A 54,876-nucleotide genomic window follows, 5' to 3' on the forward strand; every position below is an offset into this window, starting at 1 on the left:
GGTGGGGTTGTGTTTTAACTATGTCATGGAAAAACTTTGTGAATTTTCACACAATGATTTACTAAGTTGATGATGTGTAAGGTCTGATGCAACGCTAGTGGAAAAGCTCCATCTAATGAAGCTCTTATGGTGAAAAAACGGCGTATATGATGGGATTAACAGGATGATTTCCTGTTATTTGGGTAATTTGTCTGCGTGGCCCGATATTAGCGTGAGGATTTCCCGTTAATCCTGGGAGGACTCTGTTCCAATTCCATTTCATCCAATCACCTTTGCGTTTATTTTCAATATTGCGCCATGCGCCAGATCAGCATCGCGAATAGGCTGCGGACACTAATAAAAATACGTAAATTAAATTACAAAAAAAAATATATGTAATAAAATTTACAAAACTTCAATACCAAGTTTACACTCCTCAAATAGTTGATCGGTATAATTGCCTTCATGAAGCTATAGGAGGTAATCATTCTAATGAAAAAATCATTGCGATTTACCCAAATGTCCATGCTGCTGGTTGCTGCTATATCCATGTCGCTTACCGCTTGCGGGTCCACTGGGTCACAAGGGGGAGCTGTCCCTGCACAAGCTGGGAAAGAATTGAAGCTGTTCGGGTTAAGCAAGACAGAGACACCGGATGAGCTTTATGAAAAAGCTAAGAAGGAAGGGAAAGTGGTTGTCTATTCTCCTTCCGCACGCGCCAACGATGCCAAGAAAACATTTGAAGCCAAGTATCCGGGCATTACGGTCGAAGTGTTCAAGCTGAAGTCTAATGATTTGATGGATAAGCTCATTAAAGAGCAGGATGCGGGCTTATTTAACGCCGATGTGATTATTACCAAGGAAGTCAGCGGCGCTGTTGGTGAGGAGATGGTCAAGCCGGGTCGAGTGTACAAATATTTGCCTGAGGATATCGCACCGAATGTAGATGAACCTTTTCGCACGAAGGACGGGTACGCCAACTATTTGGAAATGAGAACCTTGTACTACAATACGGAAGCTTACAAAGCTGCTCCTGTCTCAAGCTGGTGGGATTTGACGACACCGGAATGGACAGGCAAAGTATACTTGGTTGACCCGCTCAGCTCGCCTGCTTTTATGGATTTGTTCACAGGGATGGTAGTTAATAGCGATGACATGAAAAAGGCATATAAAGATAAATTCGGTAAAGAAATTGAACTGCACGGAACAGAAAATGCAGGCTACGAATTTATTAAACGTCTTAGAGAAAATAAACCTGTTGTCCTTAAAGGCAGCGGCGATGTGCTGGATGCAATCGGTAAAGCCGGGACAAAAAGCCAGGCTGTAGGAGTTGCGGTGCCAGTATAATGGGAGCAAGCCGTCTGACAATTTTAAGGGAAATTACGTTCCCGCTGGTGCTGCCGGCTATTCTTTCCGCATTGATTCTTACGTTTACCAAGGCGATGGGATCTTTTGGCGTACCTGCTTTATTGGGGCTGCCTGTTGAATATTACACCATTGCGACCATGCTTTACAGCGCGATGAGAAACAGAATGACGACCGAAGCTTATGTATTAAGTCTGATTCTCATGTTTATTTCGATGGTCACGATCTATTTCAACCAGAGGATGATAGGGAAAAGAAAAAGCTTCGTCACTATCGGCGGCAAGGACGGCAGGAAGACGCTGACTCCTCTTGGCAAATGGCGAGTGCCGGTAGCGGGCGGCACGCTGCTGTTCATGCTGGTCATCGGTGTGTTTCCATTAATCTTGCTGCTGTGGCAAACCTTTATGTTAAAGGACGGAAACTACAGCTTCAGCAATCTGACCTTGCATTATTGGACCGGGGAATCTAATTTCAAGATTGCCTCTGGGGAGCCAGGTGTGCTGCGTAATAATGCGATGTATCTGGCGTTAATTAACTCGCTGAAAATTGCTCTCATTTCCTCGATTATAGCGGCACTATTTGGTTTGCTGCTTGGCTATGTTATATCCAGAGGAAGGAAGCTTTTGATTGCACGCTGGATTGAACAGATTTCATTTTTACCTTATCTAATACCGGGCATTAGCCTGGCAGCTATTTATATTTCGATGTTTGCCAAACCTATATTATTTTTGCCGGCCTTATACGGTACGCTTACGCTGATAATTTTGATCTCCATAGTTAAGGAGCTGCCTTTTACAACCCGTGCCGGCAATAGCGCTATGCTTCAGGTCGGAGGAGAGCTGGAGGAGGCCGCCGTTATTCAGGGAGCTTCCTGGTTCCGCAGGTTTTCCAAAATCCTGCTTCCACTCAGTAGAAAAAGTCTGATCAGCAGCTTTTTGCTCGTATTCATAGGCGTAATGAAGGAGATGGACTTAATTATTTTACTGGTTACTCCGACGACGGGAACGCTGACGACCCTTACATTTTGGTATGCGGAAAAAGGATATTTTCAATTTACCGACGCCATTATTACGATCATTATTGTCATCATTATGATGATGTACTTTTTGGCTACGAAACTTGGAAAAGCAGACCTGACGAAAGGGCTTGGAAACTGATATGAGCATCATTCAATTAAGCAACGTCAATCAATATTTTGATAAAAACCATGTGCTGAAGCAGATCAATCTGGAGGTTGAGGAAGGCGATTTCATGACCTTTCTGGGACCATCGGGCTGCGGAAAAACGACAACGCTGCGAATTATTGCGGGCTTGGAAAAACCTGAATCGGGGATCGTTACCATTCAAGGAAAAATCGTAGACCATGGAGAAATGCATGTCCATGCAGCTCCATCGGCAAGAGGATTGAGCTTGGTATTTCAAAGCTATGCGCTTTGGCCGCATATGACTATTTTCGATAATGTTTCTTTCGGACTTGAAGTCAAGAAGATACCTAAGGCAGAAATTCGGAAGAAGGTAGAGCTTGCTCTTGAAAAAATGCGTATCCGCGATCTTATAAACCGCTATCCTTCCGAATTATCGGGAGGGCAGCAGCAGCGGGTTGCCATTGCCAGAGCTATTGTGACAGAGCCGAAAATTCTTTTGCTGGACGAGCCGTTATCCAATTTGGATGCCAAGCTGAGGATCGAAATGAGAACCGAGTTGAAAAGATTGCATCGGGATATGAAGACAACGATCATTTATGTGACGCATGATCAGGTAGAGGCGCTCACAATGTCAACGAAGATTGCGCTGTTTTTTGACGGGAAGATTGTGCAGGTGGATACGCCGCGAGGCTTATATAGGAATCCCGGTACGCTTCAAGCGGCTGATTTCATCGGGAATCCTAGCATCAACTTGATTGAAGCGAGATCTGTGGAGACAGAAGGAATGCTGCGGACGACATCCAGCTTGGGCCAATTGGACTTTTTCTATGAAGGCACTCAGAGCGGTGAAGTTGTGCTGGCCTTGAAGCCGGAAGATATTCACATTTCCAGGCTGCCATCGGAGGGCGCGATTCCATGCCAGGTTTATTCCGTTCTGCCCGCGGGGTCAGAAACCTTGATCCAATTGCAGCAAGGCGACAGGGGCTTGTTGGCGAAGACGATTGGGGAGGTTGATTACGAGATGGACAGCACAGTATGGATTTCTTTCCCAGCCGACAAAATCAATATGTATGACAAGCTGTCCAAGAAATTAATTTCAAAAAACCGCATTTAACTTAATTGGGGATATAGGAGCTGTACTGCTTTCGCAGCGCAATGAAATGCTCCAGCTGCTTTAATGTAGCTTCCTTGTTATGCATCCCTGCAGCGACAACCAGGCTTTCGACTAACGCCATTGGCGCTACCATAGAGTGGAATTCCCACATCTGGCCGCGGAATGAATAAAGAACGATATCAGCTAAAGCATTCATATCGGAGACAAGCTGGTCCGTTATTAATATAGTTGTATAACCGGTTTCTTTGGCATGGCGCAGAAGTATTTCGGTTTCGGCAAGCATTCTCACAAAGCCGAAAATAACAACCGTGTCCTCCTTGTGAAGGTGGGCAAGAGCTTCGAACAATTCGCGGCCGCTCTTTGGAGTTGTCGTTGCTGCATAACCGAAGCGGGTAAGTCTGAATTGCAGCAGATCGCCTAACGCTTCGGAAGGTCCGGGAGCGAAGATATGTATATGGCGCGAGCGGTTAAGCGCTTGGACAGCCAGGTTGAAGTCCTCACGTGAAAGATGGGCGGAGGTTTCTTTTAAATATTGAATACTAAGATCGATCATATCACCCGGCAAGTCATCGGCGCCTACTTTGTTCAGCAGGTTCTGAATCTTATTGGCAGGCGAAATATCCCCGTTCTCATGAATGATGGACAGCTTATAATCCTTGAGGTTTTTGAAGCCGGCAGCTTTCCAAAATCGGGATACGGAGGCAATGCTGATTTGTAGCTCGGAAGCCATATCCTGCTCGGTAAGAGTAACGATTCTGGTTCCGTTTTTTTCGATAAAATCAGCTATCTTTTTTTGATTGGCTGACATATTTTCCAGATTCCATTTGAAACGCTTGTCCATGAGGATGTCCCCCTTTCTTGAAATAATAATATCATACAACTAGGAGAGAAGAGAATGAAAATTGATTTCCACACCCACGTGAAGCTATCCAAGAAGGTGACGTTCTCGCCGGAATATTTGCAAGAAAGCATACTTGAAGCCAAGGAAAATGGGCTTACGGCAATCACCTTGACGGAGCATTTTAATACAACGCGATTTTTTGACATTTATGACTTTCTTGACAGTAAGTATGCTTATCATGAAGACTATTACGATATTGACGGCTTTAAGCTGTTTGCAGGTATGGAGATTGATGTGAAGGAAGGCGGGCATATTCTGTTCATTGGAAACCGGAAGGACGTGCGGAAGATCCGTGAGCAGTTGTACGGTTATGAAGAGGAAGGAAGCTTTATCCCTGTAGCTGATTTATTTCGAATGGATGGGGTCAGCGATATGATCAAAATTGGTGCTCACCCTTTTCGGGAATCCAATCCGCTGCATCATTTGCCGGAAGACATTCTTAGGCAGTTCGATTTTTTTGATCTGAACGCCAAGGATTTATACAAATACGGGATATCGGCTATGCAAGAGCAAGTTAACGATTTTGCCCAAAAGCTGGGCGTGCCTGTAGTCGGTGGAAGCGATACCCACCATCCTTTACAGTTTGGAAGTGTTATTAATGTTCTTGAAGAGGAATGCAGTACTATCCCGCAGCTCAAGCAAACCATTCTTAAAGGTAAATATGAACTGGAAATTTCCCCGTGCTTGACGACCAAGGTAAAGGCAGCTTCAATGGTTAAAGAGGTAATCAAAGCAAGCATGAAGAACGGCTAATACGTCATTTTCCCATAAACGATACCGACTATCCCCCCATAGATGTGTAAAAGAAAGAACCTTCACAACCACTTTTATAGCGGTTTTGAAGGTTCTTTTTGCAAGCCAATATTAGGGTCAAGCTTCGGAGTAGTGTCATCCTTGGAGAGCATAAAATCATCGAGGCTAAGGTCTGCTTTACTCTGATTACAGAGCATACAGGCGCATACGCAATTAACGGGTGTCGTATGACCACCCTTCGCCCGGGGCAGCAGGTGATCGATGGTATCGCCGTATTCTCCGCAGAAATAGCAGGTGTATTGGTCGCGCTGCAATATATACTGACGAAAGGTCTTATTGCTGTACACGCGGAGTACGGTATTGCGGTTTATGACGATGGCCGCATGCTCTCGTACAAGGGTAACGGCGGTTTCCAGGTCCGTTTCCTGCTGCCAGCGACGGCCTTTATCCGTTCTCCCACGCATCCTTAAGATGCCTTGTCGGTTTGGGACAAGTATGGAGGCGTCGGGTCCTCCCAGTTTTGGCGGAGGTGCAGGAAGCGGCCGGTGAGCTATTCGCCTGGGTGGCGAGGATTGCGGCTCTTGCCGCTGGTCGTGTGACCTTTTGGCGTCCTTCAGCCGCTTGCGGCAAGCTTTGCAAGTTCCGCGGCGAGACTCTTTGCCTGAACGTTTGCCCGTTCTGCGAAGAAAGTCAGCAAGCAGCTTTGGCATTTTGCAGCTGGTGCATTGTTTATATCTTAGGTTATCCGATTCCATACCGGGTTGGCTTGCTAAATCCTGCTGATTCTGCTCCAATATGACCACCTCAAAAAAGTGTTGTTACAGCATAGATTAACTCTATTGTACAACAAAATGTTTTTTTTCAGTAATCATGCCACGTAACAGTGAAAATAGCGGGCATTGACAAAATGGTTGATTAGAAATATTGTATAAATGAAAGAAAACGAAACTAATAAAATAACTAAACGAATCTAAATAATTTCATTTTACAGAAGGGCAGGAGGATTCATGGCATTAGTATCATCCACATCTATGCTGCAGCAGGCAAGAAAGCAAGGATACGCGGTTGTAGCCTTTAACGTTCATACGTTAGAAATGCTGCAAGCCGTAGTTGACGCCGCGGAAGAGAGCCATTCGCCGCTTATTTTGCAAACGACTGTAGGCACTGTGAAGCATCTGGGCATTGAATATATTGCAAATGCGGCACGAACAGCGGCGGAAAAGGCGCGAATACCGATTGCGCTTCATTTGGACCATTGTCAAAGCTTCGAGCTCATTATGCAATGCATTCGGGCTGGCTACACTTCAGTTATGATTGATCAGTCGATGCACCCATTGGAGAGAAATGTAGAGATGACCAGAAAAGTGGTCGAGGTAGCCCGTGCATTGAATGTGAATGTGGAGGCTGAATTAGGCAAGGTTGGCGGTGTTGAGGACGATATACATGTTGATGAAGATATGGCATCTCTTGCAGATCCCGATGAGTGCCAGCGTTTTGTTGAGTTGACGGGAGTATCGACACTGGCGCCAGCCATAGGTACTGCACATGGTATATACAAGGGCGAACCGAATATTGATTTTCAAAGAATTGAGGCAATTGCAGGTAGGGTTGAAGTGCCGCTCGTGCTGCACGGAGGCTCTGGAATCCCGGAAGCGCAGGTGAAACGATGTGTAGCGTTAGGAATGGCCAAAATGAATGTAGCGACTGAGTTAAAGAACGCATTTACGAACTCTTTGCAGCGTTTCTTTGTCGAGCATCCGAATGATCTGGACCCGCGCTCTTACATGTCTATTGCCAAAACGGTTGTTAAACAATTGGCGTTACAAAAGATGGAGCTTTGCGGCTGCACTAATAAAGGTTAGCTGCTGCGGGCTGAGAAGGTGGCGAATAACATTCCGAACACATATCTAGTCGGTATTGATATTGGTACTTCCGGTTGTAAGGTCGCCCTGTTCGATACGGAAGGTACCGTTCTATTTCAAGGAACAGAGCCATACCCAACTCATTATCCGCAGCCCGGGCATGCGGAGCAAAATCCGGATGATTGGTGGCGCGCAGTATGTGTTAATCTTCAAGCTATGTTTAAGCAAACAGGCGTACTACCCGATCAGATTAAGGGAATAGGGGTCGATGGACAGAGCGGGGCTGCAATTCCGGTTGATCGACAAGGACAGCCATTGAGGAATGCCATCATTTGGTTGGACCGCAGGGCTGCCCCACAATGTGATCAATTAATACAAACGATCGGCCCGGATAGGCTGTTTGAGGTTTCCGGAAATCCGATGGCACCTTCCTATGTCACGGGTAAAATACGTTGGATTCAACAGAACGAGACTGAAGCTTATAAACAATCATCCAAATTTTTACAGTGTAATAGTTATATTGTATATAAGCTGACAGGGGAATATTCCCAGGATGTGTCGCAAGGCAATGGTCTTCATGCTTTTAATATTGGAACAAAGTCATGGGATTATAATCTTGCTGAGCAAATGGGGATAGCCCCAGAGCTGCTTCCATCTATTTATGAATGCAGTGATATAGTGGGCGGAGTGACCGCTCTTGCAGCTTCGGTAACCGGCTTGGCCGTTGGAACGCCCGTTGTGGCAGGTGGACTGGACGCAGCTTGCGCTACGCTGGGTGCCGGCGCCATCCATGTTGGAGAGGTTCAGGAGCAAGGAGGCCAGGCTGGTGGTATGAGCATTGTGATGGACCAGCCTATCAAGAACAAGAAGCTGATACTTAGCTGTCATGTCGTAAAAGATATGTGGATTCTGCAGGGGGGAACGGTAGGAGGCGGCAGCTTGAACTGGCTGAGGCGAGAATTTGCTGGTGAAAGCAAGGATTCGGGGCAGTTCTTCCAGCAAGTTAATGAAGAAGCCATGCGTATTCGGGCAGGCAGTGAAGGGCTCGTGTTCCTTCCCTATATGGCAGGGGAGCGTTCGCCAATCTGGGACCCCGAGGCCAAGGGTGTATTCATCGGCTTATCCTATGAAAAAACAAGAGGGCATATGGCTCGGGCCATTATGGAAGGCTGTGCTTTCGCTTTGCAGCACAATCTTAGGACTGCTGAGGAGAGTGGAGCCCGGATTAACATCTTGCACAGCACCGGGGGCGCAGCTAACAGTGCGCTTTGGACTCAAATTAAGGCGGATGTGACGGAGAAAACATTCAAGGTCTCTTCGTCCGACTCTGCAACTACGTTGGGTGCAGCCATCTTGGCGGGTGTGGGAACCGGAATTTACCGGAATTATGAAGATGCGGTGGCGAGGACTGTACGTATGAGCCGCGAGCAAATGCCTAATTCGGATAATCAGCAAATATACCGGACGGTTTATGATATTTATCTGGAAACGTATAGCAGACTGCAAGATTTATTTCCGAGGATGGGAGGGTGAACCTTATGAAAGCAGCCGTATTGTATGCGCCTAATGATATACGTGTAGAAGATATTGATATTCCTGACTTGGAATCCCATGAAATCTTAGTGAAGGTGAAAGCAACGGGAATATGCGGCTCTGATTTGCCGAGGGTTCTGGGAGAAGCAGCTCATCATTATCCTATCGTGCTGGGACATGAATTTGCCGGGGTCGTAGACCAGATAGGCAGCGGAGTTACCCGAGTGAAAGTAGGCGACAGAGTCGTAGGAGTACCGCTCAAGCCTTGCAGGCAATGTGATGATTGCCGCAGCGGCAATTACGCTCAATGCAAGCATTATTCCTTTATTGGCTCCAGAGTCAATGGAAGCTGGGCGGAATATGTTGCGATTCCTGAAGACAATGCGATCCTGTTCGGTGAGGATGTAAGCTTTGAAGAGGCTGCATTGGTGGAACCATCGGCAGTAGCTCTGCATGCCTTGCAGTTAATCCAGTTTCAAGGCGGAGAGCATGTGGCCATTCTGGGTGGCGGCAATATTGGTTTGCTCGTTCTGCAATGGGCCAAAATTTTGGGAGCAAGAGAGGTTACGGTATTCGATATTGATGAACAGAGATTGAAAACAGCCCAATTATTGGGAGCTGATCATGTCATTAACTCGCTGAATTCTGGGTCCGAGGATAAATGGAAGAGCATCACAGGCGGTAAAGGCTTTGGTGTGGTCATGGAAACCGCAGGCTCCGACATAACCATGAGACAGAGCTTTGAGTTAGCTTCAAATAAAGCGAAGGTTTGCTTCGTTGGGACCCCTGTGCGTGATTTAACATTTTCGCATAAACAGTTTGAGCAGATGAATCGCAAAGAATTTACGCTGACAGGCTCATGGATGTCTTATAGCGCACCTTTTCCAGGAAAGGAATGGGAAACCACGCTTCATTTTTTGCGTAAAGGCCAACTGAATTTCAAAGATATCGTATTTAGCAGATTGGAGCTGGATCAGATCAGCGAAGCTTTCGACTTATATCGAAAACCCGGTGCAGTGAAAGGTAAAATCATGCTGCTCAACCGTTGAACATTTAAGTTGAATTACCAATAATCCAAAGTCTTCCTCACCAATCAGCCAATTGTCTTTTCAGTGCAAATTCTTTATACTACTGTGATAACGAAATCAATCGGAATATAACGAAACGAAAATATAGATTTGTGAGGGAGCCTTAATGGAAACAGAGCACGTGGGCCGCAAGATGAGAGGTTTGGAAAGGCATCAATTCATTATCAACTATTTGAAGCATCATAAGAGCGCGGATGTTTCGTTTCTGAGCTCAGAGCTGAAGGTTTCGGAAGTCACGATTCGCAAAGATTTGGAGAAGCTGGAGCGCGACAAGCTGCTCCTTCGAAGCCACGGTGGCGCCGTAGTTAATGAGCATTTGTTCCTGGAGCCCTCTTTTGTAGAGAAGGAGGATAAATTTACAGCGGAAAAATCGGCGATTGCCGAAGAAGCCGCCAAATTTATTAAGGATGGAATGACGATAGCGTTGTCGACAGGCACGACGATTAGTCGTATGACATCACGGATTAAGGATCGAACATCATTGACAGTCGTTACCAATGCCATTAACATAGCTACAGCCATGATGGGACTTGACAGTATTCAAGTTTTTTTGACTGGCGGCCATATTCGTCCCCATACGTTTGCGCTTGTCGGAGAAACAGCAGAGAAAGCTTTGGATGGCGTATATGTGGAATATGCGTTTATTGGAGCTAATGGATTCAGCATAGATCAGGGCTTAACGACTCCAAGCATGGAAGAGGCCAGAGTGGTCCGGGGAATTATCGATCATGCCGAGCATGTGGTTGCGCTGCTGGACTCCAGTAAATTCAATAAAGTCGCTTTTTATCGTATTGTTAACATAGATAAGATTGATACTGTAATTACGGATAGGGATGCTCCGTCCGGTGTCATTGACCAGCTTCGTGAGAAAGGAATCCGAGTTATACTTGCGTGAAAGATTAGTTGAGGATATGGGTAGGAATTAAAAATAATTCCTATCGTTTTATAAGGGTATAAGATTATAGCATATGAAAATAAGGAAAGCAATAAAATGCTTGAATTTTCCAAGTGGATATAGTAATGTACAAGAGTAGTAATTGTACGTACTATACTATTGATAATCAAAGAGGTGGAATCGACCGTGGAGAAAATGTGCATGGAAATGATGATGGGTATGTGTATGGAAGACATGATGTGCAAGATGAAAAGCATGAAGATGATGATGGACAAAATGATGGAAATGAACATGATGGAAAACATGGATATGAACATGATGATGTCCAAAATGCAAGAATGCGATGAAATGATGACTATGATGATGACTATGATGCGTGAAATGAAACAAACTTCGATGTAATTCAAGCTACATACAGCATGTTCATTGACCAAAATGAATATGCCGGTTCTATGCAGAGCATTTGTTTGCATGCATTATGTTTTATCGCCAATAAAGCAGCCCAACTGCTTTATAGAACCATGCCACTGGCAGAGCGGATCACTGCATGCCATTCTATTTTATATACGTATTTCTTTAATCCTTCTCGAAATAACAACCCTCTGATTCCTCAGCTCCCAAACCTGTTCCCTCAAAGTTTCGATCTGACTGCTATCTTTACTCTTCCGAAGCTGTTCGTAAATCTCCAACATCTTACCATTAATCATATCGAACATTCTCCATAGGTTATATTGAAGCGTTTCTTGCAATTCATGCTGAATATGGGTGTCTTTATTACTTAACGTCTGCAAAATCTGCTGCTGCCATTCGGTGTCGCCAAGCTTGCGAGCATAGTTATAGAGATCCAGATAATCGTCTACCCACAATAAGGATATTTGTTTTGAAGTAGAAGAAATCATTATCAGCATCTCCGTTCGAAATTTAGTAGTGTTCTTATACCGAGTATTATACTAGGAATTATCAGAAATGCAATAGTGAAATATAAATTTTTCTTTTTGGGTTTGGATGTATGGTTTTAGTTGATTAAAAAACTTTCAGCATCTATGATGAATATGAGTCCCAATGAACAGAAGGAAATCGGCGGGAATTATTGCATATATTGATTTCGTAAGGGGTGTGTGGTAGTGCGCAGACGTTTGGTCATAGAGGCAGTTATGCTTGCTATTTATGGAGAGATGCTAGTTCCGGATAGGGATGTGGAGTATCTTGTTCCCTATTCAACTATACAGGAGCTGTACGAGCTAAGAGAGAGCAAGGAGCCTATTATGCCGGAGTCGGATGATGAAATCCATGTGCGGACGAAGATTAACGAGCTTATCAACATGACGGAAGAGCCGTTTAACCGCAAAAAGATTGAGCGCGCACTGTCCGTTCCTTGGGCCAAAAGCTCGCCTCTGCCATTGAACAGTAAAGTAACTCTTACTATTATTTATGCAGTGGAGAATGCGGAATATGGAGAACAGTTCGACCCGATAGAAACGGATCTTATATTGACCTCCCTTCATGAGAAGGTACCTATGCTTACGGACCAGCCGGAGTTTGTGGATAGACTGATTGAGGCAGAGGTTCCCGTGCAAGTGTATGATATGGATGATTTCGAATATGCAGTCGAGGGAGATTGAATAGATCATCATGCAGATCACAGCCCCCATTCGAAAAGTGCTTCTAATGAACGCCTCCTCCAATATTATATTTAACTATATCGGTATTTTTGTGAATTTATATATTTGGGAGCAAGGGCACAGCATATTTGATGTTACGTGGTTTAACCTGATCTTGTTCATGACTTGGAGCTTGGCTTTTGCGATTGGGTCGAAGCTGCTGACGATTTACACGACTCGTGTACTTATTCGAATGACGGCTCTATGCGGGGCTTTGACGTTTTTGCTGCTTACTTCGCTCACATTGGATAATCGATTATTATGGATAGCTATTATTGCTGTTCCGGTTGGCATTATGTGGGGATTTTATGCAGCTTCGCAAAATATTACGTTGTCGGCTTTTGGCAAAGGCAAGGATTTTGAGGTGTACTTTTCAATCGCGACTATTATCGGTCAAACGATATCCATCGTAAATCCGGTTGTGTTTGCTCTTATTATAAAATGGATTGGATATTCGGGTTCTTTTCTACTCATGTTTGTGTTTGTAGCCATACTTATGACGGTATCGTTTATGATTCCGCCTATAACGTTAGCTGGGGAAAAGCAGCCGTTATTTCAAAATATGCGGTTTTCAACTGTGTTTTCCTATCCTGCAATTCGGTGGATGGTCCCTTCGTGTTTAGCGGCGGGGGTATTTTTGCAGTTTCAAGGTTTGTTTGCTATCATTTTTACGTTTTCCGTTTCCAGTGACAAATTGGTTATCGCCTTGTTGAACGTGCTCTATGCTGTTTCGGCAATTATAGCTATGGTGCTGCATCGGAGGCTGAATATTAAAGGGGGCATATGGCTGAAGGTCGGAATGATCGCTATAGCCGTAGGCTTTCTGGTGGCTCTGCTGCAGCATTCTGTTTTTCTGGTATTGTCCAACATATTAACGACAGTGGGGCTATTCTATTTTGGAACCGTCTGGAACAGCGATCAATTCCGCATTATTAGCCGACACACCTCGATTGAGCAGGCGAGAATCTTGCTTTGGAGAGAATGGTGTCTAAATATTACGCGGATTATGATGTTGATTCTAATACTGTTTGTTCAGGATTTGAAGGGCGGGATATTCATCGCATTGCTTGGATTCGCCCTTGGTTGTGCGTTCCTCATCCCTTTCTTTTCGCAAAAAGGTGCGGAAGCATTTGCTCGTCAGATGGACGGAGTGGAAAAGTAGGGGACGAAGAAGCAAGGGATGGAGCAGCAAGGGGTGAAGAAGCAAGGGACGAAGAAGCAAGGGACGGAACAGCAAGTATAGCTTCTTCGAAGTATTTCGAATTAGACTTGTATAGGTAAAGGAAAGGCGCTGAACACGTGATTATCGTGAATGGCGTCTTTTTTTGACATATCCGCACATCGAATTCCCTTCCACCACGCACACACGGAACAAAACTTCCGTTATTCCATCTTCCGCCTCCATTTTAAGGAGATAGCGGAAGGCAGAATTCCGTTATTGGGGGAGAATGGGAGCATAATGAACACAAACAGAGAGATAAGGGAACTGGCGGTTCCTTTAAAGCTCTGTTTTTTGCGTTTTTTCTATGATAAAGGAACAAATGCTTCCACTAGCTATGAGTAACGGGACGTAGAATATGCATAATAAGATTTCCCCGTATTCGGAGATTTTTCTACTTTTTTAAAGAAGTTTTTCCATTCTTTCCCTTGGGATTCGGATATACAATTAGCATTAAATAACGATCCGAGGTGTGACAGGATGGGCGAAACGCTGGTTTACATGGAAGGTATCGATAAGCATTTCCTAGGTGTTCACGCACTTGATCAATGTCGGTTCGAATTGGCAGGCGGGGAGGTTCATGCGCTGGTAGGTGAGAATGGCGCAGGTAAATCAACGCTTATGAAGGTGCTGACAGGAGTCTACCAGAAAGATGGAGGCCGCATTCTCTACAAAGGGGAGGAAGTGGAAATCCCCCATACGAGGGCAGCACAAAAATTAGGTATCAGCATTATTCATCAAGAGCTTAATCTGATGCCTGATCTAACGATAGCGCAAAATATTTTTATCGGTAGGGAGCCGCGTCAACCTTTCAAGCTATTTTTGGATGAAAAGTCGCTTAATAAACAAGTGCAGCTGCTCTTTGACCGGATGAATCTGCAGTTGGATCCACGCATGCTGGTGTCAGAGCTAACGGTAGCTAAGCAGCAAATGGTTGAAATTGCGAAAGCGCTATCTTATAACTCCGAGGTGCTGATCATGGATGAACCTACGGCTGCGCTAACGGACGCTGAGATTGATGAGCTGTTTCGGATTATACAGCAGCTGCGAGACAACGGTGTAGGGATCGTTTATATCTCTCACCGAATGGAGGAATTGAAGCGGATTACCGATCGCATTACCGTCATGAGAGACGGCTGTTACATTGATACGGTCCAAACCGCTGAAGTATCCATTGATCAGATTATTTCCATGATGGTGGGGAGGGACATTTATAATGCCGCCAAGCCTGCGGTGGATAAGGCTGACAGTGAAAAGGTGCTTGAGGTAAGCCATCTCAATCAAGGCTCTACATTGAAGGATATTAGCTTTCACTTGAAAAAAGGGGAAATACTCGGCTTTGCAGGTTTGATGGGAGCGGGACGTACAGAGGTGGCGCGTGCTGTATTTGGAGCTGACCCGTTTGATTCGGGAGAGATCCAGGTGTTCGGCCGGAAGGTACGGATTAAACATCCTCATGATGCCGTAAAGCATGGGATAGGCTACCTGTCCGAGGATCGCAAACGATTCGGGCTCATGGTGGAGATGGATGTGAAAACGAACATGGCCATTTCCTTTTACCGTAAATTCAGACGGAGATCGGGTTGGATGAAGGACAGCAGCATCCAGCAGACTGCCGAGCATTTTGTTGAGGCCTTGAAGGTGAAAACGCCAAGCGTGGATCAATATGTAAAATACCTTTCAGGGGGCAATCAGCAGAAGGTGGTTATCAGCAAGTGGCTGGTGCGAAATTGCGACATTCTGATTTTTGATGAACCAACAAGAGGCATTGATGTAGGGGCAAAAAGCGAGATTTACAAGCTGCTCGATGAGTTGGCATCTCAAGGTAAGTCCATTATTATGATCTCTTCTGAGCTGCCGGAAATATTGCGCATGAGCCACCGGATTCTGGTTATGTGCGAAGGCAGAATAACAGGAGAGCTGAGCAGCCAGGAAGCAACACAGGAAGCCATTATGAAATATGCAACCATACATAAATAGGGGGATGGCCGAGTCATGAAATTATCCGTGCTTAAATCACAAGCAACGATTAAAACAGGGGCTACGCAAAAAATATTGGCTTTTGCCAGCTTGATTATACTCGTTGTCATTTTCTCAGTGTCATCGAGCAACTTTTTTCAATTCGATAACATTATCGGCATTATGCTCTCTACGGCTGTGATCGGTGTGCTGGCCTTAGGCTCCACCTTCGTCATCATTACCTCCGGCATCGACTTGGCGGTCGGTACCGTAATGACCTTCTCCTCCGTAATGACGGGTGTCATTATCACGGTGTGGCATCTGCCTATGCCTCTGGGCATTGTGGGCGGCATTGCAACGGGTGCGGTTTGCGGAATCATTAGTGGTCTGGCGGTTGCCAAGATGAAGATTCCTCCATTTATCGCGACCTTGGCGATGATGATGATAACGAAGGGATTATCGCTTGTAATATCCGGAACGAAGCCTATTTATTTCAACGATACTCCCGGCTTTGATAAGATTTCCATGGGTTCGGTTATTAGCTATATTATACCGGGCCTGGAAATTCCTAATGCCGTCCTAATCTTCTTCGTGGTTGCGATAATTGCCAGCATTATTTTGTCCAAAACAATTATCGGACGCTATAATTTTGCGCTTGGCAGCAACGAAGAAGCAACCCGTCTCTCCGGTGTTAACACCAACTACTGGAAAGTTGTTATTTACACCTTAACCGGTGTTTTCAGCGGTATTGCCGGTGTCATGATGGCCTCACGGCTGAATTCAGCTCAGCCGGCATTGGGGCAGGGATATGAGCTGGAAGCCATCGCTGCTGTAGTTATCGGCGGCACATCGTTAAGCGGAGGAAAGGGCTCGATTCTCGGGACGGTTATCGGTGCTCTCATTATGAGTGTGCTGACGAATGGGCTGCGCATCTTGTCAGTGAAGCAGGAATGGCAAACAGTGATTGTAGGACTTGTCGTTATTGTGGCCGTTTATGCGGATATTTTGCGCCGTCGCAAACAGTAGTGCATGTTCAAAAAGCCTCATGCTTCACCTTCTTACAGCATCGGCATTCTTGTTGCTGAAAATCGACTTTTGGAATCCGCATCAGTAGGTTTTTCCTCCTTATTCAAGGAGTTAACTATTATATCAAATTCATAGTTAGGGGCGATCCATTTGAAAACAAGTAAAAGGTTCATGTTTACCGCTGCATTAATGCTGCTTGCAACGACGGTATTCAGTGCTTGCGGAGCGAGCAACCCGGCACCGGCGGCACCAAAGTCGCAGACAGGCGGAGCGGCTGCTCCAACGACAGCTGCACCAGCGCCGGCTCCCGATGCGAAAAAGACGGATAAAATTTACATTCCGGTCATTTCCAAAGGCTTTCAGCATCAATTTTGGCAAGCTGTTAAGCAGGGGGCTGAAAAGGCAGCCAAGGAGTTTCAGGTGGAGATTACATTTGAGGGGCCTGAGACCGAATCCCAAGTAGACAAACAAATCGAGATGCTGCAAGCGGCATTGGGTAAAAATCCGAAAGCTATCGCATTTGCTGCCCTCGATAGTAAAGCGGCAGTCCCTCTGCTGCAGAAGGCCAAAGCGGCGAATATCCCAGTGGTAGGTTTCGACTCCGGTGTGGATAGCGATATTCCGATCACAACTGCGGCTACCGATAATGCTGCTGCTGCTGGCTTGGCTGCCGATAAAATGGCAGTGCTCATAGGCAACGAGGGTGAGGTAGCGTTGGTTGTGCATGACCAAACGAGCCGCACTGGAATCGACCGTCGCGATGGGTTCGTTAACCGGGTTAAAGAGAAATATCCTAATATCAAAATTGTTGATATTCAGTACGGCGGCGGCGATCAGCTGAAATCGACCGACCTGGCCAAGGCGATTATCCAGGCGCATCCGAATGTTAAAGGGTTTTTCGGTGCTAACGAGGGCTCGGCTATCGGGGTTCTGAATGCAGTGACCGAATCGAAGAAGGATAAAATAGTCGTTATTGGGTACGACTCAGGTAAGCAACAAATCGATGCAGTTCGCAGCGGCAAGATGGCGGGGGCCATCACGCAAGATCCGATTGGCATTGGTTACTGGTCCGTTAAGGCAGCGGTGCAAGCTATTAAAGGTGAAGCGGTAAAGAAAAACATCGATACAGGCTTCCATTGGTATGATAAGTCTAACATTGATTCCGATCAGATTAAGCCGCTTCTGTACAATTAAGGGTCAGCCAAAAGAGCTGTGAGATGAAAATCCCATGCTCTTTTTGCATTTCCATTTATTACTAAGTTTGTATTGCTCAATGAACGGCGGTCTGTGTATGATGAATGTAGAAGTCGCAGCGATGAATAGCTCTGCTTGATTTTTCAGTCACCATAACTTTGTATCTATAAACTTATCCCGAGGGGCAGCGCACATGTATAAGATCATCATAGTTGACGATGAAGATGAAGTAAGAGAGGGCATTGAGCTGAAGACCGATTGGAGTGCATGCGGCTTTGAACTGGCTGGCGCTTTTGAAAATGGGCGTGACGCACTGGATTCTATCCAATCGCTGCAGCCGGATGTGATCATAACCGATATATGCATGCCGTTTATGGATGGTTTGGAGCTGGCTCGGCAAGTCGCGGAGCAATACAGGGATATTGTAGTTGTCATTGTTACCGGGTTCGAGGATTTTGAATATGCGAAGCAGGCTATCAAGCTGAAGGTGAAGGATTATTTGTTGAAGCCCATTAATTCTCAGGAATTCACAAGCTTTCTGTTAACACTGAAGCAGGAGCTGGATGCGCAGCGCCAGAAGAGGGAGGACCTAAGCCATTTGCAGCTGCAGCTTAATCAAAGCCTTCCCCTGTTAAAGGAAAGATTTCTGGAGCGACTGGCTGCCACGGTAATAAAAAAGGAAGAGGTTGAACGCAAATTCAACTATTTTCAGCTGTCATTGAGCGGTCCTGCTTATGTTGCGCTAGTAGGGGATATCGATGGATATATTCGCGATACGCTCATGAGTGGAGATGCGGAAGCAGAGCTGCTGCGGTTCGCTGCTTTTAATATTATGCAGGAAATTTTCGAGAAGGAAAGCGGAGGGATTGTTTTCCGAACGCGTGATGATAAGATCGCTGTGATCTTTCCTGGGAAGTTTGAGGAAATTGAGATGCAGGCGCAAACCTTGGCGGAGCATGCCAGGCACAGCGTACAAAAATATTTGAGGCTGACCGTATCCATCGGCATCGGGCGGGTATGTACGGAGCTTTCATCTATCTCCAAGTCGTTCCAGGGTGCTCTGTCAGCGCTGGATTACCGGTTTCTGCTGGGAAAAAACAGGATTATATCCATCAATGATTTGGAGTATGGAAAAGGAGTCGATAAAGCAGGCTACGATGCTTGGGAGAGAAAGCTGTTAGCCACCATGAAGACGGGCAACAGTCAGCAGGTATCGATTGTGCTGAGTGATGGTATAGAGGAGATGAAGCATTCTTATTCCTCGGTTGAGAACTGCTATGGATCGATCCATAAGCTAATCGCTTCGTTAATGAATCTGGTGGTGGAAACCGGCTTCGACAATGCGGAGGTATTTGGAAGCAATCCGTTCCAGCACATAGCTGGCATGAGAACATTGGATGATGCGAAGCTGTGGCTCGAAGGCATTTGCCATCATATCATCAGTTATTTATCCGAAAGAAGAACGGATGTAACCGAATCTCAGATGAAGCAGGCTGAGGCTTACATACGTGAGAATTATAGTGATGAAGACTTTTCGTTAAATCAGGTGTGCAGCCATATTTTCATGAGTATCAGTTATTTTAGTGCATTGTTCAAGCAGCATACAGGATTAACCTTCGTTGAATATTTGACCCGGGTCCGGCTGGAGAAGGCCAAGGAGCTAATGGCGGTTACCCACCTGAAAACCTATGATATTGCATCGAGAGTAGGCTATGGGGATCCGCAGTATTTCAGTGTCATTTTTAAAAGGCATACCGGGCTGACTCCCAAAGAATATCGATTGGCGCAGAAGGGAAATCTCTCTCTATGAAGTTTTGGAGCTTCTCATTCAAAAGCATTCATACGAATATTGCCATCGCATTTTCCTGTCTGATTCTTTGTACGACAGCTATCTTAAGCTATAATTCTTATCGGCTGTCGGCGGATGCAGTAACTAAAAATTCCTTGGAGTATACAACAGAACTCATCGAACAGGTCAATACGAACATTCAAACCTATATTGGAAATATGGAGAGCATCTCTGCGCTTGCGCTTAGCAATGGCGATCTTCTGCGGTATTTATCGCTATATGATCCAAACACGAATGAGGGAATTGCGCTGGAGAGGCAGCTAGGAAATTATTTTCGATCTATAGTCGCTTCCAGAAATGATATCGCTTCCATCCTATTTGTAGGCTCCAATGGCAGGGCGGTATCGGATCGAGCCTCTGGAAAGCTCAAGTCCTATGGGGAGCTGACGGAGCAGGAATGGTTCAAGGAGGCTCAGCTTGCGCAGGGGCGGGTCGCTATCTCCTCCTCTCATGTGCAGCATGTGTTCCGCAATGAATATACCTGGGTCGTATCGATCAGTCGGCAGCTGATGGGGAACGCAGGAGATGGGCGAACGGGAGTGCTTCTGGTCGATCTGAATTATAACCTGATCAATGACTTATGCAAACAAATTCGACTCGGGCAAAGAGGCTACATCTTTATCCTGGATCCGGCCGGCGATTTGATCTATCATCCACAGCAGCAGATCATTTACACGCAGTTGAAAAGCGAGAACATACCAATGATTCTCAGCTCACAGGATAGCTCGATCATTATAGGCGAAGGCAGCGAGCGGAAAATGTATACCATTCGCACAACGAGCTTCGGCTGGAAAATCGTAGGCGTCACTTATCTCGATGAATTAGTAAGCAACAAGCGTGAAATCCAATTTTCCTCAGCGTTGTGGGGCTTTGTATGTCTCATCATTGCCCTTGCTATATCCATCCTACTATCTTTCACTTTAACCAAACCGATCAAGAAGCTGGATGCTCATATGAAGCAGGTGGAAAAAGGGGATTTTAATATCCGGGCGGCAATCGAAAGCACTAATGAAATCGGGAAGCTGGCGCGTACCTTTAACCTGATGATTGGCAAAATCAAAGATTTAATGAATCAGATTGTATATGAGCAGGAAACAAAACGAATCAGTGAGCTCAAGGCGCTGCAGGCGCAAATCCAACCGCATTTTCTATATAACACGCTGGATTCGATTATTTGGATGGCGGAGATGTCCAAGATGGAGGATGTGGTCAAGATGACCTCGGCCTTGTCCAAGCTGCTGCGTTCCAGTATCAGTAAAGGGGAGGAGCTGGTGCCAATCTCCGTTGAGCTGGAGCATATCCGTAATTATTTGACCATCCAAAATATTCGTTACCGCAATAAGTTTTCGTATACGATTGAAGTAGATCCTTCTATTCTTAACTGCAAAATATTGAAAATCGTTCTCCAGCCCTTGGTCGAAAATGCGATTTATCACGGAATCAAGCATAAAGTCGATACGGGTCATATACGTATTACCGGGCAACAATCAAACGGTGTCGTTATTCTTAAAGTCATTGACGATGGAATTGGGATGGAGTCCGAGAAGGTCAAGACGTTGTTGTCAAATGTTAACTTAACGGAGGGCGGCAAAGGAGTGGGTCTGCATAATGTAAATCAACGGGTTCAGCTGTATTTCGGTGATCCTTATGGCTTGGAGTTTGAAAGCGAGCAGGAAGAGGGCACAACAGCGATTCTGCGAATTCCGGCAATTTGGGAAGGAGAGGATGGGCAATGAGAAGGCTTGCGGGTCTTGCATTTGCTGTTGTCATCATCGCTGCTTCAATCCTGACCTATCAGACATCATCCGGGGGGTACTCCGAGAAAAACAAGCCTATCTTGTTCGTTCCAAAAGCTGTTGGTCAAAAAACAGAGTTTTGGCAGGTTATGAACCAGGGCGTGTTTGCCGCCGCCAAAGAATACGGTGCTGAAGTAAAGGTTGTAGGCACCTCGACTGAAGACGATATTGACGGTCAAATTCGTTTATTGGAGCAAGCGATAGTGGATAAGCCTAAGGCTATTATACTGGCAGCAACTGATTATAATAGAATTGTTCCTGTCGCACAAAAGATTGTCAATGCCGGAATAAAGCTAATTACCGTTGATTCCGATCTGATGGGCGATTTGTCAGCCAGCTTCATTGCCACTGATAACTATGCAGCAGGCCAGAAGGTGGGGCAAGCACTCAAGAGGCGGATTGAACCGGGTGCTACTATCGCTGTTATTAATTTTGTAAAAGGCTCGGCTCCTGCAATGGAGAGAGAAAGAGGGGTAAGAGATAGCCTGAAGGATTCGGATGATCTCCAGGTTCTGGATACATATTACAGTGATGCTTCCGAGGAAAAGGCGTATGCCGTTACAAAAAAGCTGCTGCTAACCCATCCGAGAATTGGAGGGATTGTCGGACTTAATGAGCCATCCACTGTTGGTGCTGCCAAAGCAATAAAGGAAGCAGGCATGCAGATTCCGTTAATCGGCTTCGACAACTCGATGGACGAAATTTCCTTTCTGGAGGAAGGGATCTTACATGCCACTGTAATTCAAAAACCGTTTAATATGGGCTATCTCGCCATTAAAACAGCGGTTCAGGTTATTAATGGAGAGAGGGTCAGCACGAGGATAGACACGGGATCTGAAGTGATTACCAAGAAAGACATGTATACGCATGAAAATCAAAAGCTGCTGTTCCCTTTTGTTGATAAGTAGGGAGGATACATTCGTGTGGGAGGTCTTTCCGAACGCTTTCCCACCAACGGCCCGATCGACTGTTTGACCGACTAATCGACTAGCCGAGCGATCGTTCAATCGACAGACTAAGCAACTGACAAACCAACTGACAAACCAACTGACAAACCAACTGACAAACCAACTGACAAACCAACTGGTCAACCAGCAGACCAACCGACCGATCAACCGACCAACCAAGCGACTGTCCAATCAACGAACGGACCAACCGACAAACAATCAACGAACCGCCCAAGCGATCGTCCAACCAACTGACTGACCGACCGACTAACCGCCCAACTGACAAACAATCAACGAACCGACCAACCGAGAAACAATCAACGAACGAACGGACCAACCGAGAAACAATCAACGAACCAGCCAACCGAGAAACAATCAACGAACCGACCAACCGACAAATAATCAACGAACGGACCAACCGATAAACAATCAACGAACGGACCAACCGACAAACAATTAACGAACCGGCCAACCGACAAACAATCAACAAACGGACCAACCGACAAACAAAATGAGGCCATTTATCCTTACATAAGGCCATGAAGGGATGAAGGGGTAAGTAATAAGTAATAAGTAATAATTAATGAAGGAATTGAAAGGAACGAAAGTTCCTTTATCCCTTCTATGGCCTCCGATATCAGTCAATAGTGGAAGTTATTATTCCTTTATTTAACTAAAATCGGATTCCTATACGCAAAAAACGAGAGATAAAGGAACAAGCAGATGGAATAGGCAGCATGGTGTAAAACAAAAGAAGGGTATGCGTGTAGGAAGCCGGAGTGATAGCGGCCGCCCTAGTAGTCACCTCCGATGACGGCTCACGTATACAGCCTACCATTGAAGATCGTGTACCCACCGCTCCACTTTTAAAAAAAGAGAAAGATTATTTTTACTAAAACGTATGGTGAACTTTCGCTCGCAAGAAAAATGCTGCTGAAGCACGAATGCGTCTTCATTGAGCGGTAGCGAATGGTTAACTGGAATTTCTGGAGCTAATTTACCCATTACATGCTAGATGAGGAGCTTAGCTGGAAAATCTCCTTCTAATATAGGGGATTTTCGGTGTAATGTAATAAAGCAGTGGAATTAACGGGATGTTTTCCAGTTATATGAGAAAATCAGGTAAAAACCCTTAAATTTGCAGGAGAATTTCCCGCTAATTATGAGAGCGTACTTCCCGAGAGAGCGTTGCGGCTTTGCATGGCTGTCTGGCAATTTACTTTCATTAAGGTTTGGCACTGGTGCAAGATGTGTTCCCTTTTGTGGCAAGCCTCATTATCAAAGAAACACGATTTCAACATTTGCCGTAATCCCCCAATCCACGAATCACGAATCCATGAATCCACGAATCCGCGAATCCACGAATCCACGAATCCACGAATCCACGAATCCACGAATCCACGAATCCACGAATCCACGAATCCACGAATCCACGAATCCACGAATCCACGAATCCACGAATCCACGAATCCACGAATCCACGAATCCACGAATCCACGAATCCACGAATCCACGAATCCACGNAACCAACCCACCAACCCACCAACCCACCCACCAACCCACCAACCCACCAGTCCATTCTCTCTCCATGCAAGAGCGTCCGGTTCGTACTTAAAAGTCCTTCAGGATAATTTTCTCTGGCGTTTTTTTAATGTGTATTGAAATCCAATTATACATGGGTTAGGATATAAACAAGCTGTTCTGGTAACGTTACCGGGAAACTGAATTCAGAACTGCAGGAGGTCATTTTAATGTCTTTTCCATTGCAATTTGGCGATAATGGAAGCTTTACGATCGTGCAATTCACCGATTTGCACTGGTATAACGGGGATAGCAAGGACTTACGTACACAGCAATTTATGAGCTATGTCATTGATACAGAGCGTCCTGACTTAATTATCATTACCGGGGATATTATTCACAAGAAAGAGACGCCGGAGCCGTTATCCGCATTTGCCGATGCAGTTTCAACCGTGGTCGAAAGCGGAATTCCATGGGCTTTCGTTTATGGGAATCATGAGTATGAAGCCGGGGTTGATCCGGATCAGCTTGCCGAGCTGCTGACGCAGCTGCCGAACAGCTTGTTTGAGCAAGGGCCCAAGACTATTCAAGGAATTTCTAATTATGTGCTGCGCATACAGTCAAGCCGATCTTCGGCTGTTAGTGCTGCTCTCTATATGATGGATTCGGGAGCCAAAACGGAGCACTCCTTTGGCGGCTCGACATGGTTTCACCATAATCAGGTTGATTGGTATATTCGGCAATCGGCCGCAATGACAGAGGAATGCGGTGGCGAGCCGCTGCCAGCGCTTGCTTTCTTCCATATCCCACTGCCTGAATATAGAGAAATATGGGATTACAACATCTGCTATGGTAGTAACAACAAGGGAATCAGCTGTCCCAAGATTAACACAGGCATGTTTGCAGCTATGGTAGAAATGGGGGATGTGATGGGGACCTTTGTCGGTCATGACCACCTGAACGATTATTATGGTGACCTGCATGGCATCCGGCTTTGTTTTTCACGGTTAAGCGGCTTTAATGCAAAAGGACCGGATGATTTTCTGCGCGGGGCCCGCATGATTCGTTTAGTTGAAGGGGAGCGGAGCTTCGATACATGGCAGCGGCTTGAAGACGGCAGTGTGATTAGTGATCCAGTCGAGCATATACCGCAGGTGGTTGATCCATTTGGGAAGAGATAGCCTGCTTCATCTAGAGACAAGCTAATGAAAAATGTGAATTGACAAAAGGGGGATATTATTTTACAATTTTGGTAACGTTTCCGGTAACGTTACCAAAATAAGATGGAGGATGTGATACTTTAACCAAATCTGCTTCTGAACTTGTGAATGCAGCAGCAAGTTGGGATCGCAATTGCTTTTATAAATGCTAGGCAGTATGAAATTGCAGTCTTCATAAATGCATGGAAGCATACACCAACAAACGTTATCTCACACTCTTACTCTTACAACTTACGTTTTTATACTGAATTTCTCAACACATTTCCTGAGCTCTAGAGGAAAATTATTTTTAGCCAATGAGAAAGCGCTTACCCCTACCAACCGCTTTGATTTGCCAAAGAAAGAGGTGATGGCATCTTATGATGAACATCCTCGTCATAACTATAGACCAGCTGCGTTGGGATGCACTTTCCTGCGCTGGCAATAAGGAGATAGAAACACCGAATATCGATAGGCTGAGCATGGAAGGTGTGAGATTTACACATGCATTTACGAATGCACCCGCTTGTATGCCAGCGCGCTCCTCTCTTCTGACCGGCCGCTTCCCCCATGCTCATGGGGTTCGTGGCGGCGGTGTTCGATTATCGGAGCAGGAGGTGACGTTTCCGCAAATATTGAGCCAAAGGGGTTATCATACGGCCCATATCGGCAAGCTGCATGTGCAGAATCATACGTACCGTGATCATACCGCTCCGCATCCGAGCTATGGATACCGGACGCTGCAGGTGACCGATGAGCGGGGAACCTATCGTGATCCTTACACACAATGGGTCGAACGAAACCATCCCCAATATGCTGAAGCAGTGCGGATTGAGCCGGGGGCGACCCGAGTACGCAATCAGACGGACCACCTTTCGGTTAACGGTAGCTTTCCTTCTGAAGCTTCACATAGCCGCTGGGTAAGCGAAGCCTCGATCGAATTTTTGCGAGAGTTTGGTTCGGCTCCGTTTATGCTTTGGACCAGTTTTTTTGATCCGCATTCTCCTTTTATTGTTCCTTCAGATTTGTTGGGCCGTTATGATCCGAACGAACTCTCACTCCCAAGAAACTGTGAAATTACCGCAGAGAACGAAGCAGTGATTCGGCAAAAGAAGGCAGCCTATTACACCTTGGTTTCTCATGTTGATGATTGTATAGGCAGGCTTATGGCTTATTTGGATGAATCGGGGCTCTCCGAACGGACGGCGGTATTACTCTCCAGCGATCACGGGGAATTTCTTGGAGATTGGGGGCGTTGGGGGAAGGGCAGATCGGAGGATGAGAGCATCCGCATTCCCTTGATTGTCAGAACGCCGGACATTATGGACAGAGGCAGAGTTGTAGACGACGTCGTCCAGTTGTTTGATCTGGCACCAACGATTTGCGACTTGACTGGCAGTATGAAGCCGCATTCCATGCAAGCGAGAAGCTTGCTGCCTTTGCTAAAAGGGGAGGAGGATGCGGGCAGGGTTCCCTTTGCTCTGATTGAACTGAATACGGAGGTATCAAGAACCGACACGGCGGAGGTATTCGAAAAAACACTTCGCAGCCAGGAATACCGCCTGACCATCTGGAGCAACCAGGAGAAGGGTGTCATGTACGATCTAAGGCTGGATCCGCTTCAATTGAATAATGTGTGGAGTGATCCAGGCTATCAAAAGATTCGCGATAAGTTGATATGGGAGCTGCTGCAGCGGTTGATTCAAACGGAAAATACGCTGCCGGTACGCACGAATCCATTTTAATGAGGAATGGGAAGGGGCATATTGCAAATGACGAATGGACATGATCAGGATTCCGGCCAAGCCGGTACAGGAAAGAAAGATAACCTGAAGGTGAATCAATTAATCGACGTGGACAACATCCATGTGCTGCCAAAACGGTTTCGAATGACCACTACACCCATCCAATCCATTGACGGGAACCAGCTGAACCTGACAGGACTTGCCGAATTAAAAGCGTCAGGGAGCGGGATGTTTTCCCAAAAAGGATTGCAATGCATAGCTCAGACGATCGGACATACACCAATTACGATAGTGGATTTGCGACAAGAGAGCCATGGCTTTGTTAACGGAATGGCTGTTAGTTGGTATGGTCCGAATAATGGTACGAACAAGGGACTGAATGATAACGAGGCTAGAGATGCGGAAAGACTTGTTTTGGATGGTCTGATTGCATCGCCTTCCATCATTTTTGATCAATTGGAGGGGAAGTCGGTTAATCTGGCTGAACCTGTAATCAATCCGAAGACGGTTCTAACGGAGAAGGAGTTGGTAATCGGAGAAGGCTTGGGCTATCAACGTTTTTTCGTTACGGACCATCATCGCCCATTGGATGTGGTCGTCGATCAATTCATTGATTTTGTGAAAGCGCTGCCGGCGAATACGTGGCTTCATTTTCACTGCCGGGGAGGCGTCGGGCGTACAACCTCATTTATGCTGATGTATGATATGCTGCGGAATTCGGGAGAGGTGAGCAAGGAGGACATTATACGGCGTCAAATTCAAATCGGTGGTAAAGATATGAAAAGCGTCGATCCGAACGATACGTTTAAATATGAACCGGCTATGGAGCGCCTTGCTTTTATTCATACTTTTTACGAATACTGTATTCATGTTCATGGAGGGTTTGAGGGGAACTGGTCGAGGTGGCTTGAAGGTAAGAAGTCCGCATCTTAACTTGAAAGAGATGAATGAAAGAGATGAAGTGATCAGTTATGAAGCTGGGTTTTTCATTACAAAGCCTTGCGTTTTTCGGAGGTGCCGGTAAGAATAGCAGCAGCGAATGGATTGCACATTATGAAAGTATCGAGCTATTCCTGGACGTGCTCAAAGCAAGCGGAATCACATCTATTGAGCTAAGGTATTTACCACGCTCAGGGAATCCCCGTGTATACCGTGAAATTATCGAGCTCATCTGGGGCATGGGGCTTGTGCTGACGGTACAAGGGGAAGTCGCAGGCACTGCCCGGGGATCTTGCTTTGCGGAGATCTATCCGTCGATGTCATTCATCCTCAACCATTTTCACAAATACCAATCTACTCTTCTGATGACGCTTCCGCTTGTGGATGCCTGGGCTGCCAAAGTTTCCAATGCTGAGTGGCATGAGCAAACGGTCAGGCTGCTTCGTCATTGGACGGAGATTGTTACCGCTGAGGAGCTGCCTATTACTTTTGCCTTAGAAAACAGCAAGCTTAGCTCGGACGGTTCTATTCCCGGTTGCCCATTAGAGAGAATGCTTCGTATCGTAGAGGATATCGAAAGCCCGTCTGTCGGTATTTGTTGGGACCTTGGAGCTTATTATGCCGAGCAGCTGCGAATATCCGGGCACGCTCATCCAATTGAGCGATATGGCGGAGAATTACCTTCTCCCTCCTTTATAAAACGGGTTTCTCATACCCATCTACATGGTGTTGCTTCAAATGGCATTCATAATCCGCTGATTGAAAAAGCAAGTCTGCCGCTCGAAACGTACACGGATGTTCTACGGACATCAGGCTATGAGGGAATTTACAATTTGGAGCTCACGATGGACAAATGCTCAGGAATGTTTGAACCCTGCGACTTAATATTCGGATCAATAAGAAGAGTGAAGCAGGCCCATATCCGACCGTCCAAAAGCTATCGCGGAATGTAGGAGGCAGGAGCTGACCTGGAAAACAAGACGGAGGGGTGCCATATGGGAACAGAAGCATCCGCGAACACAGATACAGAGGATGTCCGGATCTCAAAGGTCTTTATTCCCGCAGTACAATTTTTAAATGGATTGAGCTTTTTACAGAAGTTTATGGTTGTGGGCTTGATCTTTATCATTCCTATTGTCGTATCGGCTTACTTATTTATTTCGGATGTGTCGGATGATATCCATTTCACCGTTAAGGAAGCGGAAGGTATCCTTCCAATCAAGCTGCTAATGGAACTCCAGATGGAGCTTGAGGAGCATCGGAGTCAGTCCATCCGTTATTTGAACGGTGCAACCTCAATGAAGGCCAAGATGGATGAGCAGAAAGCGGCAGTTGAGGAGAAAATGAGCGCGTTGAAGGCTTGGAACGATGCCTATGGCGCTACCTATGACACAAAGGATAAATGGAAGACGCTTCAGGAGGACTGGTACTACACCAAGCTGCAAATTTATACGGCTGGATATGAGCAAGGGATAGACACGCATAAGAAGCTGATAAGGGACATAGAGGATTACTGGAACACGATATCGGAAACATCGCAATTGAATCTGGATGCCCACCCGGAGGTTCATTTATTGTTGGATACCGCTACACAGCTCTTCAATCAAACGGAGCGTACGAATCTGCTTTCCACAATCGGGCAAAGTGTAGTGGTTTCCAGGCAAATGTCCGAGGCCAACCGGGAGCTTCTGACCAAAGAAGCAAGCTTTAAAAGACTTCAAGCGATTAAAACCAATCTGCGCAAAATGGAAAATAAAGATACGGTAAAAGCCTTGGAGGCTCTGCATGGAGACTTTCAGCAAAGCAATAACACGCTTGTCGATAACATCCAGCTTCAGCTGCTGTCCAAAGACAAAGAACATGTATTTGATATGGGAAAAGACTTAGCGGCATTGGGAGAGCGCGCCTATCAGACCGATACGGAGCTGTATAAAGCTGTGCTGATTCAATTGGAGCGAAGCGTCCAGGCCAAGCTTGTAACCTATCAATGGCAAAAAAATTCACTGCTGGCCGTTGCTATTGGCTTTATTGCCATTAATGTTTATTTATTTGTGTCACTGTATTTGTCTATTCGCAGAACGGTTCGATTCATGGCCATTGGTTCAATGAAGCTGGCTTCCGGCGATTTCACCGTTCGGGTACCATTGGAGACAAAGGATGAGCTTAGAACGATCTGTGCCGCATTCAATGGAACCGCAAAATCGCTTACAACCATTATTGAATCCAATCTCAAGGCAGCGGAAGAAATGTCAGTATTGGCGCATCAGCTTGCAGCAGGTTCATCCGATTCGTCAGAAAGCAGTAAGGATGTGTCGGCAGCTTTTAACCTTATCGCCGAAGGGGCACGAATGCAGTTGGATTTTGCCAAGCAATCGGCTGTTCAGATGGCGGATATGGCAACGGGTATCCAGCATATGGCGGATAGTACGGCTGTTGCTTCGGACGAAGCGGTTAAAACGACGAATGAAGCAGAGACGGGGTATCAGTCAATTAGTGATGCTGTCCAGCAAATGAATCAGATTAAACAATCTATAAGCCAGCTGGGGTTTATGATTAAGGGGCTGGAAGAGGGCTCGGCGGATATCGGCAAATCGGTCGATGATATCCGGGATATTGCTGCGCAAACCAATCTGCTCGCTCTTAATGCAGCTATAGAAGCAGCTCGGGCGGGGGAGCATGGCCGTGGCTTTGCTGTCGTGGCCGCACAGGTGCGCAAGCTGTCAGAGCAATCCGCAGCAGCAGCCCTGACCATTACAAAAGTCGTGCAAGTTATACGACAAGCTGCGGCATCATCAGCGATGCAGATGAAGGAGGGCGCTGTTGAAGTCGAGAAGGGCATCCTTCTGGTTCATCAGACGGGCAATCAATTCCAGAGCGTTCTGCAATCTATTGGGCATCTTTCCGGACTCATTCAGAGCATCTCTGCGACCTGCGAGCAGTTTTCTGCGGGAACTGACGAGGTGGCCCATGATTTACAGGAAATGCTGTCTATTGCCCAATCGACAGCTGCCAGTGCCGAGCAAGTCTCCGAGGCATCATTACGCCAAGTGGCTTCAGCGAAGGAGAACATGGGCTCGGCACAATATTTGGATGAGCAGTCGAAGCAGCTAAAGCAAAGCATGGCAACATTTATTGTTTGAACGTTGCTGCTTGAACGTCGCTCTGGTTGCTAGGCAAGCCTTTTTACAAGCTTCGAGCAAGTTTCAATTGACAAACAAGGTGATTTGTCATAAGATTTTGGTAACGTTACCGGAAACGTTACCAAAGGAGATTCAGCACTATGCCAACCATAAAAGATTTAGCTAAGGAATTAGGAGTATCCGTATCAACTGTCTCGAGAGCATTGAATAATCATCCAGATATACGGCAAGAAACGAAGCGGGAAGTTTTGGAGGCAATGAAGCGTATTAACTACACGCCGAACGCTTTGGCAAGAAGCCTGATTCAGCGCAAGTCGAATACGATCGGATTGATGATTCCGGATATTACGGATCCTTTCTTCTCCGCTATGGCTCATGATGTTGAAGAGGTGCTATCGGATAACGGGTATCTAGTCATCTACGTGAATACTTCCCGTCGCCCTGATAAAGAAAAGAGATTTTTGACCAGCGTGCTGGAGCGGAAGATGGACGGTATCATCGTCACACCGGATTTTCTTGATGAGGATGGAATTGAACTGCTGCAGAGGCTGAAAATTCCTGTTGTTTTCCTCCGCAGACGTCCGCCGCAACAATTGGAAATGCCTTTCGTCGATGTCGATCACTACGAGGGCACTTGCAACGCAATGGATTACTTATTCTCTTTAGGACATAAAGAAATCGGATTTATTGGAATGCCTCCCTATTCCTTCACCGGTAAAGAACGGTATCGCGGTTATATAGATAGCCTCAAGAAGCAGGGAATTGAGCCCGCTGAGAAGGGTATTATATGGGACGGAAGGACGATGCAGTGCGGATCGCGTTCCATGGGTAAGCTGATGGAAGACTATCCGGCTATGACGGCGGTGTTCGCTGCTAACGATCTTCTGGCCATCGGAGCTCTGGAGTGGCTGGCTGAGCACAAGATTTCCGTACCTGGACAAATGAGCGTTCTTGGCTTCGATAACCTGGAGGTAAGCAATCTTCATTGGATTAAATTAACGACAGTTGCGCAGCCTCGCCAGGAGATGGGCCGCAAAGCAGCTGAGCTGCTTATGCAGATGCTGCTGGAGAACCGGTTGACAGCGGATTCCATCTTGTTGAATACACAGCTAATCGTCCGACAAACCTGTTCGGAGGCAAGAATATAGTTGAATAATAAGCGCGGGGGGAGGAGAGATTTTTTTGCCAGACAATGCGAATAAACAAGTCGAAGCTTCACGAATTAATCTGGTGGTAGAAAGAAATAACGACAAGAACGCGCTGCCCAAAAGATTTCGAATGTCAAGAGATGCCGTAACTGCTGATCAGGCTGGCGGCAGTCTCCCGGATCTTACAGGATTCACAGAGCTAAGGGCATCGGCTAGCGGGCAGTATTCACAGCGCGAGCTGCAAACGATGAAAGAGACTATCGGTGATTTCCCTATCATCCTCGTAGATTTGCGGCAGGAGAACCACGCCTTTGTCAATGGGATGGCGGTCAACTGGTTTGGTTTGCATAACGGAGCTAACAAAGGGTTAACCAACGTTGAGGTGCTTGTCAAAGAGAAGCAGCTGTTGAACGGTTTAATAAGTCAGAGTTCCATTACCTTTGACGAAGTGGCAGGCAAGTCGGTGGATATAGGGGGACCTGTTCAGGATCCCAAGCAGGTTCTGAGTGAGGAGGAGCTTGCGCTAACGGAAGGTCTTGGGTACAAACGTTTCTTTGTAACAGACCACCATCGTCCATTAGACGCGGAAGTAGATCGTTTTATCGAATGGGTGAAAGCGCTTCCTAATGATGTTTGGCTTCATTTCCATTGTCGCGGTGGTGTTGGGCGGGCCAGTACCTTCTTCTGTATGTACGATATGATGAGAAATGCGGATAAGGTTGGCTTCGAGGATTTGACACAGCGTCAAATGCGTATCGGAGGCAGAGATTTTCAAAGAATGGATCCGCTTGATACCTACAAATATGAAGCAGCAGTGGAGCGATTAAATTATGTCAGACAGTTTTATGATTATTGTGTAAGCCATATTCACGAAGGATATGCAGAATCATGGTCACAGTGGATCGATAAAGAATGGGGGAATAACGATGCAACAGATGAAGCGGGCAGCAGCTAGAACGGCTTTAATTATGGGGTTATGCTCCAGTGTATTGGCTATGAGCGCCTGTGGCTCCACCTCAACAGGCAGCGGGGGCGGAGAGAAGAATGCAGCAGCTCCAAGCGCAGCTTCATCGTCTTGGGCGGTAAGCGCGGGCCTTAACAAGACGGAAACGGCCGATGAGCTGTATGCCAAAGCGAAGGGTGAGGGCTCCGTTGTTCTTTACTCTATGTCGAGCCGGGTCAGCGACGTCAAGGACTCCTTCGAGGCCAAGTACCCGGGGATTAAGCTCGAAGCTTACAACATCAGCTCAGTCGATATGCTTGAAAAGCTGATCAGAGAGCATGGGGCTGGCATCTACAATGCCGATGTTATTTTCACGAAAGATACGGGCGGCACATTTACGATGGAGCTGTTGAAAAAAGGCATTGTACATAAATACATGCCAAGCGATATCGTAGGCAAAATGCCGGAGCCGTACAAGAGCCAAGTAGAGGGCTTGGTGCCTTACGTTGAAGCCAGAGGCATTTTCTACAATGCCGATGTGTACAAAACACCTCCGATCACCAACTGGTGGGATCTTACGACACCGGATTGGAAAGGCCGTGTAATGCTGAGCGACCCGATGAAATCGGCCGACACAATGGACTTGTTTCTAGGTATGGTTCAAAATTCGGATGATATGAAGCAGGCCTACAAGGATAAATTCGGCAAAGACATTGAATTGAATGGATCACCTAATGCAGGTTATGAATTCATCAAACGACTTTCCAAAAACGACCTTATTTTAACTAATTCAGGCGGCGATATTGTCAAAGCTGTTGGTAAACCGGGTCAGGCGAAGCCGCCAATCGGGCTTGCAGTGTCCACGAAGCTAAGAGAAGCACAGGGTCAAGGATTGAAGCTAGGCGTTTCGTATGATGTGAAGCCGAAGGTTTCCCAGGTCGAGCAGGCTCTGCTGTATGTAGGCGATCAGTCGAAGCATCCCAATGCGGCTAAATTGTTAATCCGTTGGATGGCAGGCGAAGCGGATGGCAAGGCTGCAGGTCTCAAGCCGTTCAATATTGCAGGAGCATGGGCTACGCGTTCGGATGTTACGCAGGTAGAAGAATTACCGCTGTCCAAGCTGAATGTATGGAAGTATGATCCGGTATTCTTTTATGAGAATTCACCTAAAATACGTGATTTCTGGTTGAAGCAGCAGTAGCGATTAACAGAAAGCCATAGCTAAAGCTCAGTTTATAGAAATAATGTTGTAAACGCCTTCAAAATGATGGATTGGATTTGTAATCAAAATCGAGTCGGAGGTTATAGGCTAATGAGGAAAAAAGGGAAGGTTGCCGGGTCGTTTCTAACCGGGCTGGCTTTAATGGTTATGCTTGCGGCTTGCAGCACCAAAACAGAGAATGGCAGCGCTCAAGACGCTGGCAATAAGCCTGCAGCCAAAGGAGATGTAACAGCGGCCTCCGAATGGGCCGAGAAGAACGGGTTGAATAAAACGGAAACGACCGATGAGCTGTATGCGAAGGCCAAGGGGGAAGGCAAAGTTGTCGTCTACTCCCAGTCGAGTCGGATCAAGGACGTGAAGGCTACCTTTGAAGCGAAATATCCCGGCGTGAAGGTTGAAGCCTTCAATATGTCCACCAACGACATCGTGGAGAAGGTTATTCGGGAGCAAGGGGCAGGCATCTACAATGCCGACGTTATTTTCGTCAAGGATGCGAGCGGAGCGGTGACAACGGAGCTGACTACCAAGAAGCTGGTACACAAGTACATCCCGAAGGATCTTTCCGAGAAGATGGTTGAGCCGTATAAGAGCAAGAGCAGCGGATTGGTACCCTACTTCAGCTTGCGGGCGATCTTTTACAATACCGATGTATACAAAACGCCTCCAGTCACGAATTGGTGGGATCTGACGCAACCGGAATGGAAAGGCAAAGTGCTGCTGAACGACCCGATCGATTCCGCGGACATGATGGATTTATTTTTGGCTATGGTGCAGCATTCCGATGAAATGAAGCAGGCCTACAAGGATAAATTCGGCAAGGAAATCGTCCTTAACGGTACGGAAAATGCAGCTTACGAATTTTTTAAACAATTTTTGAAAAACGATCCGGTTCTGATGAAGTCGAGTGATGAAGTTGTCGAGGCGGTTGGAGTAACAGCGCAAGGCAAGCCTCCTATCGGCATAGGCGCATCCAGTAAATTAAGGGATGTCATTGAGAAAAAGCTGAGCATTGCGGCTACGTATGATGTGAAACCAAGAATTTCTGTAGTGGGTCCATCTTACTTGTACGTTGCCGACAAAGCGCCGAATGTTAATGCAGCCAAGCTAATGATCCGTTACATGGCGGGAGAAGCTGACGGGAAATCCGATGGCTTCAAGCCTTTCAACGTCATGGGCTCCTGGTCAACGAGAACCGATAACGGACGCACCGATCAATTGCCTATCGACAAGCTGAATGTATGGGACTATGACTCGGATTATTTTTATAAAAACTTCGTCAAGTTCAGAGAGTTCTGGTTGAAGATGCAGTAAAGGTGTTGCTGGAATGAATGATGTGTGCAGTACCAAATTAAGGAGAATAGGGGTAGTCAGATGAAAAAAGTGAGGAATATTTCCGCATTGCTACTGACCTTCACCATTGTACTCGCAGCCTGCAGTAGTTCAACTCCAACACCGACAGCAGCATCAGATAAAAAGACAACAGGCGGAGCAGCCAGTGCCGGAGGAGCCGTGAAATCCGAATGGGCCGAAAGCGCGGGACTCTACAAAACAGAAACCGTCGAAGAGCTGTATGAAAAAGCGAAAAAAGAAGGGAAAGTCACTGTATACTCCACATCAGGCCGAATCAATGATGTAGAGAAAACGTTCGAGAAGAAGTATCCCGGCATCGATATTGAGGCATTCGATCTCAAGTCCAATGTCATCATGGATAAGGTCATTCGGGAGCAAGCCGCAGGCATATTCAATGCCGATCTTATCCTGACCAAAGAAGTGGGAGGCGGCATTGAAGAAGAGCTTGTCAAAAAAGGCATGCTGTTCAAGTATTTGCCAAGCGACATAGCCGCCAAGATTCATGAGCCTTACAAAAGCGAGGGTATTGCCTTCGTGCCTTACATGGAATTCCGTACTTTGTTCTACAACACGGAGCAGAATAAAACGCCGCCGGTTAACAACTGGTGGGATTTGACCACACCTGAATGGAAGAACAGAGTACTTATGGTCGATCCGCTGCAATCACCGGCCCAGATGGATATGTTCGTAGCGTTCGTCGTTAATTCGGATGATATGGCTAAGGCTTATAAGGAGAAATTCGGCAAGGATATCGTCCTTAACGGTACGAAAAATGCGGGCTATGAATTTCTGCAGCAGTTTTATAAAAACGCGATTCTCGTCAAAAGCAGTGTAGATGGTCAGGATGCGGTGGGTAAAGCTGCTCCGAACAAACCGGCTCCTGTGTTCATCGGAGTTTCTGGGGATATCCGTAAAATGTCGGAAAAAGGCTTGAAAGCAGACATCATTTGGGATATGAAGCCTAAACTATCCGTTGCTGACGAAGGGCTGTTGTTCGTAGGCAATAAAGCTCCTCATCCGAACGCTGCAAAGCTGCTGGTTCGTTGGATGGCCGGTGAAGCGGACGGCAAAGGCGAAGGAACGATGCCGTTTAATGAAATCGGTTCATGGATGACCCGAACGGATGTGCAGCATAAAAATGCGAAAAACATCAATGAGCTTAATATTTGGCAGTACGACAGCGAAAAGTTTTATAAGGTTTATCAGGATGTAGTGAACTTTTGGATAAAGAATCAGTAACCATTCGGAATGGAGTGTTGAAACCATGCTAGGTTTTTCCTTGCAAAGTCCTGTTTTTTTAGGCAAACCGAGTTTAGACAGCCCCAATGATTTAATTGCACATTATGAAAAGGTGGAGCTATTGCTAGATGCTTTAAAGACAGCTGGAATCGGGTCTATCGAGGTCAGGATTCTTCCCCGCGGTGCGAATGAAGAAGCTTACCGGGGGCTTATACAGCAAATCTGGGATGCGGGTCTGAAGCTTACCGTTCATGGACATGTGGCTGGGGAGCATCCAGGTACGCGATTTGCGGAGATTTATCCATCCATGAGCTATATTTTGAAAAATTATCATAAGTATCAAGCCGGCCTTACGATGGCGCTGCACGCTTTTGACGCGAAGTCAGGTTCGGAGGAAGAGCTGCATCATCATACGGTTAAGCTTTTGCATGAATGGGTTGCAGTGATTGATTCGGAGCAGCTTCCGCTAAGAATTGGGATTGAAAATAACCGTAAAAAATCAAGCAAGGTAGATCCGGGAGATTCGATAGACGGTGTGCAGCGGATCGTGAACGAGGTTGACAGTCCTTATGTGGGCATTACATGGGATATGGGCCATTATTACTCGAACCTGATGGATGAACGCGGCCTGAAATCTCCACCCGAGGTACACATGGAGGATCTCCCGCCTGCCGCTTTTTTGGAGAGAGTCTATCATACGCATATTCACGGGCTCGGTCTAACCGGAACGCACAACCCGTTGACGCAAGCAAGAAGCTTGCCCCTGGAGCATTATATCGGCAGCCTGCAGCGTGCCGGATATCAAGGTGTATATAATTTGGAGCTGACTATGAACAAATTCGATGCGGACAGATCTCTCAGCGAGCATGTGCTGGCATCGGTTCAACGATTGAAGGAGGCAACACCATGAAACAGCATTCCAGCCGCACCGGATCGAAGAGGGGGGAATAACCGGTGAACAACATCGAATATACTAGCCGATCCGCATCGAAATTCACCATGGTTCGTGTACTGAATTTCCTCAAGAGCAGCCTCACGAATCCTTTGCACCTAATCAGTCTTTTCGCCATTATTTTCTTGGGCTATACGATTGTCATCCCGATGTGGGAAATTATTTCGCATACGCTGACTTGGCATCCTGAGGATATTCGGGCTAACCCCCAAGCGGTACCGGGGAATCTGACCCTGAACCACTGGCTGCATGTATTATACAGCGACATCAGCTCGTCGATCTTCTATAAACCGCTGCTGAATTCTTTCAACATTGCGGTGTTTGTATCCTTTTTCTCCATGGTTGTGGGAGGCGGATTAGCATGGCTGGTTACTCGCACCGATCTGCCTTTCAAGAAGACATTTGCTTTTCTGGCTATCATTCCTTATATGCTGCCTTCATGGATTAAGTCGTTTGCCTGGCTGATCGTGTTCAAGAACGACCGGGTCGGCGGAACGCAGGGTATGCTGCAATACTTGTTCGGCATTAATCCGCCCGATTGGATTTCTTATGGATTTTTACCGATCTCCATCGTGCTTGTGGGCCATTATTACACCTTCTTTTACCTGCTTATCGCCGTTTCTCTGAGCTCGATTAACAGCAGCCTGGAAGAAACCGCCGATATTTTGGGAGCAAGCCGCTATACTATTTTAAGAAAAATTACGTTTCCACTAGTTATGCCGGCTATTTTGTCCGCACTGATTCTGACCTTCTCGAAAAGTATGGGAACGTTCGGTGCCGCAGCCTTTCTTGGTCTGCCGGTCAAGTATTACACAATCGCAACTATGCTGTACGGCAGTATGAAAAACCGGATGATTTCCGATGCCTATGTACTAAGCTTGATTCTGATTGTTATTTCCGCCTTGACGATTTATTTCAACCAGCGGGCGATTGGCAAAAGAAAGAGCTACGCTACGATAGGCGGCAAGGATTCGAGGAAAAATCTCAATCCGCTTGGTGTATGGAAAATTCCAGCAATTGTTATGGTGTTTCTGTTCATGTTTCTGGCTGGCATATTCCCGCTTCTGCTGCTTCTATGGCAAACCTTTATGCTCCAGGACGGCAATTACAGCTTAAGCAATCTGACAACGCATTACTGGTTCGGGGATTCGGATTTCAGTATCGCTTCCGGTGAAGTGGGAATTCTGAAGAGCGACTCGATCCTTCTGGGCTTGAAAAATTCATTGACTATCGCATTTATAGCTGCGGCAGTTGCTGCTGTAATGGGACTTGTATTCGGCTACGTAATTTCGAAGGGAAGAAAAACTCTTTCCGGCAAGCTTGTCGAGCAGCTGTCCTTCATGCCTTATTTGATTCCCGGCATTTCGTTTGCAGCGATTTACTTGTCCATGTTTGCGCAGCCTAAATTTTTACTGCCGGCTCTCTATGGAACCTTGGCGCTCGTCATTCTTATAACGATAGTTAAAGAGCTGCCTTTCGCAACACGCTCCGGCACGAGCACCATGCTCCAGATTAGCGGAGAGCTGGAGGAAGCGGCCAAGCTGCATGGAGCATCCTGGCCACGAAGATTTTTCAGCATTATGATGCCTTTAAGCCGCAAGGGCTTGATTAGCGCATTCCTGCTCTTGTTCATAAGCGCGATGAAGGAGCTGGATTTGATCATCCTGCTGGTGACTCCCAAGACAAGTACATTAACCACGCTTACGTTCCGCTATGCGGAAAAGGGCTATCAGCAGTACGCTAACGCTATCGTCATTGTTATTATTGCGCTAATTATGATCACGCATTATATAGCAACGAAGTACGGCAAAGCAGATCTTTCGAAGGGCATAGGAGGCTAACCATATGAGTGGAATTAAGCTGGAGAAAATCAACAAATATTTTGATAAAAATCATATTCTAAAAAACCTCGATTTGTATATTGAGGATGGCGACTTCATGACGCTGCTCGGTCCGTCCGGCTGCGGTAAAACGACCACTCTGCGGGTTATCACCGGATTGGAAAATCCCGAGGAAGGGATTCTGACCATTAATGGCAAGGAAATGATCAACGGAGCCAAGGGCTACTATGCTCCCCCATCCAAGCGCGGATTGAATCTGGTGTTCCAAAGCTATGCGCTGTGGCCGCATATGACGGTATTCGATAATGTAGCCTTTGGGCTGTCCATTAACAAAATGCCCAAGGCGGAGATCCGCACGAAGGTAGAAAGCGCTCTGGAGAAGATGCGGATCGCGAAATACAAGGACCGATACCCTTCTGAGCTGTCAGGCGGTCAGCAGCAGCGTGTCGCCATTGCTCGGGCAATTGTAACGGAGCCGAGAATATTGCTGCTTGATGAGCCGCTGTCCAATCTTGACGCCAAGCTGCGTCTGGAGATGAGGGCGGAGCTGAAAAGGCTGCATCGCGAGCTGAAGACAACCATCGTTTATGTTACGCATGATCAGGTCGAAGCCTTGACCTTATCTACCAAGATCGCGATTTTCTTCGAGGGCAACATGGTTCAGGTCGATACACCGCGCAATATTTACCGTCATCCGGTAGATATCCGCGTTGCGGACTTTATCGGTAACCCGAAAATTAATTTCGTCGATGCCGATTGCAAGTATTCGAATGGATCGTTAACTACAACTTCAGAATTGGGTACACTTACGGTTCCATGCACACAGCCACCTTCCGGAAAGGTCGTCTTGGCTATTTATCCTGAGGACATCCAGATTTCATCGGAAAAGGTCGAGGGGGGCATACCTCTATCCGTATACTCAGTGATGCCGGCCGGATCGGAAACTTTATTTCAGCTGACCACGAGCGGTGAGAACCTGATCCTGGCCAAAGTTATCGGTGAGCTGGATTTGCCTATTGGCAAGATGGTATGGGTAACGTTCCCGCTTGAGAAAGTAAATGTGTATGATAAGGAAACAGGCGTGCTTGTAGAGCGGGGCAACGGAGCAGGTTCTTCCGCATCGGCACCAGCAACAGATCATGGAACAAAGCTGGGTGCATCATCATTTTAACGTGTCGGGGCTGGAGGGTAGAAATGTATGGCAACAGCTAGCTTAAGTGTATGGGAAATAACGCATTGGGAACTGGTGCTGCGGATGATTCTGGCCGTAGTATTGGGAGGCTTGATCGGCATTGAAAGGGAATGGAGCAACCATGCTGCGGGCTTCCGTACTCATATTCTCGTATGCTTGGGCTCTGCAACCATTATGCTGCTGTCCGTATACGGTTTCTCACAATTCGTCAATGAAGGTAATGTCCGTATGGACCCGGCGCGTTTGGCAGCCCAAGTAATAAGCGGTGTCGGTTTCCTGGGTGCAGGAGCGATTCTGCGCAATGGGAATATGATTAAAGGGCTGACGACAGCAGCATCCGTCTGGGTTGTTGCCGGCATCGGACTAAGCGTTGGCGCGGGCTTCTATATGGGGGCGCTGCTGTCTACATTTCTTGTTCTGATCAGCTTGTTCTTATTAAATAAATGGGAAAAGCATCTGCTGCGAAATCGGAGATACCATGAGGTTGATATACAAATTGTCGATAACCCGGGCTCGCTCGGGAGGATCGCATCGATATTCGGAAACTATGATCTGCAGATTGTCAGCTTGAAAATGAACTCGGATGAAGTCGATTCTGCAGCTCATGCCTCAGCTCCTTCAATGCATATGCAGTTCAGTCTGAAAATACAAAAGCAGGAAAAGCTGGTTGCAGCTCTGGAGCAGATCGCCGCGATGGATGTTGTTCTTTCGATGGAGTCGAATCACCTGTCTGCAATGAAAAGCTTCGTACAAAAAGAAAATACGTTATCCACATAACTTAGTAGCTGGGTGGTTGGAGCATGTGAACAATATACTACTGATTTCTGATCTTGACGGAACCTTACTGAATGCTTCACAGCAAATCAGCTTGGAGAATGAATTGGCCATTAAACGTTTTATTGAAAAAGGAGGCATGTTTACCTTAGCGACGGGGCGTATGGAGGAGGCGGTCATACCTTTTATCCATAAGCTTGGTCTGGATTTGCCGGTGATTTTGTATAATGGAGCCAAAATTTATTGCCCCGTTACAGACAAGGTGCTTTATGAGAGGAAGATATCTCTTCCGCAAGCTTTGTGGGATAATATTAGGGGACGCTTATCGGATGAACTGGTACTGCTGGTTTATCAAGATGGTCAAGTTTATGCACCGATTCGCAATGCCTTATTAGAAAAGCATGAGCTCAAAGATGCGGTGAGATGTTTGCCTTTTGAGGAAAGCATTATGCAGGAGCCTGTTACGAAGCTGTTGATTATTAGCTCCCGGCTGGAGGAAGCGAAGGATATTGAACAGGCTGTGAGAGACAGCTGTGTACCTTGCGAAATGGTTTACTCCGAGTCGAATTACTTGGAGATTTTACCGCAGCATGCTACCAAGGGGATTGCGCTTAGGGAGCTGGTAAGGCTACTGAAAGTAGATAGCCTGTACACCGTAGCCGTTGGCGATAACTTAAACGATCTAACCATGATCATAGAGGCCGATCTGGGTTATGCTGTAGGCAATGCCCACCCATTGTTAGCGGATGCAGCGGATGCTGTGACTGTCCATCATGAAAGCCATGCTATAGCGGCTATTATAGGGGAATTTAAGGAAAAGAGGAGAGAGCTGGCATGAGTTATTTGGAGGCGGCTGAACGTATTGCAAGAGAAGCTGGTATAATGATCAAGTCCAAGCTGGGCACAGACTTTGTGACGGAAGAAAAGAGCTCGGCATTCGATGTCGTTACAGAAATCGATAGAGCCTCTGAGCAGTTAATCCGTGAACGGTTAGCGGAGGTATTCCCTGACCATGCATTTCTCGGGGAGGAAGAATCGTTTGCTAACGAGGAGCTGCTTGAAAACAGGCTCGAAAGAGCAAAGTCCGAGCCATTCATATGGATCGTTGATCCCATTGATGGGACTAGCAATTACGTGCAAGGCATTCCGGGTTTTACGGTATCTATAGCTCTTGCGTGCAACGGAGAGATTATGGTTGGTGTCATCTATGATCCGTCCCGGGATGACATGTATTCGGCGGAGAAAGGTAAAGGGGCTACACTCAATGGAAAGCCGATCCGGGTTTCGCAAGTAGAGACACTCGGACAAAGCGTAGTAGCAACCGGCTTCCCTTCGAAGAAGAAAACGCGCGACGCTGTTATGAAAAGCTTGCAGGAGATCGGTCCGCAATGCCGTACTATTCGTGCGCTGGGCTCGGCTGCACAGCATCTGGCTTTCGTTGCTTCAGGGAAGCTCGCGGCATTCTGGGAATATGGCCTCAATGCATGGGATATCGCCGCAGGGGTGCTGATCATCGAGGAAGCCGGGGGAACGGTGACCGATACACTCGGCAATCCGTACAGCCTGACCGTGAAGCATATTGTCGGTACGAACGGCCATATTCATGATGCGATGATGCAGACGTTGAAGCCACTTGGCATTTAAAGCTGGAACTTATGAATAGACTTAATCAGCAGCCTGCTGCCACATATGTGGTGGCAGGTTTTTTTGCCTTTTTAATCGGGGCTGTCGTTATTTATGGAAGGGTTTGAACGGAGCGGAAATTTCCGTTATTCCAACTACCGTCCGAAATTTTAGACGATAGCGGAAGTCGAAATTCCGTTATTGGGGCGAAATAGGTGTACTATGCACCAAAACAGAGCGATAACGGAACTAGCTATTCCGTTATCGCTCTGTTTTTTGAGCTTTCCAGGTGATAAAGGAAGTAGTACTTCCGTTATTATCCTCATTTTGTGGATATAGCGCTGCTATTTTACGAGGCAGCTGGTGTCCTATCGAGTTTCAGCTTCCTAAACTATTTTGATGTCCCTTAAACGTGGCTAGTTATGCTATGCTGATGATGAATGCGGTTACAGCTTGCGATATTTGAAAGGAGAGCCATCCTCATGAACTTTTTACAGGGGAACATTTCTGCAAGGTTTAAAGTCATCTATGGGATATTTTTCTTGTTAATTATTTCTTCAACCGTCTGGCTTTCCTACTTAAGCTCTAAGGGCAGCCTTGAGGATCAAGTGCGGAGCACGAATGTCGCGCTGCTAAATCTGATTCAGCAAAAAATCGAAATGATGCTCCGGGAAATCGATACCAACACGATTAACTTTATTCAAGAGCCGGATGTGTCCTTTTTTCTGCATGGGCGATACGCTAATGACGATTTGCGGTTTAATCATTTTCGAGTGTTGAATGACCGGTTTAAGGCATTGATGTTCGCAAACAGCAATATTTCATCCTTCTATTTGTATTCTCTGGAGAACAAAAGTTTGCTGACCGATACTACTTTTTCCGATGAAGCTGACTTTTACGATATGAACTGGCGTGATGCATTTACCTCTATGACAAGCTATCAGAAGTGGCTAGACACGAGGAAAATTACAGAGATTAGCTCTGGCCTGCATCTTGATAAAAATGTGATTACTCTAGTTCGCTCTTACCCGCTCATTAGCATCCCACAGTTTCGCAAAGGGGCTATTATCGTAAATGTCGCTGAAAATACAGTCTCCAATCTGATTCAGAATGTTGATAAACAGAGGGCAGGGCAAACCTTGGTGATCAATTGAGCAGGGAATGATTATATCGTCTCAAAACAAGAAGCAGCTGTTTCAGCCTGTAAGCAGTATTGAAGGGGCTCCAAGATTGGAGCAGCTGACAGATAGCGGTTATTTAACCCAAAATACGGATAACGGCAGTTATACTACGTTTTATTTGACATCCGCTTATAACGGTTGGAAATATGTGAGCATCATCCCGAACCCGGAGATGAACCGGCCACTGCAAATTATTCGTAATCTGCTGTTGACCATTGCCGTAGGAATGTTTCTGCTCGCAATCGTACTAGTGTTTGCAGTAAGCAACTACACGTTTCGCCCGTTGGAGCTGTTCTTCCGCTCGATTACTGAGAAGAAAATTGGCCGTCCCGGCGATCTTACGTATATGGAAAAGTTTTTCAAACAAATTATTTCTGATAACGAAACGTTGCAAAAGCAGATGAATGAAAGTTTACCTGCCTTGAAATGGCGGTCCATTATGAGCTTAATGATGGGCGATAAGACGAATTATAGTAGGATGAAGCCGTATTTTGACATGCTTGGCATTAACCTGTACGATGTTCGTTTTGTTGTTCTGGTCATAGAATTGGATCGCATTCGGGATATAGCGACCCCGCGGGATGTCTATTTGTTCACCTATGCCATTAGCAATGTTGCGGAGGAACTGGTTGCCGGCGTTTGCAAAGGAGTGTCGGTTGAGTTAACGGATGGAAGAGTCGCTGTAATAATGAGCTTTGAAGAGGATGACAGCCAAGGTAATCAGATTCAAGCTTTACAGGTGGCCGATCTCGTTAAGGATTACGTGGAGGGCCATTTCAAGCAAACGGTTACGATTGGAGTAGGCCGTCCTCAATTGCATTTGGAGGGGATTCACAGCTCCTATCAAGAAGCGCTGAATGCTCTGAAATACAAGCTGATCATGGGCGATAACTCAGTTGTATCTATTGATGATATTGCAGGAAACAACCATAACGATAAATTTTATCGCATTTCGGGGATGAGCGATTCGGTGGTTAACTACATCCGTGACACGGATAAGGTGAAGCTGGAAGCTCAGCTGGACAAAATTTTTGGAGAAATAATTGCAAGCAACGTCCCGCCTGAAATGATCAAACAGATGTGCATTCAATTAATAATGAAATCGATTAAGGTTATATCGGATAAAGGGCTGGAAATTAAGGAGTTTCTTGATCCCAAGGAAAATATATATAACCGAATCGAGTCCTGCGCCAATGTGGACGATATTAAGAGCTATATTTCCACCTTCCTGCATCAATTAATTGTTCGAACGGAAGAAAAGCGGTTGAGCAGGGGGAATAACGATACGATCAAGCAGGTGATGGAGTACATGGAGCAGCATTACATGGACAGCGACCTGTCTCTTAATCTGTTAGCCTCGCAGTTCCAGTTAAGCGTTCCGTATTTAAGCAAGCTGTTCAAGGAAACGACTGAAACGAATTTCATGGATTGCTTGATTCAGTTCCGTATGGAGAAATCCAAGGAGCTGCTGCTCGATCCCAAGCGGAAGGTTAATGCGATAGCGGAGAGTGTCGGCTATGCACGCAAAGCTTTATTCGTATTTTCAAGAAATATACAGGACAAACGCCAGGGGAATTCAGGGAAAACCATAACAAAGCCCCCCGAGGGTGATGACTTCCTATGCAGAAGAGTATCCCTAATCCTTTAGTGGAAGCCCTATTACCTTAAAAGAAGTGAAGAGGATAAAAAATGAACATACCCATATCATTAAAAAAAGCGCAGAGCATAAAAAGGGAATATTTTCAAAGCAGTCCTGCTGCGGCTACCATAAGGTTGTAACCAGCAGAGCAGAAGGGAGGTGTAGCTATGAAATCACAAATGGGCGGGGCAGCCGCACAAGCAGGGGTTAGGCAATCGGTGCGAACGAACAGGCTGAAGCTGGCATGGAAATACTTAAAGCGGGATAAATATTTGTACCTGCTGCTTCTTCCTATATTAGCGTACTATTTCACCTTCAAGTATGCCCCGATGTTCGGCGAGATCATTGCCTTTAAAAATTATCGGTTTGCCGATGGAATCTGGGGGAGCCAATGGGTAGGACTTAAGCATTTTGAGAGACTGTTCACAAGTCCCGATTTTTTCAAAGTATTAAAAAATACGCTGCTGCTAAACATCTACGGCATTGTATTCGCCTTCCCAGTGCCCATTGTACTGGCCATTCTCTTGAACGAAGTCCGAATCGAGTGGTACAAACGGACGATCCAAAACCTGCTCTACATCCCTCATTTTATATCATGGGTTGTGCTTGGAGGTATCGTCATTGCTCTTTTGTCCCCTTCTACGGGCGTCGTTAATATTGTGCTCGTCAAGATGCTCGGAATTGAGCCGATTTATTTCATGGCCAATAACTTTTGGTGGCCGATTATGTTCATTTTATCAGGAATTTGGCAAAATGCCGGTTGGGGCACGATTCTATACCTCGCGGCAATTGCCGGGATTGATCCTCAGCTGTATGAGGCGGCCAAAATCGACGGGGCCAGCAAGCTGCGCCGCATATGGCATGTAACACTCCCAGGTATCCGCAGTACGATTGCTATTTTGCTTATTTTACGTGTTGGACAGATGATGGATGTGGGCTTCGAGCATATTTTTGTCATGCAAAATAAAGCCGTATATGAAGTTTCCAACGTTATCAGCACTTATGTGTATCATGTTGGTTTGGAAGGCTCGCAGTACAGCTACACTACCGCGCTTGGTTTGTTTCAATCGATTATTGGACTTATTTTGGTCGTAAGTGTTAATAAAATTATTAAAGCCATGGGTGAGAACGGGCTATGGTAAGTCTATGCTTACGAAGTAAGTTTTCTTACGAAAACTGTTAGGAGGGGGATGCGATGTCCGGCAGTCAGTCTTTTACAATAAAGCTGCTCTTCGGCCTTATCTATGTATTATTGGCTGTGCTTGCCATGATGACGTTATTTCCGTTCATTCATGTGCTGGCAACATCCATGAGCAGCTCGCGGGCTATCATGTCCGGGGAAGTGTTTCTGTGGCCGAAGGAAATTACTTTTATATCCTTTTCAAATTTGATTGATGATGGCCAGCTGTTTAATGCGATGAAAAACACCTTATTGATCACGGTAGTGGGGACGGTATTAAATATTGTAGCTACGATTATAGCGGCATATCCTTTAAGCAGGAAACGGTTGAAGGGAAGAAATCTCATTCTGATGATCATTACCTTCACAATGCTGTTTGGCGGCGGATTGATCCCTAATTACATTCTGATCAAAACATTGGGAATTATGAATACCTATTGGGCACTTTGGCTGCCCGGTCTGCTCAGCACGTACAATTTTTTCGTTATGAAAACGTTTTTTGAGAACCTGCCCGCGGAATTGGAAGAATCGGCTGCAATAGATGGTGCTAATGATTTGGTGATTATTTGGAAAATCATTCTGCCTTTATCGATGCCAATTATAGCGGCTCTGACATTATTTTATGCGGTAAGCTGGTGGAATTCGTATATGAATGTGCTGATGTACATTACGAGCTCAGGGAAGCTGTCTCTTATGGTCAAGCTGCTGCAGATGATTGATACAACCAGTCTGAATCTCCTCAATTCGAATGCTACAAGCGGCGGTGAAGGTGCCATGATGCAAAATTTGGTTACACCGGAAGGCATCAGAGCTGCAGCTATCATCATTTCCGTTATGCCGATTTTATGTATCTATCCATTTCTTCAAAAGTACTTTGTTAAAGGTGTTTTGATCGGTTCTATCAAAGGTTAGGGCGGATTCCAAGAAGGCCTGTCTGTTGCGATTTTAAAAATCAAATATGGAGGCGGACGATGATGGTAAAAAGAAAGCATATGGCGCTCGTGATGGCGGCGGCCTTATTGACGATTGCGGCATGCTCCTCGGATGGCGGTACGGATAGCAGCGGAGATGCAGGGAAGAAGGATGGCGGAACCGACAAAAAGAAGAAGCTGGAAGTCAGCGTTTCGATTCTGGATCGAGGTCAAGTAGCAAGTGATGAAGGAACTTACGAGAGCAACCGGACAACCAAGTATATTAATGAGAAATCGGGCATTAACGTGAAATGGGTGCCTGTCGTACGGACGGAGTCAACGAAGAAGCTGAACACATTGATTGCAGCCGGCGAGGCGCCTGATCTGATGTGGGAATTTGGCCGCGACTATATGTCGACTTTGAAGGATCAGGGAGCTATACAACCAATAGACGATTATATTGAGAAATACAGCACCTCTTATAAAAACTACTTGAAAGCGCATCCAGAGCTTAAGCCTTATACACAGTTTGACGGCAAAACCTACATTGCGACGAGTGCACGCGGTATTGATGCGATTGCCAACCATGGAATGTGGATTCGCCAGGATTGGCTTGATAAGCTTGGGTTGAAAACTCCTACGACGATGGATGAGCTGTTGACTGTCATGAGAGCTTTTAAGGAAAAGGACCCGGATGGCAACGGGAAGAATGATACGCTTGGCGCTGCCTTCAACTTTAACTACGCGGGGATTATACAGGCGATGTACGCGGCCCACAGCGGATTATGGTATCTGGAGAACGATAAGATGGTAAAAGGAAACTTTACCGACCGTTATGCGGATGTGTTGTCCTTAATGAAAACAGCATTTGACGAAGGGCTGGTTGACAAAGAGTATATCACTGACAAAAATTATCAAAAGGAAAGACAGCTGTTTGTTACGGGAAAAGCAGGCGTCTATATGGCGAGCTGGAATATTTCGCCTGAATACCGGGAGCTCAAGCAGAATGTGCCGGATTCCAGCTCGTTCCTTTGGAGCCTGTATCCACGAAGTATGGTAAGTTTGGGCTGTTTCAGGAGCCACCTGCTAATAAGCTGATTGTATTTAATAAAAATATGAAGGATCCGGAAGCGGCTGTAAAGCTGTTGGATTGGATGGTCGAGAAGAACTGGTTTGATGTCAGATTCGGTCAAGAAGGAGTTCATTACAAGCTGCTGAATGGAGTGCCGCAAGCGATTGATGCGGAGAAAAACAAAAAGGAAACGATCTATGCTCCTGAGTATGCAATACTGGACCAATGGAGTCCGAAACCGGAGGACTTCCCGATTATGGCCGCGCAGGACGCCATTTCACAGGATTATGCGAAGGTTCAGGGTGAGTCGCTTAAGGTAGCAATGAAGAACAAATTCAGACGCGATATTCCGTTCAATCCGACGTTCCCGGAGCTTAGCGAAACGGCAACCTCCTTCACTCCGTTAGCCGAGGAGATCGAAACGAAAGTCATCACAGGCGGCAGCCAATACAATGCGCAATGGGGCATCGAGCAGCTGCGCAAGGAATGGAAGCGTCTGGGCGGTGATAATGTAGATAAGCTGGCACAGCAATGGTACGAGAAAAATGTGAAAGGCAAGTAAGCATTTAGAAGCGCTGCGGAGTCTCCCGCTCCGGAAGGGGCTGGGGGCTTAAACCTAATAAGGAGTGTACTCTATTATGTCGTTCGATCATAAGCAAATGCTTTTGCAGCAATTGGACAGCTGGCACAAGGAATATACCCCGGAGGTGAAGATGGTTCGTAAGCCGTTTCGTACCCCTGGCTATCACAGCACGTTGAAAAATGTGGATTATACGCATCCGACGCTTGCTGCTTTTATTTACGCGCTAGGACTGCTTGATAGCGGACTGCCGGAAAATGTGGAGCGGGCTTCCGATATCATAGAGAAGGTGATCGGGCTGCAGGACCAGAATCGTGAGAATGCTACGTTCGGTATATGGTCCTGGTTCATGGAGGAGCCGTTAACGATGATGGCGCCGCCCGACTGGAACTGGGCCGATTTCTGCGGGAAGCGGCTGGTGCTTGCCGAGCAGAGGCATTCCGGGCTGCTCAGTCCTGCCTTAAGAGAGCAGATTCGGCATGCTCTATTCTGTGCCTGCGATGCGATCATTAAGCGCAACGTCGGTCCCGGCTATACGAATATCGCCATCATGGGAGCGTTCGTCACTTTACTTACAGGAGAAGTATACGGGCACAAGCCGTATGCGGATTATGGGCTCGAGCGGCTGCGCAAATTCAGCGATTACACGAAGGAGCTGGGTACATTCCAGGAGTATAATAGCCCGACTTATACGATCGTGGCGATCCAAGAACTGGCTAGCATTCATACGGCCACAAGCCAAGCAGAGGCGAAGGAGCTTAGCGCTGGCATGCTGGATGTCGCCTGGCGCATGGTGGCGGAGCATTTCCATGCGCCGAGCAGGCAATGGTCAGGACCGCACAGCCGCAGCTACAGCACGGTGATGACACCGGAGGTGTTATCGTTCTTGCAAATGGCAAGCGGAGGGGTCCTTTCTTTACGGGCAAATGAAGATATTATATACAATTTGGATTGGTATGGTAATGAAATTCATTGCCCGGAAGCGTATTTGCCCGCGTTTCAACATACAGAAACATCCACGATTCTGCAAGCTATTCATAAAGATGAATGGGGTCGCACAGTGAATGAGGCTACCACTTATATGAGCGGCCCCATCAGCGTAGGCACATTCAGCAAGGACGTCATGTGGAATCAACGCCGTAATTTGCTTGGCTATGCCCAGAATGGAGACAGCTTCAGCTATATTCACCTGCGGTTTCTGCATGACGGCTATGATTATTCCTCCGCGGTGTATTCAAGCGTTCAGCAGCAGGCGGACGTACTGTTCGGTATCGGATTTTGCACCAATGGCGGGGATACCCATATCGGTCTCGATCCCATAGACGGAACGATAGAAGCTTCAGATCTAAGGCTGCGATTTGAAATCGGCGGCAGCTTGGAGCAAGTAGAGGCTCAAGACTTTGAGCCAGCTGCGAAAGCAATATCCGTGCAAATCGCAGGTACAACGATGAATGTAAAGACGCTTTTTGCTGCGTTTGATGCCGAGTCGACGAGTTGGGAGCTTACTCGTGATGAGCAGAAGCTGTGCCTCGATTATGTTGTATATGCCGGGGAGAGGAAACGGTTTGATTTCCGCTCCATGCAGCAGGCGCTGCTGGTATTTGCCTTCCGTTTGAGCGAAGGGGATGGAGGAGCATTGGATGCTTCTGCCGATTATGCCGGTATTGAGACGGAGGCTTCTCATAGCGGCTTCACTCGTGCCAGTGAGGTAAATGCAGAGTTCAAGACGACCGGCGGTGCTAATCTGAAGCTGAAATTGCCACTGAAGCCTGCAGAAAAACAGGAAATGATGCGGTTGCGATAAGCAGGAATTAAGGTTAGGAGGGAGTGCCACAATGGCCAAGGGCTCTGTTATTTACAATGAATTTCATACATTCAAGGACCCGTATACCGGAAAAATGCTGACCCGGCTTACAGCTCCAGAGCAAGTGAATCATCATCCATATTTCTATTATAAGATGATCACCAATGATAACCGCTACCTGATTTATGCAAGTGAGAGGAATGAGCAGCGCCATTTATATCGAATGGATCTGAGCGATGGCTCGGCATTGCAATTAACCGAAGGAGCGGGAGTCCATGATTTCGGCTGTAGTCTCACCAGTGATGATCGTTACCTGATTTATTGTCGAGACAAACAGATCATTCGTTTGGATATGGACACACTGGCTGAGGAAGCCTTCTATGAATCACCGGACGGCTGGAATCCGAATCCGAATCCGGGATTAAGCTCGGATGACAAGTATTTGGTGTTGGTAGAAATGAACGAGAACGATGTCATCCCGAGTAATGGGGATTGGTCGACCTTCGAGCCGCAATGGGCGATTAAGCCGCACTGTCGAATCGTCTATGTCGATATTGAGCGGCAGACCAGCCATATCGTTCATGAGGAATTGAATTGTTGGTTAGGTCATCCGCAGCTTCGGCCACATGATCCGTCAACGGTTCTATTCTGCCATGAAGGTCCCGGTCATCTGATTGACGCCAGGCTGTGGCTTATTCAAGCAGACGGGACGAACCTGCGCTGTGCCAAAACGCAAACGCATGACGAATTGATCACACATGAATATTGGCTTGCTGATGGCTCCAGGTTTGCTTTTGTATATAGACATAAGGATTATGAGCTGCACGAAAGCATCCGGTTTATGGACCCATTCACTTTGGAAGAAGAGATTTGGATGGATAGCTCCAAGTATTGTCATTTTATTTCCAATAATAATAATTCCAACATCGTTGGGGATGGTCAGCTAAGTGAGCAGCATTTTATTTATCTGATTGATGTACAACAGCGGCGTGAGGAAAAGCTGTGCTCCCATGGAACAAGCTGGAAGCCTTATGGGAATACTCAGGACGCTCATCCGCATCCCACTTTTGCACCGGATGGTTCGTTTATTATTTTCACATCGGATATGGAAGGCATTCCTTGCATTTATAAAATAGACTTGAATTAAAGAATTGAAGCATGAAAAACGGCTGTCTCGAAAGTCATTTGTGGATTTTCGAATCCCCACTCGAATGGGAGTTTCCCTACACAAAGACGCTTCCATCCCCACTTACGTAGTGGTTTTGGAGGCGTCTTTGTACATAGCTTGGGATTGACTCATTTACTGACGCCCTTTTGGGACAGCCTCTTTCTGTTATCTCTATTGCGGTACAAGCTCTTAGTTACTAAGCTATGCAGCCATCCGTGCGTTAGGTTGGGAATTGGAACTCCGTCGCAAGGAGGAACGGGAGCTTTGGAGCAGCTTGTATTGGACGATCCCGATGGCAGCAGTAGGTGCAGCTTCGCCCCGCAGGGATAGTTCCATTAGTGCAGTAATATCTCCTATCTGATAAGCAGAGGCAATCGCTCTTAGGAAAGCTCGCAGCTCTTCTTCCTCGGGCAGCGAAAGCGTGCCTTGATTCAAATCAAATTTGACGGCTTCAAGTGCATGGCGTGCCCGGTGAAGCGCCGCTTTTACAGCCCCCTCGGTTGTGTTAAGCAATTTTGCCGCATCCCCGATTGAAAACCCTAATACATCCCTCAGTAAAAAAACAGTTCTCTGGAGGGGGGACAGATGTTTCATCAAAGCCTGGAAGGCCGCCTCGATCTCGAAAGAATCGTTATCCTTCGTACTCACCTTGGGCTGCTCTCGCTTTAAAATCCGGTCCAACACCTTATTTCTCCGCGTTTGATCAATCCACGTGTTTTTTGCAATCCGCAGTAACAAGGCTTCAGGGTTGGAATGATGTTCTTGGCTTTTCAAATTGCCTAACGCTTTAAGCCATGTATCCTGAGCCAAGTCCTCGGCATCCCAGATCGATCCAGTAAGGGATAGGCAATAACGGTTAAGGTGGTTTTGAAGCTGCTCCACGTTTTTAATATCCTTAAGGTTTTCCTTAATCCGGGTTTTTGCTTCAGCTTCCGTTAAGATCATCCTACATTCTCCTTTGCCATGTTCTTTATGCTGACTATGATCTTTATCCTTATTAAATGGAAACGAATAAAGCCTTTTAAAGGATACGCAGATTTCAAAAAAAAATTTCGGCCACTCCGTTTTTTTTATTATATCATCAAAAACCGTTATGCCGTATCCTTCGGCAGCTTCGATTCGTTTACAGGGTGAAAGTGATGAATGATGAAATACAATAACGGATCAAACGGAGGTTTTGAAAGATGAGTACTTTTATTCCTTATGTGGTTGAACAAACCGGCCGCGGTGAAAGATCTTACGATATTTACTCCCGGCTGCTGAAAGATCGAATTGTGTTTCTTGGGGCTGAGATTGATGATCATCTGGCCAACAGCATTATTGCTCAATTGTTGTTTTTGGCGGCGGAGGACCCGGAAAAGGAAATCTCCATGTATATCAACAGTCCGGGCGGTTCTACCTCGGCAGGGTTTGCTATATATGATACGATGCAGTTTGTGAAGCCGCCTGTTCATACTATTTGTACAGGATTTGCTGCTTCGTTTGCGGCGATCCTGCTGCTCGCGGGTGCCAAAGGGAAGCGTTTCGCGCTGCCGAACAGCGAGATCATGATCCATCAGCCGCATGGTGGTGCCAAGGGGCAGGCCAGTGATATAGCCATAACAGCCAACCGGATTCTAGGTATCCGGGCAAAGCTGAACCAAATCACCGCCGAACGGACGGGCCAGCCGATTGAAAAGGTTGAGAAAGACATGGATCGTGACTATTTCATGTCCTCACAAGAAGCACAGGAGTATGGCATTATCGATCAAGTGGTTACTTCTTTGTAGATTGGCGCATAGGAATTGTCCAAATAGGCTGTCCCATTAGTCGTTTTTAGTAATCTCATCCCCACTCTATATTTGTTTGGCAAGAGAACCTTCAAATCCACTTTTATTGTGGGTTTGAAGGTTTTTTTTGCATTTTATGGGACCTGTCTTCTTGAGGTTACCCGTGACAGATGGTTAGATGGAAATCCTCCCGCTAATTAGACCAGGTTATCACCGTTAAGTAATTTTAACTGGAAAATCTCCATCTATTTTAGTGTGTATTAGGATAATTGACCGAAATGGGCGGAATTAGCGGGATAATTTCCAGTTATAGGGATGAAAATGCGATTTATAGTAAAATTACCTCCGCATTTTCCACTAGCGTTGCATCAGACCTTACACATCATCAACTTTGTAAATCATCGTGTGAAAATTCACAAAGTTTTTCCATGACATAGTTAAAACACAACCCCACCTAA

General features: G+C 46.4%; 46 protein-coding genes. 42 read left to right on the plus strand and 4 right to left on the minus strand.

Features of this window, described 5'->3' with window-relative positions:
* The first annotated feature begins 471 nt into the window (after positions 1 to 471).
* The 3 genes from ACFQ0C_RS25560 to ACFQ0C_RS25570 are packed head-to-tail and all read left to right on the plus strand — an operon-like array spanning position 472 to position 3,603.
* Positions 472 to 1,326, plus strand: a complete 855-nt coding sequence (locus ACFQ0C_RS25560; RefSeq protein WP_379370781.1) for an extracellular solute-binding protein — start codon at positions 472 to 474, stop codon at positions 1,324 to 1,326.
* Positions 1,326 to 2,501 (plus strand): ABC transporter permease, encoded by a 1,176-nt coding sequence (locus tag ACFQ0C_RS25565; RefSeq protein ID WP_379370783.1) that lies wholly within the window; start codon positions 1,326 to 1,328, stop codon positions 2,499 to 2,501. The genes ACFQ0C_RS25560 and ACFQ0C_RS25565 overlap by 1 nt, the downstream gene beginning before the upstream one ends.
* Position 2,502: 1 nt before the next feature.
* Entirely contained in the window at positions 2,503 to 3,603 is a 1,101-nt protein-coding gene (locus ACFQ0C_RS25570) for an ABC transporter ATP-binding protein (RefSeq protein ID WP_379370785.1), read from the plus strand.
* A 1-nt stretch (position 3,604) separates the two neighbouring features.
* Here the strand turns inward: ACFQ0C_RS25570 and ACFQ0C_RS25575 are convergent, their stop codons facing one another.
* Positions 3,605 to 4,444 (minus strand): MurR/RpiR family transcriptional regulator, encoded by an 840-nt coding sequence (locus ACFQ0C_RS25575; RefSeq protein WP_379370787.1) that lies wholly within the window; start codon positions 4,442 to 4,444, stop codon positions 3,605 to 3,607.
* A 54-nt stretch (positions 4,445 to 4,498) separates the two neighbouring features.
* Here ACFQ0C_RS25575 and ACFQ0C_RS25580 point away from each other — a divergent pair, with 54 nt between their 5' ends.
* Positions 4,499 to 5,257 (plus strand): PHP-associated domain-containing protein, encoded by a 759-nt coding sequence (locus ACFQ0C_RS25580; protein ID WP_379370789.1) that lies wholly within the window; start codon positions 4,499 to 4,501, stop codon positions 5,255 to 5,257.
* A 74-nt stretch (positions 5,258 to 5,331) separates the two neighbouring features.
* Here ACFQ0C_RS25580 and ACFQ0C_RS25585 read toward each other — a convergent pair whose 3' ends face one another.
* Complete coding sequence (locus tag ACFQ0C_RS25585) at positions 5,332 to 6,051, minus strand: HNH endonuclease (RefSeq protein WP_379370791.1); 720 nt, start codon at positions 6,049 to 6,051, stop codon at positions 5,332 to 5,334.
* A gap of 213 nt (positions 6,052 to 6,264) precedes the next feature.
* Here ACFQ0C_RS25585 and ACFQ0C_RS25590 point away from each other — a divergent pair, with 213 nt between their 5' ends.
* From ACFQ0C_RS25590 to ACFQ0C_RS25610, 5 genes are all read left to right on the plus strand, one after another.
* On the plus strand, positions 6,265 to 7,119 hold the full coding sequence (locus tag ACFQ0C_RS25590) for a class II fructose-bisphosphate aldolase (protein WP_379370793.1): 855 nt from the start codon (positions 6,265 to 6,267) through the stop codon (positions 7,117 to 7,119).
* 18 nt (positions 7,120 to 7,137) lie between these two features.
* On the plus strand, positions 7,138 to 8,652 hold the full coding sequence (locus ACFQ0C_RS25595) for a xylulokinase (protein WP_379370795.1): 1,515 nt from the start codon (positions 7,138 to 7,140) through the stop codon (positions 8,650 to 8,652).
* Between the two features lie 5 nt (positions 8,653 to 8,657).
* Positions 8,658 to 9,701 (plus strand): galactitol-1-phosphate 5-dehydrogenase, encoded by a 1,044-nt coding sequence (locus ACFQ0C_RS25600; protein ID WP_379370797.1) that lies wholly within the window; start codon positions 8,658 to 8,660, stop codon positions 9,699 to 9,701.
* Positions 9,702 to 9,846: 145 nt separating this feature from the next.
* Entirely contained in the window at positions 9,847 to 10,635 is a 789-nt protein-coding gene (locus ACFQ0C_RS25605; protein ID WP_379370799.1) for a DeoR/GlpR family DNA-binding transcription regulator, read from the plus strand.
* Between the two features lie 201 nt (positions 10,636 to 10,836).
* Entirely contained in the window at positions 10,837 to 11,037 is a 201-nt protein-coding gene (locus ACFQ0C_RS25610) for a hypothetical protein (RefSeq protein WP_379370801.1), read from the plus strand.
* A 158-nt stretch (positions 11,038 to 11,195) separates the two neighbouring features.
* On the opposite strand, the gene ACFQ0C_RS25615 is transcribed toward ACFQ0C_RS25610, so the two are convergent.
* On the minus strand, positions 11,196 to 11,534 hold the full coding sequence (locus tag ACFQ0C_RS25615) for a hypothetical protein (protein ID WP_258214712.1): 339 nt from the start codon (positions 11,532 to 11,534) through the stop codon (positions 11,196 to 11,198).
* Positions 11,535 to 11,759: 225 nt separating this feature from the next.
* On the opposite strand from ACFQ0C_RS25615, the gene ACFQ0C_RS25620 reads away from it, so the two are divergent.
* The 32 genes from ACFQ0C_RS25620 (at position 11,760) to ACFQ0C_RS25780 (ending at position 52,628) form a co-directional block, all read left to right on the plus strand.
* Positions 11,760 to 12,257: an ADP-heptose synthase gene (locus ACFQ0C_RS25620; protein WP_258214711.1), complete on the plus strand. Its 498-nt coding sequence runs from the start codon at positions 11,760 to 11,762 to the stop codon at positions 12,255 to 12,257.
* A gap of 10 nt (positions 12,258 to 12,267) precedes the next feature.
* Positions 12,268 to 13,458, plus strand: a complete 1,191-nt coding sequence (locus ACFQ0C_RS25625; RefSeq protein WP_379370804.1) for an MFS transporter — start codon at positions 12,268 to 12,270, stop codon at positions 13,456 to 13,458.
* 537 nt (positions 13,459 to 13,995) lie between these two features.
* Positions 13,996 to 15,495: a sugar ABC transporter ATP-binding protein gene (locus ACFQ0C_RS25630; RefSeq protein WP_379370806.1), complete on the plus strand. Its 1,500-nt coding sequence runs from the start codon at positions 13,996 to 13,998 to the stop codon at positions 15,493 to 15,495.
* Between the two features lie 15 nt (positions 15,496 to 15,510).
* Complete coding sequence (locus ACFQ0C_RS25635) at positions 15,511 to 16,500, plus strand: ABC transporter permease (protein ID WP_379370808.1); 990 nt, start codon at positions 15,511 to 15,513, stop codon at positions 16,498 to 16,500.
* 150 nt (positions 16,501 to 16,650) lie between these two features.
* Positions 16,651 to 17,694: an ABC transporter substrate-binding protein gene (locus tag ACFQ0C_RS25640; protein ID WP_379370810.1), complete on the plus strand. Its 1,044-nt coding sequence runs from the start codon at positions 16,651 to 16,653 to the stop codon at positions 17,692 to 17,694.
* Between the two features lie 193 nt (positions 17,695 to 17,887).
* A complete protein-coding gene (locus tag ACFQ0C_RS25645) occupies positions 17,888 to 19,504 on the plus strand; it encodes a response regulator (protein WP_379370812.1) in 1,617 nt (538 codons plus the stop codon).
* The gene (locus tag ACFQ0C_RS25650) at positions 19,501 to 21,279 is read left to right on the plus strand and encodes a cache domain-containing sensor histidine kinase (protein WP_379370814.1); all 1,779 of its coding nucleotides are present in this window, start codon (positions 19,501 to 19,503) and stop codon (positions 21,277 to 21,279) included. The genes ACFQ0C_RS25645 and ACFQ0C_RS25650 overlap by 4 nt, the downstream gene beginning before the upstream one ends.
* Positions 21,276 to 22,247, plus strand: a complete 972-nt coding sequence (locus tag ACFQ0C_RS25655; RefSeq protein WP_379370816.1) for a substrate-binding domain-containing protein — start codon at positions 21,276 to 21,278, stop codon at positions 22,245 to 22,247. The genes ACFQ0C_RS25650 and ACFQ0C_RS25655 overlap by 4 nt, the downstream gene beginning before the upstream one ends.
* 1,790 nt (positions 22,248 to 24,037) lie before the next feature.
* On the plus strand, positions 24,038 to 24,988 hold the full coding sequence (locus ACFQ0C_RS25665; RefSeq protein ID WP_379370818.1) for a metallophosphoesterase family protein: 951 nt from the start codon (positions 24,038 to 24,040) through the stop codon (positions 24,986 to 24,988).
* 398 nt (positions 24,989 to 25,386) lie between these two features.
* The gene (locus ACFQ0C_RS25670) at positions 25,387 to 26,751 is read left to right on the plus strand and encodes a sulfatase family protein (protein ID WP_379370820.1); all 1,365 of its coding nucleotides are present in this window, start codon (positions 25,387 to 25,389) and stop codon (positions 26,749 to 26,751) included.
* A gap of 27 nt (positions 26,752 to 26,778) precedes the next feature.
* Complete coding sequence (locus ACFQ0C_RS25675) at positions 26,779 to 27,684, plus strand: protein-tyrosine phosphatase family protein (RefSeq protein WP_379370822.1); 906 nt, start codon at positions 26,779 to 26,781, stop codon at positions 27,682 to 27,684.
* Between the two features lie 38 nt (positions 27,685 to 27,722).
* On the plus strand, positions 27,723 to 28,643 hold the full coding sequence (locus ACFQ0C_RS25680) for a sugar phosphate isomerase/epimerase family protein (protein WP_379370824.1): 921 nt from the start codon (positions 27,723 to 27,725) through the stop codon (positions 28,641 to 28,643).
* Positions 28,644 to 28,685: 42 nt separating this feature from the next.
* Entirely contained in the window at positions 28,686 to 30,830 is a 2,145-nt protein-coding gene (locus ACFQ0C_RS25685; RefSeq protein WP_379370826.1) for a methyl-accepting chemotaxis protein, read from the plus strand.
* Between the two features lie 140 nt (positions 30,831 to 30,970).
* A complete protein-coding gene (locus ACFQ0C_RS25690; RefSeq protein ID WP_379370828.1) occupies positions 30,971 to 31,978 on the plus strand; it encodes a LacI family DNA-binding transcriptional regulator in 1,008 nt (335 codons plus the stop codon).
* Positions 31,979 to 32,012: 34 nt separating this feature from the next.
* Entirely contained in the window at positions 32,013 to 32,933 is a 921-nt protein-coding gene (locus tag ACFQ0C_RS25695) for a phosphatase domain-containing protein (protein ID WP_379370830.1), read from the plus strand.
* Positions 32,905 to 34,122: an ABC transporter substrate-binding protein gene (locus tag ACFQ0C_RS25700; protein WP_379370832.1), complete on the plus strand. Its 1,218-nt coding sequence runs from the start codon at positions 32,905 to 32,907 to the stop codon at positions 34,120 to 34,122. The genes ACFQ0C_RS25695 and ACFQ0C_RS25700 overlap by 29 nt, the downstream gene beginning before the upstream one ends.
* 111 nt (positions 34,123 to 34,233) lie before the next feature.
* Positions 34,234 to 35,454 carry an ABC transporter substrate-binding protein gene (locus tag ACFQ0C_RS25705; protein ID WP_379370834.1) on the plus strand — a complete coding sequence of 407 codons (1,221 nt, stop codon included), beginning with the start codon at positions 34,234 to 34,236 and terminating at the stop codon, positions 35,452 to 35,454.
* A gap of 60 nt (positions 35,455 to 35,514) precedes the next feature.
* A complete protein-coding gene (locus ACFQ0C_RS25710) occupies positions 35,515 to 36,732 on the plus strand; it encodes an ABC transporter substrate-binding protein (RefSeq protein WP_379370836.1) in 1,218 nt (405 codons plus the stop codon).
* A gap of 25 nt (positions 36,733 to 36,757) precedes the next feature.
* Positions 36,758 to 37,642, plus strand: coding sequence for a sugar phosphate isomerase/epimerase family protein (locus ACFQ0C_RS25715; RefSeq protein ID WP_379370838.1), 885 nt, complete (start codon positions 36,758 to 36,760; stop codon positions 37,640 to 37,642).
* Positions 37,643 to 37,686: 44 nt separating this feature from the next.
* Positions 37,687 to 39,525, plus strand: a complete 1,839-nt coding sequence (locus ACFQ0C_RS25720) for an ABC transporter permease (RefSeq protein WP_258214693.1) — start codon at positions 37,687 to 37,689, stop codon at positions 39,523 to 39,525.
* A 4-nt stretch (positions 39,526 to 39,529) separates the two neighbouring features.
* Complete coding sequence (locus ACFQ0C_RS25725) at positions 39,530 to 40,696, plus strand: ABC transporter ATP-binding protein (protein WP_379370840.1); 1,167 nt, start codon at positions 39,530 to 39,532, stop codon at positions 40,694 to 40,696.
* A gap of 27 nt (positions 40,697 to 40,723) precedes the next feature.
* Positions 40,724 to 41,494, plus strand: a complete 771-nt coding sequence (locus ACFQ0C_RS25730; RefSeq protein ID WP_258214691.1) for an MgtC/SapB family protein — start codon at positions 40,724 to 40,726, stop codon at positions 41,492 to 41,494.
* Positions 41,495 to 41,519: 25 nt separating this feature from the next.
* Entirely contained in the window at positions 41,520 to 42,329 is an 810-nt protein-coding gene (locus ACFQ0C_RS25735) for an HAD family hydrolase (protein ID WP_379370843.1), read from the plus strand.
* Positions 42,326 to 43,135, plus strand: a complete 810-nt coding sequence (locus ACFQ0C_RS25740) for an inositol monophosphatase family protein (protein ID WP_379370845.1) — start codon at positions 42,326 to 42,328, stop codon at positions 43,133 to 43,135. The genes ACFQ0C_RS25735 and ACFQ0C_RS25740 overlap by 4 nt, the downstream gene beginning before the upstream one ends.
* A gap of 461 nt (positions 43,136 to 43,596) precedes the next feature.
* The gene (locus ACFQ0C_RS25745) at positions 43,597 to 44,268 is read left to right on the plus strand and encodes a hypothetical protein (RefSeq protein ID WP_379370847.1); all 672 of its coding nucleotides are present in this window, start codon (positions 43,597 to 43,599) and stop codon (positions 44,266 to 44,268) included.
* 7 nt (positions 44,269 to 44,275) lie between these two features.
* Positions 44,276 to 45,943, plus strand: coding sequence for a helix-turn-helix domain-containing protein (locus ACFQ0C_RS25750; protein ID WP_379370849.1), 1,668 nt, complete (start codon positions 44,276 to 44,278; stop codon positions 45,941 to 45,943).
* Positions 45,944 to 46,101: 158 nt separating this feature from the next.
* Positions 46,102 to 47,076 (plus strand): ABC transporter permease, encoded by a 975-nt coding sequence (locus ACFQ0C_RS25755; protein ID WP_379370852.1) that lies wholly within the window; start codon positions 46,102 to 46,104, stop codon positions 47,074 to 47,076.
* Positions 47,077 to 47,129: 53 nt separating this feature from the next.
* Positions 47,130 to 48,026 (plus strand): carbohydrate ABC transporter permease, encoded by an 897-nt coding sequence (locus ACFQ0C_RS25760; RefSeq protein ID WP_379370854.1) that lies wholly within the window; start codon positions 47,130 to 47,132, stop codon positions 48,024 to 48,026.
* Positions 48,027 to 48,085: 59 nt separating this feature from the next.
* Positions 48,086 to 49,123 carry an extracellular solute-binding protein gene (locus ACFQ0C_RS25765; RefSeq protein WP_379370856.1) on the plus strand — a complete coding sequence of 346 codons (1,038 nt, stop codon included), beginning with the start codon at positions 48,086 to 48,088 and terminating at the stop codon, positions 49,121 to 49,123.
* A complete protein-coding gene (locus tag ACFQ0C_RS25770; protein ID WP_379370858.1) occupies positions 49,057 to 49,659 on the plus strand; it encodes a type 2 periplasmic-binding domain-containing protein in 603 nt (200 codons plus the stop codon). Before ACFQ0C_RS25765 ends, ACFQ0C_RS25770 begins: the two co-directional genes overlap by 67 nt.
* Positions 49,660 to 49,735: 76 nt before the next feature.
* Positions 49,736 to 51,481, plus strand: coding sequence for a hypothetical protein (locus tag ACFQ0C_RS25775; protein ID WP_379370860.1), 1,746 nt, complete (start codon positions 49,736 to 49,738; stop codon positions 51,479 to 51,481).
* 31 nt (positions 51,482 to 51,512) lie between these two features.
* Complete coding sequence (locus ACFQ0C_RS25780; RefSeq protein WP_379370862.1) at positions 51,513 to 52,628, plus strand: oligogalacturonate lyase family protein; 1,116 nt, start codon at positions 51,513 to 51,515, stop codon at positions 52,626 to 52,628.
* Between the two features lie 222 nt (positions 52,629 to 52,850).
* On the opposite strand, the gene ACFQ0C_RS25785 is transcribed toward ACFQ0C_RS25780, so the two are convergent.
* A complete protein-coding gene (locus ACFQ0C_RS25785; protein WP_379370864.1) occupies positions 52,851 to 53,594 on the minus strand; it encodes an RNA polymerase sigma factor in 744 nt (247 codons plus the stop codon).
* Positions 53,595 to 53,833: 239 nt separating this feature from the next.
* On the opposite strand from ACFQ0C_RS25785, the gene clpP reads away from it, so the two are divergent.
* Positions 53,834 to 54,418 (plus strand): ATP-dependent Clp endopeptidase proteolytic subunit ClpP, encoded by a 585-nt coding sequence (gene clpP / locus ACFQ0C_RS25790; protein WP_258214682.1) that lies wholly within the window; start codon positions 53,834 to 53,836, stop codon positions 54,416 to 54,418.
* The last annotated feature ends 458 nt before the right edge of the window (positions 54,419 to 54,876 follow it).

The sequence above is a fragment of the Paenibacillus sp. GCM10027630 genome, assembly GCF_042676305.1.
Taxonomy (GTDB): domain Bacteria; phylum Bacillota; class Bacilli; order Paenibacillales; family NBRC-103111; genus Paenibacillus_S.

Bases quoted from the DNA above. Each gene is read 5' to 3' on its own strand.
- ACFQ0C_RS25645 (WP_379370812.1), top strand. From the start codon at position 17,888: ATGTATAAGATCATCATAGTTGACGATGAAGATGAAGTAAGAGAGGGC.
- ACFQ0C_RS25610 (WP_379370801.1), top strand. From the start codon at position 10,837: ATGGAAATGATGATGGGTATGTGTATGGAAGACATGATGTGCAAGATG.
- ACFQ0C_RS25760 (WP_379370854.1), top strand. From the start codon at position 47,130: ATGTCCGGCAGTCAGTCTTTTACAATAAAGCTGCTCTTCGGCCTTATC.
- ACFQ0C_RS25725 (WP_379370840.1), top strand. From the start codon at position 39,530: ATGAGTGGAATTAAGCTGGAGAAAATCAACAAATATTTTGATAAAAAT.
- ACFQ0C_RS25745 (WP_379370847.1), top strand. From the start codon at position 43,597: ATGAACTTTTTACAGGGGAACATTTCTGCAAGGTTTAAAGTCATCTAT.
- ACFQ0C_RS25670 (WP_379370820.1), top strand. From the start codon at position 25,387: ATGATGAACATCCTCGTCATAACTATAGACCAGCTGCGTTGGGATGCA.
- ACFQ0C_RS25570 (WP_379370785.1), top strand. From the start codon at position 2,503: ATGAGCATCATTCAATTAAGCAACGTCAATCAATATTTTGATAAAAAC.
- ACFQ0C_RS25685 (WP_379370826.1), top strand. From the start codon at position 28,686: ATGGGAACAGAAGCATCCGCGAACACAGATACAGAGGATGTCCGGATC.
- ACFQ0C_RS25680 (WP_379370824.1), top strand. From the start codon at position 27,723: ATGAAGCTGGGTTTTTCATTACAAAGCCTTGCGTTTTTCGGAGGTGCC.
- ACFQ0C_RS25575 (WP_379370787.1), bottom strand. From the start codon at position 4,444: ATGGACAAGCGTTTCAAATGGAATCTGGAAAATATGTCAGCCAATCAA.
- ACFQ0C_RS25600 (WP_379370797.1), top strand. From the start codon at position 8,658: ATGAAAGCAGCCGTATTGTATGCGCCTAATGATATACGTGTAGAAGAT.
- ACFQ0C_RS25615 (WP_258214712.1), bottom strand. From the start codon at position 11,534: ATGATTTCTTCTACTTCAAAACAAATATCCTTATTGTGGGTAGACGAT.
- ACFQ0C_RS25705 (WP_379370834.1), top strand. From the start codon at position 34,234: ATGAGGAAAAAAGGGAAGGTTGCCGGGTCGTTTCTAACCGGGCTGGCT.
- ACFQ0C_RS25560 (WP_379370781.1), top strand. From the start codon at position 472: ATGAAAAAATCATTGCGATTTACCCAAATGTCCATGCTGCTGGTTGCT.
- ACFQ0C_RS25580 (WP_379370789.1), top strand. From the start codon at position 4,499: ATGAAAATTGATTTCCACACCCACGTGAAGCTATCCAAGAAGGTGACG.
- ACFQ0C_RS25690 (WP_379370828.1), top strand. From the start codon at position 30,971: ATGCCAACCATAAAAGATTTAGCTAAGGAATTAGGAGTATCCGTATCA.
- ACFQ0C_RS25780 (WP_379370862.1), top strand. From the start codon at position 51,513: ATGGCCAAGGGCTCTGTTATTTACAATGAATTTCATACATTCAAGGAC.
- ACFQ0C_RS25665 (WP_379370818.1), top strand. From the start codon at position 24,038: ATGTCTTTTCCATTGCAATTTGGCGATAATGGAAGCTTTACGATCGTG.
- clpP (WP_258214682.1), top strand. From the start codon at position 53,834: ATGAGTACTTTTATTCCTTATGTGGTTGAACAAACCGGCCGCGGTGAA.
- ACFQ0C_RS25700 (WP_379370832.1), top strand. From the start codon at position 32,905: ATGCAACAGATGAAGCGGGCAGCAGCTAGAACGGCTTTAATTATGGGG.
- ACFQ0C_RS25630 (WP_379370806.1), top strand. From the start codon at position 13,996: ATGGGCGAAACGCTGGTTTACATGGAAGGTATCGATAAGCATTTCCTA.
- ACFQ0C_RS25635 (WP_379370808.1), top strand. From the start codon at position 15,511: ATGAAATTATCCGTGCTTAAATCACAAGCAACGATTAAAACAGGGGCT.
- ACFQ0C_RS25650 (WP_379370814.1), top strand. From the start codon at position 19,501: ATGAAGTTTTGGAGCTTCTCATTCAAAAGCATTCATACGAATATTGCC.
- ACFQ0C_RS25740 (WP_379370845.1), top strand. From the start codon at position 42,326: ATGAGTTATTTGGAGGCGGCTGAACGTATTGCAAGAGAAGCTGGTATA.
- ACFQ0C_RS25775 (WP_379370860.1), top strand. From the start codon at position 49,736: ATGTCGTTCGATCATAAGCAAATGCTTTTGCAGCAATTGGACAGCTGG.
- ACFQ0C_RS25625 (WP_379370804.1), top strand. From the start codon at position 12,268: ATGCAGATCACAGCCCCCATTCGAAAAGTGCTTCTAATGAACGCCTCC.
- ACFQ0C_RS25730 (WP_258214691.1), top strand. From the start codon at position 40,724: ATGGCAACAGCTAGCTTAAGTGTATGGGAAATAACGCATTGGGAACTG.
- ACFQ0C_RS25750 (WP_379370849.1), top strand. From the start codon at position 44,276: ATGATTATATCGTCTCAAAACAAGAAGCAGCTGTTTCAGCCTGTAAGC.
- ACFQ0C_RS25675 (WP_379370822.1), top strand. From the start codon at position 26,779: ATGACGAATGGACATGATCAGGATTCCGGCCAAGCCGGTACAGGAAAG.
- ACFQ0C_RS25565 (WP_379370783.1), top strand. From the start codon at position 1,326: ATGGGAGCAAGCCGTCTGACAATTTTAAGGGAAATTACGTTCCCGCTG.
- ACFQ0C_RS25710 (WP_379370836.1), top strand. From the start codon at position 35,515: ATGAAAAAAGTGAGGAATATTTCCGCATTGCTACTGACCTTCACCATT.
- ACFQ0C_RS25785 (WP_379370864.1), bottom strand. From the start codon at position 53,594: ATGATCTTAACGGAAGCTGAAGCAAAAACCCGGATTAAGGAAAACCTT.
- ACFQ0C_RS25605 (WP_379370799.1), top strand. From the start codon at position 9,847: ATGGAAACAGAGCACGTGGGCCGCAAGATGAGAGGTTTGGAAAGGCAT.
- ACFQ0C_RS25655 (WP_379370816.1), top strand. From the start codon at position 21,276: ATGAGAAGGCTTGCGGGTCTTGCATTTGCTGTTGTCATCATCGCTGCT.
- ACFQ0C_RS25765 (WP_379370856.1), top strand. From the start codon at position 48,086: ATGATGGTAAAAAGAAAGCATATGGCGCTCGTGATGGCGGCGGCCTTA.
- ACFQ0C_RS25755 (WP_379370852.1), top strand. From the start codon at position 46,102: ATGAAATCACAAATGGGCGGGGCAGCCGCACAAGCAGGGGTTAGGCAA.
- ACFQ0C_RS25590 (WP_379370793.1), top strand. From the start codon at position 6,265: ATGGCATTAGTATCATCCACATCTATGCTGCAGCAGGCAAGAAAGCAA.
- ACFQ0C_RS25715 (WP_379370838.1), top strand. From the start codon at position 36,758: ATGCTAGGTTTTTCCTTGCAAAGTCCTGTTTTTTTAGGCAAACCGAGT.